Below are 57,671 nucleotides of genomic sequence, written 5' to 3' on the forward strand. Positions count from 1 at the left end.
CGATAGCGAGAAGGATACACCTGTAACCATGCCGAACACAGAAGTTAAGCTTCTTAGCGCCGATTGTAGTGAGGGGTTGCCCCTTGTGAGAGTAGGACGTCGCCACGCAAAGGTAAAAAGATGAACTAGAAATAGTTCATCTTTTTTTGTTTAAAACTTTTACTAAATTGAACTAATAGAGTCTTCTATGAATATCGAAGTTAGTTTTCACCTACTTCGTTTTTTTATAGTTGGTTATTATAAAATAACGATATAATTGATTTTGATACAATACACGTTTATTTATAAATCAAAAATATAGAGAACAGTATACAAATGTCCGTTCCTATTCTTAAAATGATTCTTACACTTACTTAAATTAGGTATAATTAGTATATGTTTTGTGAGAAATTTAGACTTATAATCAGCAGTGAATGTATAATTAACGTATAGGAGACATGGATGAAATGAAACTAATTGGTATAGATTTAGACGGTACTCTTTTGAATTCTGACCAGAGCATTAGTCAAAAAAATGCAAGAACAATGCAACATTTACCTAAAGACTGTTTTCCATTCATTTGTTCTGGAAGAGAAGTAGAAGACATTAATAATATTCTCAAAAAATCTGGTTTAATGGTTCCAGCAGTAGGATTAAATGGTTCTGTTGGATTTGATGGAGAAAAAAAGATATTTGAGTCTTTTTTCGATAAAAAGGATGTAAAAAAAATTGATTCTCTCATATCGAAATTTCCAACTAAAATATATACGAATCTCGGAAGTTATGAATCGCAGAACTATAAAAATAAAATGAAAAAAATCTTTCACGAGGTAGGTAGTGAATTTTCTGTCAAGGAGTTGAACTATGAGCTTGAGTATGAAAAATCTATTTGTTCTATTCCTTATAATAATATTGAGGAAATTATAGAAAAGGATGATATCAGTATTTACAAATTTTTTATTTTTATTCCCAATCGTCAATTGAAAGCGAATATATTTAACCGTTTGAAAAAGATGCTAAATGTGACTGTTACTGAATCAGCACCTGTAAACATTGAAATCGTGCCTCAAAATGTATCGAAAGGCACGGTGTTTGATCGTTTGGAATCAATCTACAATTTAAAAAAACCTTTGAGAATCGCGATCGGGGATAGTTTAAATGACTTATCTATGTTTGAGAGTGCAGATATTAGTTTTGCAATGGGAAATAGTCATCAAGAGATCATGAAAAAAGCTGATTATATTACCGTTTCAAACGATAAAGACGGAGTATCTCAAGCTTTTGAAAGAATTCTTACCATATAAACTAATTTAGGGAGTATAGAATATAAATATTTAGGATTGTGACAAAAATCATGTCACAATCTTTTTTCGAATAAACTCATTTTTTGAAGCCAGCCATTTATCGTAATTTCTTTGCATAATACGAACAAATTTTCGGTTATTGATGAAAAAAAACATTGAAAATGGTATGATAAAAGAAAAAGAGGAGGGAATTTTTAATGGTGAAATTTATCCATGCGGCAGATTTACATATGGATCGGTCATTTGAAGGACTGACAACTCTAGATAAAACTGTACAGGAAAAATTATTGAAGACGAATCTGACCGTTTTATCAAATATCATTGAACAGGCAATAATAAATAACGTTGATTTTGTTTTACTTGCAGGAGATAATTTTCATCAAAATCGTCCTTCATTAAAAATACAGAAACATTTTTTAGAACAGATGAAACGGTTAGAAAAAAAACATATACCTGTATTTATAATATTCGGAAATCATGATTTCTATCAAAAAGAGCGGTATTGGTTCTCCTTTCCTAAAAATGTCCATTTATTTACATCCGAAACGGTAGAGACAAAAAAAATAACGATAAAAAGTGGCGAAACTGTCTCTCTCAGTGGATTCAGTTATCGACAACCATGGATTCAAAAAGACAAAGTGATGGAATTTCCTTCTAGAGAACTCACAGATTACCATATTGGTTTGTATCACGGGGAACCTGGTACCTCGCAAAAAGGGAACTATGCCCCTTTCCAACCTTCAAAAATGCAAGAAAAAGGATACGATTATTGGGCTTTGGGGCATATCCATGTGCCAACAGTTTTAAATGAAAAGCAAACCATCGTTTATCCAGGTGCGCCTCAAGGACACACTAAAAAAGAACAAACTTCTACGTCCATTCTACTTGTTGAATTAAGTAAAGGAAGTTGTCAAATACATCCGATTAAAGTAGCAGAGGTCTATTGGAAGACAAAGGAAATATCATTGAGGCAAGCGAAAACGACAAAAGAGGTCATTGTTCATATTCGTCAGCAACTTTCAAAAGTAGAAGATGGGTTTAGTTTAATTGAGATAAAATTAAAAGATTATGACCATCTCAATACAGATGTTCTAGAGAGAATACAATCAGGAGAGTTATTAGATTATCTGTTAGAGGAATTTTCAGATAGGATAAGGGATTTATTTATTTGGCGTATTTCTCTCATGGAGGATACTTTTTATGCGAAGATTCCACTTGCTGCTTCTGCTAAATTGATGGAACAGCTATTTCAATACTATCAGACACCTCAAGATTTCCAACAAATTTTAAATGAAGTATATAGTCACCAAGAAGCGGCTAAAATATTGAGCGAACTGCCGGAATATCAAGAAGAAACACTTGAAAAAGCCAAGCAGCTACTTAATCAAGATTTTTTATTTGAGGAGGATCAGGAATGAAGATTTTAAGGATCGAGATTGCTGCTTTTGGAAAATGGCGTCAAAAAAGTTTTGATTTTTATTCAGGCAATCAGCTGATCTATGGGGGAAACGAAGCAGGAAAATCAACGATTTATCAATTTATCCAAGCCATCTTATTTGGATTCCCTTCAAAAGGCCGTAAAAAAAAGGATTATACACCAAAAGACGGCTCAGCCTATGGCGGCAAAATATGGCTTATACATCCTGTATACGGTGAGTTTGCTGTCGAGCGCTATAAACAGCAAAATCGTGGAAAATCGAAGGTATGGCTGGGGAACCAAGTTGGAAGTGATGAATTACTAGAAAAACTGATTGCACCTTTGACGAAAGAGTTATTCCAGCAGGTATTTACTTTCCAGCAAGAACAGTTGATGGAACTAGATCACTTGAGAGAAAAAGAGCTACATGATGCACTGATTTCTTTAGGGATTACGGGCAGTTCTCAAGTATTCCAAAAAAGACAAGAATATTATCAGAAAGCACAACAGTTATTCAAGAAAAAAGGCCAAAAACTGCTGATCAATCAAAAATTAAATGAATGGAAAGAGCTTCAAGAAAAAATCCATCTAAAACAAGAACAGGAAGCTTATTTTGGCAAGTTGATCCAACAAGAACAGGAATACGAGTCGCAACAGCAACAGTTACTGGAACAACTACATGAGGCGAATAAACAATTTGCACTAGCCAGACAGCAAGAACTCAATTTTTCTTTATATGAAGAATGGCAATCCCTCAAAAAAAACATCGCCACAGGTCTTCCTGATGAACAACTTCTTCTTGATCTGGAGTCTTTTTCCAAACGGTATCAGCAAACAAATGAGCGTTTAGAAGAATTAGAAGCAACTCTGGAAAAGCATAGCGGGATGGATCAGCAGTCAGCTAGATATTATTTTTATTTAGAGCAGGAGCAAGAACTAAAAGACCTCCAACAACTCCAGTTTACAACGGAACAATTAAGCGAAGAATGGCAAAGACTTCAAATAGAGACTAGAGAAACAAATTCAGAATTGAAGATCTTGGAACAAAGATGGCAGTGGCAGAAAAATCCGTTACCGGAAGAATTTTTATATGAAGAAGAGTGGAAGAATCTTCTGGCTGAAGAAAGAAGGATTGCTGATCTAGAAAGCCAGATTTCTGTGCGTCTCCAGATAGCTAAAGAACAGCAAAAAATGATCGAAGCAGAAGTGAATGAGTTGGAAGAGACTTATCCAGCATTATTACAAAATCAGTCAGAGATAGCACCAACCCCTTCATCTAAACCCTATATGCTAATTGCTGGCGGAGCAATAATCATTGCAGGTATATTTGTACCAATGCCCTTAAAAGTGATCTTTTTATTGATTGGTGCAGGCATGGTGGGCTATTTCTTTTACAAACAGCAACCAAAGGTTAAACCTAAAAATGATTTCTCAGAAATAAAAGGAATGTGGCAAGAAAAACTAGGTCAGCTTGATTTAGCTTTAGCCCAATTAGCAGAAGCAGAAGAAAAACAAAAGAGAATCGAAGAAGAAAAACAGATTCTTCAGCAAGAAGTATATCGTTTTGCTGATCATCGGCACTTAGGAAAGATGGATACACTCAAACTCATGAAAGAATATGGGCAAGAAGTCATAGATTATCAGAAATTGTATGGCGTATTTGTGCGGAAACATAAAAGAGAGCAGGAAATCCAAGAAAAACTACAACAGATCGATCAGAAATTTGAGTTTGTTAAAGAATGGCTACCCATACAAGATAAGACGATCTCAGAAAAAATGGCTATGCTTTCCCGTTTTATCCAAGAAATGGAACAGATGAAATTTGCCAGAAGCTATCAGCAAAATACTTTATTGAAGCAAGAAATCAATCAATTGAAAAAGAAACAAAAAGTATGGATACAAGAATACAGCGAACAATTGAGCCAAGCTGGATTATCTTATCCTTCGGAAGTACCTGTCTTTTTACAAAAAGCCAAACAAGCCGAACAGCAGATGAAAAGGTACAATGAACTGTCAGAAATGCTTCGTCCACTGTTTCCTGAAGAACTGACGAAAGAGAAATTATCTGTAAGACTGCGGCAATTGAAAGAAAAACAAGGCCAACTACAGCAAGAAGAAAAAGAGGCAAGTGAAAATCGGCAACGACTCCAACTTCAAGTAGAAGAGCTGCAAAGAGACGGCACATTGGACGAACTCTATCAACAAGCTAGCCGACAAAAAGCAAAATTGCAGGAATTGCTGGAGGAATGGGGCGCATTTGAAATCGCAGGGACATTCTTAGGCGATCTTTCAACAGAGATGAGTGAGAGACAATTACCTCAGTTGTTAAAAGCAGCGGGTGATTATTTAGGTATTTTAACAAAAGGAAATTATCAGAAGATATTACTGAAAAACGATACACTGACTTTAACAGACGGATATACAGACTTTCCAATCTATGAGTTGTCTACAGGTACGAAAGATCAGCTGATTATGGCGATGAGGTTTGCTTACCTCTCGTTAGAAGCCAATCGTTCGATATGCCCGATCATCATAGATGATGGCTGGCTTCATTATGATCATCAGCGAAAGTATCAATTAGCTGAACTTTTAGCTAAATTTGGAGAAAAGTATCAAATAATTTGTTTTTCTTCTGATAAAGAAATGGTAAGCTATTACCATGAGATGAACCAAACCGTAAAACAATTAGAAGGAGCAAATAATGAAAAAAATTCGTGATTTAGTAATCGATGAGCAGTTTGAGCAATTTGTCCTGATCAAAAGTGCAGATGTAAGAATCGCTAAAAACGGAAAAAAATTTATTGCTTTTACTTTCCAAGATACTTCAGGTACCATCGATGGCAAGTACTGGGATGCTTCGGAAGAGGAAATCAATAAATTTACAGCCGGCACAGTCGTTTTTCTAAACGGTAAAAGAGAGGTTTATCAAGGGAACCCGCAAGTAAAGATTCTTCACATGCGTTTAACAAGGATGGATGAGCCAGGGGAACCTAGTTTATACATGGAAAGAGCCCCTTTGAAGAAAGAAGAAATGGAAGAAGAAATCAATCAATTATTATTTGAAATCACAAATGCACATTGGAATCGGATCGTTCGCTATCTACTCAATAAATACCAAAAACAATTTTTTGAGTTTCCGGCAGCCAAAAGAAACCATCATGCATTTGCCAGTGGATTAGCTTATCATACTTTGACAATGCTTCACTTAGGAAAATCAATTGCCGACGAATATCCTGAGTTGAATCGACCATTATTATATGCGGGTATCATTTTGCATGATTTAGGAAAGGTGATCGAACTTTCCGGTCCTATGTCGACAGAATATACGCTTGCAGGGAATTTAATCGGTCATTTGGTATTGATTGACGAAGAAATAACTAAAGCCTGTCTTGCGCTGAAAATCAGCGAAGCTGACGAAGACGTTCTCGTATTACGACATATGGTTTTAGCACATCACGGCCTATTAGAATATGGTTCACCTGTACGTCCAAGAATAATGGAAGCAGAAATATTACATCAAATCGACAATATTGATGCTTCCATGCAGATGATGTTGACTTCGATTCGTCAAACAGAACCAGGAAAATACACAGATCGGATTTTCGGTATGGACAACCGAAGTTTCTATGTACCAAAAGATTTATAGCAAAAATTTATTTTTTTCATTCAAAACAAAAAAGCGAGACATAAGTCTTCGCTTTTTTTGTTTTCTTTTATTTTGATGAATCAGTTGTTTCTTCAGTTGAAGATTCTTTTGTTGAATCAGTTGATTTTGTGTCAGAGCTCTTTGTTGAAGATGTGGCTTCACTTGAGTCTTTCGTACTTGATGAAGTTGTTGTGAATGCACTCAACACATTTTCAAAGGCATCATCTTTGATTTTTACATTTGCATCTTTTAATTCTTCACCGATTACTTTAGTCGTGAATGTATTATCACTTAATTTTGTTTCAGTAGCGATTTCTTTTAATTGATCTTTGTATTTATCCATGTCGTTGCCTTTATTTTGGTTTTTCACCATTTTGACAACATAGTATTCTGTTGCATAAGAAGTAGTATTTGTTGCAGTAATAACGTCAGAGACTTCGCCGTCTTTCAATTTGAAAGCTGCTTCTTTTACTTCTGCAGGAATGGTTGTTGTCGTCGAGTCGAATTTGACTTTACCGCCATCTTCTTTTGTCTCTGAATCAGTCGATTTGTCTTTGGCTAATTTAGAGAAATCATCCCCATCGTCCGCTGATTTTTTTACATCTTTGGCTTCATCTTCACTTGATAATTTGATGATTTGTGCTTCTACTTCTGGATGGAAAGATTCCCAAGCAGTTTTCAAATCATCATCTGTAATATCTACATGAGCCTTCAAACCAGCTTCAAAAGCTAGATTATTACGGATATATTCTTTATAAGAATCTTTCGTATACCCAGCAGTTTCTAATTGTGATTCAAAAGTATCACCTAAAGATTTCGCTTGTTTGTCGTATTCTGCATCCACTTGTTTATCTGTTACTTTATCGCCGTATTTGTTATTGAATACTTTATAGATGATCATCCGTTGTACTAATGATTGGTTCGATGATTCGAGCTTTGCTTCATCGTAGAAATCAGATACAGTGATCGTTCCGCCTTTCATCGTTGCGATATCTTTATTGGTATCGCCTGAACAAGCCGCTAGAGTTAAAACAGCCAACGCACTAGTAGCTGCCAAAATAATTGATTTTTTTTTCATTAATGTTTGCACTCCTGTAATTAGTTATTATTTTTTATATATTAACTATACCATATCCCATGCCCTTTAAAAGCGTTCTCGTGATAGTTTCAAACAAAATTCAAAATTTCATCACATTCCTAGGAAATGTGCAATTATTCCTCTATTAGACAGTCGTATCTGTTGAGAAAATGATCATTATTGTATTTGATCAGGATACTCAGGCAGATCAGCTGTTAGTTTTTCTACTTGTTCATTGATTTGGGCGATACGTGGTTCGGCCTGGAATTTAAAATCTTCGATATCTTTTTTGATGGCTTCTTGGAAAGCGGGAATCACAGATTCAGCTGTTTCTTTTGTCTCAATCAATGCGCTTTTAAAATGATCCAAGCTGTTATTTAAATCGTTTGTCAGAGTGGTTGCTTCTTCCAGTTCTTCAATCAGTTTTTTTCTTGTTTCGTTCCCACTCCTAGGTGCAAATAACAGACCTCCGACAGTTCCAGCAGCAGCTCCGAATAACAGTCCTTTGAAAAAGTTTTTAATCATCGCTGTGCACCTGCTTTACGATTGTTTCTTGAATAGCTTTTAGTTCTTCTGGTCCATAACTGTCTTGATGGTTGCCAAAGTGGATAGAAAAATCGTCCTCTTTGCTATAGCGAGGAACTAAATGGATATGTGAATGAAAAACAGATTGATAAGCTAATTCACGGTTGTTATTCAAGATATTAAGACCTTTCATTTCTGGAAAAGCTTTTTCTAATGCTTGAGCAATCTTAGGCACACGTGAAAAAACTTCTCCTGCAAGTTCAGGATCATATTCAAAAATATCTGCTACATGACGTTTAGGGACAACTAACGTGTGTCCTTTCGTTGCTTGAGAAATGTCTAAAAAAGCATAGACTTTGTCGTCTTCATAAATTTTATAGCTTGGGATTTCTTGATTGATGATTTTGCAAAAAATACAGTTTTCCATAAAAAACATCCTTTCCATAAAGAATAAATACTTCAGCTTAACTTTACCATAAGTTAAAGCCATTGTAAGGAAAAAAACAAAATACCGTCATTTTCTTCGTGGTATAATAAATAAAAATAAATGGCGGAGGAAAAAGAATGAGTTTAATTATCGATCATGTCACAGGAGGGTATGGCCATCTCCCTGTGTTAAAAGACATCAGTTTCAACGTACAGCCTGGAGAGATAGTAGGATTGATCGGGCTGAACGGAGCAGGGAAAAGTACAACCATCAAGCACATTATCGGTCTGTTGGAACCTTCAAAGGGAACGATAGAAATCAATCATCTATCTTTAAAGAAAAATACAGAAGAATATCGTAAACAAATTGGGTATATTCCAGAGACGCCTTCTTTATATGAAGAATTGACTTTGAGGGAACATATCGAAGTCACTGCGATGGCCTATGATATACCTATGGATACAGCAATGAAAAGAGCTGAAAAGCTGTTGGAGACTTTCCGTTTGTCTAATCGCCTTGACTGGTTTCCGGCTAATTTTTCAAAAGGGATGAAGCAGAAAGTGATGATCTTATGCGCCTTTTTGATCGAGCCTTCTTTATATATCATTGATGAACCATTCTTAGGATTGGACCCACTAGCTATCAATGCGCTGCTTGAATTGATGGTAGAGATGAAAAAAGAAGGAGCCGGTATTTTGATGTCTACGCATATTTTAGCTACTGCAGAAAAATACTGTGACCGTTTTGTGATCTTACATAACGGAGAGATACGAGCAGATGGGACCCTTGAGATGTTGAGAAAAGAATTTCATCTGCCGGATTCTTCTTTGGACGAAATCTATATCGCTTTAACAAAGGAGCAGGCACATGAGTAGTTTTTTTCAAAAACGTTTAGCAAGGCATCAAAAGAAAATGATGAAATATATGCGCTATGTGTTGAACGATCATTTTGTTTTAGTTTGTCTTTTCTTAATTGGTGGCGTGGGATTGTACTATTCTAGCTGGTTGAAAACCTTGCATCCGCCTTTTGCACTTGGGGGAATGATAATCTCTATATTTTGGATGCTCTGTTTATTTGTAGGCAAGATGGCTACTTTTGCGGAGGCAGCAGATATTGTTTTTTTACTTCCGAAAGAAAAAGAAATGCAGACCTATTTGGAACGAGCTTTTCGCTATTCTTGCATTTTTCCGATGATCCTTTTGATATTGGCATGCGGATTTGCTATGCCATTAGTGGTGGTTAGTACTCAGCAAGTCTTTTCGATGTTTTTCGTCTATCTGATCATATTATGGAGTTTGAAATTCAGTCATCTGCAAATTAAGCGAGCAGAATTGTTTCGGCTAGATCAACAGGTCATTCGTTATTGGAAAACAGGTTGGTTACTTTCTTCTATGCTCATTTTGCTTCTTTCATTTTATTGGCTGGTCTGGGCAGGGGTAGCAGGTGCATTGGTACAGGCAAGTCTATATTACTGGTTTTTGTGGAAGCAACAGGAAAAAGGATTGGATTGGGAGAATATGGTGCACGCAGAAGAACAAAGGTTGCATCAAATCTATCAATTTATTAATTTATTCACCGATGTTCCTGAAATTACGGCAAAGGTAAAAAGAAGACGCTACTTGGATCCTCTATTGACTCATATTAAGAGAGAATCAAAAAACACTTATCTTTACTTGTTTGCAAGAAGATTGGCAAGAGGTTCTGATTTTAGTGGTCTTTATTTCCGGTTAGTAATTATAGGTGGGCTATTGATTTTCGGAGTGATCGACTTTTATTTTAGTCTGATAATCGGTTCTTTATTTTTATATTTGATCGGGTTCCAATTGTTGCCTTTAGCGAGCCAGTTCCGCTATATGGTGCTCGTTCAGCTTTATCCGATCCATGAGAATCAGAAGAAGCAGGCGATCCAGTATCTGCTCACATGGGTATTAGTTATCGCATCGGTTATCTTTGGGTTGATTGCTGCAGTCGTATTGGATGGTCAGCAGCGATGGGTTCCGCTAGCGGCTTATTTGATTGTTACGGGTCTCTTTGTTAAACTATATGTACCAACTCGTTTGAAGAAGATGTCAGACTGAAAACAAAGCTGTGTAGGATAAAAATGAACTGAAAAATAGAGCGTTGACAGTAAGAATGCTGTTCGTTCTATTTTTTTTGAGAAAAGTCGGTTTTTTGAATGGCAAATAAATGAAAAAGAACGTATATGTGCTTGACGTGTAGTGATCAGGCGACTAGAATAATAAGTACTGCAAAACAAAGAGTAAGAGGACGGGAGAATGCATGATGGAGTTTCAGTTAGACCAAGAGTGGCGGTTACGTCCCATCAAAGGCGATACAGGAAAAACATACATAGGCATGCGTGATGAAGACAAAGTCTTTATTAAACGAAACACGACTCCGATGTTGGCTGCTCTTTCAAGGGAAGGAATTACACCAAAACTTGTTTGGACAAAACGAACGGGGAATGGCGATACCTTGACAGCACAAGAATGGCTAGAAGGCCGCTTGCTAACTCCTAATGAGATTGGTCAAAGAAATGACGTAATTGATGTTTTGTACCATTTACATCATTCAAATTCTCTTAAAACCATGCTGACCCGTATCGGCGGACGTGTTATGACGCCGGAGAAGATGTTGCAAAAATATGAAAAAGAATTACCAGAAGAACTCCAGAAAAATCAATTTCTGCAAATCGTCCATCGATTTCTTCGTGAGCAGATCCCGCCGATAGATAAGGAAAATCTATCAGTAGTGCATGGAGATGTAAATCATCGAAATTGGTTAGTATGTAAAAATTATTTATATCTCGTGGATTGGGATTCAATCATGTTTGCAGACCCTGCGGTAGATATTGCAACGATTTTAGGAAATTATGTGCCTCTATCCAGTTGGAATCAATGGCTGATCAGTTATGGCATACGTCCGACTGACGAAATGCTTGAAAAGTTTCACTGGTATGCGGCCATGAATTTGCTCCAAGAAATCACTAGATACTGCAAACGTGAAGATCATCGACGAATGAACGAAGAAATTTTACAATTAAAACGAATTTTCAGTGGCTGAGGTTTGGCCCAAACTCTGCGGAGATTTGGCCAGACCTTTTTAATTAGAGAAAGGAATGGAGATAAATAATGCGTGTCCGAAATCGTCCGGGAGCAGCGGAAATGCTAGCGGCTCACCCGAATTTTGTAATTAGTGATCCAACATTGTGGAAGGGAAAATGGAATGAATTGTTTGGAAACGATCATCCAATCCACATTGAGATTGGAATGGGGAAAGGCCAGTTCATTACTGGAATGGCAAAAGCCCATCCTGAAATCAATTATATTGGAGTAGAAATGCAAGTAAGTGTTGTTTCTATAGCATTAGACAAGTTGATCGAACAACCGCTTCCTAACCTGAAGCTTCTGCATGTGGATGGATCAGCATTGACAGAATATTTCGCTGACAGCGAAGTAGATCAGATCTATCTGAATTTTTCTGATCCATGGCCGAAAAAACGACATGAAAAACGGCGCTTGACATACAAAACTTTTCTTGCTGTAGATGAACAGATCCTCCGCCCAAATGGAGAAATCCACTTCAAAACAGATAATCAAGGATTGTTTGAGTATTCGCTGGCAAGTTTTTCTCAATATGGCATGATCCTCAAACAGGTATGGTTGGATTTGCATCAAAGTCAATTTGAAGGCAATATTATGACGGAGTATGAAGAAAAATTTTCTTCGAAAGGTCAACGTATTTATCGAGTAGAAGCTCGATTTCAAGATAAGACCAAAAAGAAAAGTCTGTGAATGAACTTTTTACTTTCATAAAAATATAAATCAAATCCCAGAAAACACATTACATCTGTCATGTGCATTTTCTGGGACTTTTTTGATTTAAGATATACCTATTTCCTCGGTTTTCAACAAGGTGGAATCAATTGGAATCGAGAGAATGAAAATAATCCTTTGTCGGTGATCTTCAATTCGGGTATGACAGATAAGGTTAAGAAAGAAAGTGTCAAAAAAGGATCAAAGGTTTTAGCTGCCCCTAGTTGATGTGTTTCAGCTATTAATTCATTCAGCTGTTCATTGACGAGCGAAAAAGGTTCCTGTGTCATGATGCCGCCTATCGGTAGAGGAAGACAAGCTATTTCCTTCTGTTTGTTGACAACAGTCATCCCGCCACCTTTTTGAATCAAAAGATTAGCAGCATACAGCATATCCTCATCATTTGTTCCCACGACAACTAGATTATGAGAGTCATGAGCAATCGTTGTCGCTATCGCCCCTTGTTTCAGCTGAAATCCTTTTACGATGCCTAACCCAATATTTCCGGTTTGATGGTGACGCTCGATCACCGCAATCTTTAATTGGTCTTTTTCGATTGAAGGAATGAATCGTTCGCCTTGTCGGTCCACTTTTTCTACCAAATCGTTCGTGACGAGACTATTCGGGATAATTTCGATCACATGGGCTTGTGAAGAAGGGAGAAGCAGCTCTAACGAACGAGGATGCAATGGTTGAGCATTTAGGTTTGGTAGACAGCATGTATATGGATTTGAATGATCAGCAAATAAATGGTCTTCGAGTTGACCAGATTGGACGACCAATGTTCCCTTATAGAAAACTTCATGAATTGGCAGCTTGGTAAGATCGTCTGTTAAGAAGAAATCAGCTTGATACCCAGGAGCAATCGCACCTAGTGTTTTCAAATCAAAACATTCTGCTGCATTCAATGTTGCCATCTGGATTGCCTGTAACGGATCAATTCCCATTGAAATAGCTTGACGGACGATATGGTCAATCGATCCTTCTTTAACTAAATCATTGATGAGTTTATCATCGGTGACAAAGAAGCATCTTCTTGAATTATCAGGCGTGATCGCCGGTAGTAGCGAGGCCAGATCTTTTGCAACGGTCCCTTCTCGAACCATTAAATACATACCAAGATCCAAACGTTCTTTAGCCTCTTTTGCAGTTGTAGCTTCATGATCCGTCCGAATACCTGCTGCGGGATAAACATTTAATTCTTCCATGCCGATACCAGCTGCATGTCCGTCAATCTTTTTCTTATGCTGGTGCATCAACTGGATCTTTTCTAGGATATCTGCTTCATTATTTGCTACTGCTTGATAGTTCATGACTTCAGCTAAACCTAAAACTTCGGGATTTTGTAAAAAAGGTGCCAGATTTTTGGCATTTAGATTTGCACCATTTGTCTCAAATGGGGTGACAGGTACACAAGAAGGGAGCATAAAGAAAATATTCATAAGCGTTTGTCTTGCGTCTTCTATCATAAATTGAAGACCAGTACTCCCAGCGATGTTTCCTATTTCGTGGGGGTCTGTTACTACAGTAGTGACTCCATGAAGCAAGGATACTTTTGAAAATTCACTTGGTGATAAAAGTGAACTTTCAATATGCACATGGCCATCAATGAATCCTGGTACTAGATATTGCCCCTTAGCATTATGTACGCTTTTTCCTTCGTATTCACCAATCCCTACGATCATTCCTTCGTAAATCGCTACATCTTTTTCCATGATCTCTTTCGTAAAGACATTGACGATCTTAGCCTGTTTGATCACTAGATCAGCGGGCTTTTTTTTACTTGCTACTTCGATGTATTTCTTTAATGTTGATTCCAATGGAATGCCTCCCAAGATAAATTTTTATAAGTATAACATAAATTCGTTTTTTGCCAATGTTTTTTAATAAATTCATTTTATTTGAAACAAAAAGTTCAAAAAGACGTATGTTTTTTGTGGAGGGGAGAATAATGGAAATAAAACGATTATCCGATCAAATGATAAGTGAAAGTTTCGCCAAACATGCCCAAGACGTATATGTCTTGCCAGCTTCAGAAGTATTTTACATCTATTTTCGCTATGGAAAAAAACGAACATTCTGGAAGGAAGTATCTTCGGCAGATGGCCAGCAATTGATTTCAAGATTTAAGTATTTGGGACAAATGGATATCGGAGAAAAAAGAAAAGCTCAATTAGGTGCATTGACCTATTCTTTAGAAAAACAGAAGGTTCGGTTACGACTGTCTTCTGTAGGAGATTACCTTCAACGAGAAAGCTTAGTGATTCGGCTATTATACGGTATTTCTGAAACACCTCATCGTTGCTTTAATTCTCTAGATTTTGAAACTATTTTGCAGAAAACCTTTAGACGTGGATTATATCTATTCAGCGGACCAGTCGGGTCAGGCAAGACGTCATTGATGTATCGGTTAGCTTTGAAAGAAAAACGGCAAGTAATCACGATTGAAGATCCTGTAGAGATCGAAGAACCATTCTTTCTGCAATTGCAGATCAATCCCAAAATAGCACAGACTTATGACACACTTTTGAAGCTCGCATTACGGCATCGCCCTGATTTGTTGATCATTGGCGAAATAAGAGATGAATCAACTGCACATGCTGCGGTAAGAGCTGCACTAACGGGACATCGGGTATTCGCAACCGTACATGCACGCAATCTTGAAGGTACATTGATCAGAATCCATGAACTAACAAAGAAAAAAGAAGAGCTATCTGAATGTCTAGCTGGAGTCATTTATCAAGAACTTTTGGAAGATGCCGATCACCATCCTTCTGTCTTGTGGAGTTATCAATTTATGGAGGAAGAACCAGTAAAAAAATCATGGGAGGAAAGCTATGAAGAAGCTCAGAAAAAAACTTGGCAGTCAGAACTATTCTAAAGGACTGACAAGAAGCCAGCAAAACCAGTTTGCACAAACCATGGGAGAACTGCTTTTAACTGGTTTTAGTTTGCAAGAATCCCTTTATTTATTACTCACGATCCGTTCGTTCCAGCCTGCTATTTTGGCAAACATCCAACATCAGCTAAAGGAAGGACAACCGTTTAGTGAAGTACTTTCGCAAACAGGGTATGGAGCAGAACAACTGGTACAGATCGAATTAGCTGAACTTCACGGGAATCTGCCGGCAACTTTGTTGGAAATTGCCAAACAGTTTCGTCTGGTCGAAGGATTTCGCAATGATTTGAAAAAGCTGCTTGCCTATCCGATGCTATTGCTCACCTTTTTGCTAGGTATCTTATTTAGTATGCGTTTGCTCGTTTTACCTCAGCTTATTGGTTCAGGGATGGTTATGGAAGAGCATTGGGGGATTCAGCTGATACAAGTCTTTCACTGGTACGTTCTACTATTTATCCTCGTGGTTGCTTTATTGACTTTTCTAGTAAGGTATCGGCTGATGAAATTGTCTCCTATTGATCGGAGTGAATGGATCAGCAGACAATTGGTGATTGGGCCGATATATTCCTTGTATCAATCTGCTTATTTGTCGCTAGAGATTGGCAAACTTTTTCATGAAGGCTTCGAATTAAGGCAAATCATCGTTTGCTTGAAGGAGACGAAACAAGAAAGTCTGATTCAACACCTTGCTTCCAAGATGATACAAGGATTGGAGGCAGGTATACCATTAGCTGATCAGTTCCAGAATTACCGTTTTCTATCTGAAGAATTCAGCAAGATTATTTTGCAGGGAGAGGCAAAAGGAAATTTAGGGAAAGAACTGATATTTTACAGCGAATGGACAAGAAAACAGCTTTTCAAACGACTTCAGCACTGGCTGCATTTTATTCAGCCAATTATTTTTTTGGGCGTAGCGGTTTTGATTTTACTGGTATATGCTGCTGTTTTATTACCTGTTTATGGAAGTATCGAGGAGGTCTTGCCATGAAAAAGAAAAGAACACCTTATTATAGCGGTTTTACATTAATCGAAATGCTGATCGTTTTACTGATCATCAGTGTACTAGTATTGTTGTTCGTTCCTAATTTGTCACGTTATAGGAATCATGTAGACCAAGAAAGTCGTGAAGCAATCATTCAGTTGGTAGACACACAAAAAGAGCTCTACGCGCTTCAAAACAATGGAAGAATCCCTACCGTGGAGGAATTATTGAATGAAGGCTATATCAAACGAGAACATGCAGACATCTACCAGCGACCTTGAAGGTAAAACATTAGCATCAGGATATACGTTGTTTGAGTCACTCTTACTGATTTTATTGCTTACAACAATCCTTTCTTTTCCAGTTCTCGCATTTTCTGCATGGAAGAATGAATTGGCAGTCTATCAATTTTTCAGCCAGTTTGAAAAACGAATCTATACCACTCAAAAAATCGCTATTGTGAACCAAATCCAAACAGGTTTTTATTGGAACAATGACGAAAATCAGATCATTTTTCGTATGTCGCAACCCGATGAAGCGAGCTGGAAAGTATTAGATATTCCTGATGAGATTACCTTGAAACGCCATGCTTCCATCACTTTTGCGGCTGGAACTGGAAATGAAAGTTCACTAAAAGCGTATCAATTTTATTGGGAAGAAAAAGGGCAAACGATTACGTATCAATTCCAGATGGGGAGTGGACGCTATACAAAAAGAATTGAATAGAAAAGGGTTTATTTTATTAGAGTCCCTTACAGCGCTGATGATTGCTTCCGTCTGTGTGTACTTAGTGAGTTTTGGTCAGCTTTTTTTACTTCAGGCAGAAAAGAACAGCGGGGAGGAAATGCTACTTATTCGAATGGTTTACGAAGATACCAAGACACAGCGGATATATCACAAAAGACCAGAGCGAAGTGAAGAAATGATTATGTACGATATCCAAATTGTCGAAAATAATGGAGTAATCGAAAAAGTGCTTGTCAATATGGAGAAAGAAGCAATCAATATTGAAAAAACAAGAAATCCCGGCATTTACGCTGATTGAATGTCTAATCGGACTAATGATAGTAAGCAGTATATTGCTGTCATTCAATCTTTTGATCCAGCAAACCATCCAAGTAAGTGACTTTCTGCAGCGTAAAGATCAAAAAGAGTGGCTGATATTTTTAGCACAATTAGAAGAGGAACTTAACAGCAGTCACAATGTTTCCGTGAAAAATCAGCAATTGCATTACACTGTAGAGGATAAACAGTACATCATCGAAAGATATCAGACGATGATACGTAAAAGAAGAACTTCCGGCGGGCATCAACCTATGTTAACAAGCATCACTGAGCTTCAATTATTGGAAAAAGAACACACAATTTCTTTTTATGTACACTTTGAAAATGGAGAAGATGGATATGCCATATGGACAAAAAACGATCAATAGAAAATGTTGTAAGGGCTCTATTTTATTTTCTGTGTTGCTTTTATTTCTTTTATGTACGTTTTTATTAACGGCAGCATTAGAAAGCTATCGTTTGTCAATAGATCTGAATATACGAATAAAAAATTATTATATAGCAAAAATAATGAAACAGATGGCTCTATCGGAACAGTCTATACTTGTTGAGAAGTCGGAAGGGATTTTTTACTACACAACTGGATCTGTAACATATCAATGGGTACAACAGTCTCTATTCTTGGAGGTAGAAGTCTCGCCGTTTATCTTTCGATTCATAGAAGAAGTAAAAAATGATACAGATACTGGTACAGAATGAGGAATTGTTCGTGAAAACGCCCTCTTTTCTGTTATAACACTGTTTTTAATAAAAAAATGTTTGCCGTTTCACAAATAAAAAACAGTGAAAACGATTGAAATTTTGTCAATTGTTCGATAGAATTAAACAGGTGAAAAAATTGTTATAATATATCTAGAAATGAGGTGCACCATGTTACCAGAAAAAATGGAACAAGGGTTCAATCAGAACCTGGAAGCTATTCAGCTTTTACAGAATGCATTGGGAACTTCCTTTTTAGAAGCCTATGTCGAAAATGCAGAAAATCTAATAGATGATTATCAAGTACGTGTGGTGGATGGAGTGCCGGCAAAAGAGACAGCACAACGGATCACAGCTCTTTATGAAGAGTTGAAAAAACTTTCTTTCGAGCCAGAAGAATGGCGCAGATTGTCTCAACTGCTTTTATTGAAGGGCAACCAGACAGAACATCTGCAGGCGAACCATCAACTCACTCCTGATAGTATCGGTTTTTTATTTGTTTTTCTTATTGAACAACTATACACAAATAAAAAGGAACCAGTTAAGATTCTGGATATTGCGGCAGGAATGGGCAACTTGTTATTAACAGTTCTTTTAAACCTATCGAATGCGGGGTATCAAACAGAAGGATTTGGTGTGGATATTGATGATACATTGTTGGCTGTGGCAGCTTCTACAAGTGATTTGACACAAGCAAATGTTCAATACTTCCATCAAGACGGGTTGCAGGATTTATTAATCGATCCTGTCGATTTTGCAATCAGCGATTTGCCGATCGGTTATTATCCGAATGACGAAAAAGCAAAAGAATTTTTAACAAGTACCGAAGAAGGCCACAGTTATGCACATCATTTATTGCTGGAGCAATCAATGAAATACGTGAAGCCGGATGGTTTTGGTTTGTTTTTGATGCCAAGCGGTTTTTTAGAAACGGATCAAAGCGAAGAAATCAAAAAATGGTTTAAAGAAGAAGGCTATCTTCAAGGAATGATTCAATTGCCAGATGAGTTGTTCCGCAACAAACAATCACAAAAAAGTATTTTGATCTTACAGAAAAAAGGACCACAAGCAAAACAAGTAAAAGAAGTACTGCTTGTGAAACTTGCTTCACTAAAAGAACCAGAGAAGGTGACGGAATTTTTCAACGAGTTTAAAAACTGGAAATCATCTGCTCTGTAATCATTCAACGAGAAGGAGAGTCATATGTCTAAAACAATTGCAATCAATGCTGGGAGTTCAAGTTTGAAGTGGCAATTATATCAAATGCCAGAAGAAACCGTAGTTGCGAAAGGGATCGTCGAACGTATCGGTTTACAAGATTCTATTTTTACGATCAAGTACGGCGATAGTCAAAAATTCGAACAAATCATGGATATCGAAAACCACGAAGTAGCAGTAAAAATGCTGTTAGATCAGTTGATTGAACTGCAAATTTTAAGTTCTTATGATGAAATCACCGGTGTAGGGCACCGCGTTGTTCACGGAGGAGAAACTTATGGGGATTCAGTAGTGATCGATGAGGGAGTAATGGACCGCATTGCTGAATTAGCAGAATTTGCTCCTTTGCATAATCCTGCTAACCTGATGGGAATCAAAGCCTTTAAAAAGATTTTACCTGACATTTTGAGCGTAGCTGTATTCGATACATCTTTTCACTCAACAATGCCAAAGCAAAATTATTTATACAGCTTGCCAGTGTCTTATTACGAAGATTTCAAAGTAAGAAAATATGGCTTCCATGGCACAAGCCATCGTTATGTATCGGAACGTGCAGCAAAATTATTGAACAAACCGATTGAAGAGCTAAAAATCATTACTTGCCACTTAGGAAACGGAGTATCAATCACAGCTGTAAATGGTGGTAAATCCATGGATACTTCTATGGGATTCACGCCATTAGCTGGTGTGACAATGGGTACGCGTTCAGGCGATATCGATCCAGCTGTTCTTCCATACTTAATGGAAAAATTAGAGATTGATATTGATGAAATGATCAATGTTTTGAATAAAAAATCTGGTTTGCTAGGCCTAACAGGATTGTCTAGCGATATGCGTGATCTTGAAAAAAACTATGAAAAAGAACACATTCGTTTAGCTTATGATATCTTCGTGGATCGCATCCGAAAATATATCGGCGGATACGTGACAACGATGAATGGTGTCGATGCAATCGTCTTTACTGCTGGTATCGGCGAAAATGACGGACATGTACGCAATGAAATCATTAAAGGTATGTCTTGGTTTGGCTGTGAAATCGATCCAGCGTTGAATGAATTGCATGGTGAAGAAGTAGATATCTCTACAAAAGAATCAAAAGTAAGAGTATTAGTGATTCCAACAGATGAAGAACTAATGATTGCCCGTGACGTGGAGCGTTTGCGCGGCTAAAAATACACGCGTGTTCTCTTTAGAAAATGGATAATTTTATATCCGTTTTCTAAGAGGACATGCTTATTTATTTTTTACACAGAAGGATCTGAATATAAAGAAGTGAGTGAATCCAAGTATTCTTTGAATCGTGAGAGGAAAGACGCTCAATAAGCGAATTTATTTTTTGAAGAACAAAAAAAGCTGTGTCCAGACAAGTGATCTTCAAAAGTTTTACTTTTGAGATCCCCTCTGAAACACAGCTTTTCATCAATTAGTCTTTTTTAGGAGGCAATTGGTTTTCTAAATCAGTTCGAACAACAAGCACATCGCAAGCCGCGTTTCTAATAACATATTCAGAAACAGAACCAATAAATAAACGTTCTACAGCATTCAATCCTGTAGCTCCTAACATAATCAAGTCTACTTGATTATCTTCTGGGATTTCTTTCGCAATCAGTTGTTTTGGTGAGCCATATTCTACGACAGAGGTTACATTATTCAAGCCAGCTTTTTTCGCATTGCTTTCATAATCTGCCAATGTTTGCTTTGCCATTTCAGTAGCTTGTTCTGCCAACATTCCATCAAATGATGAAACGGTTTGGAAAGAACGTGTGTCAATGACATGTGCTAATAGAAGTTCTCCGTTATTTCGGATAGCTACATTGACCGCCTTTTTAAAAGCTAATTCAGCTTCATCAGAACCATCCACGGCAACCATGATTTTTTTGTATTGTTGTAACATAAGCATTCACTCCTCAAGTCAATCGTGTTGTACTCTTTTATTGTAGAACACTTTGTGGAAAAAGAGAATTATTTACTGCTTTGGTTCAGCAATTTTTTTTGCAAAGCGGATACTGAAGGTGGCAGAAACGAGAATCACGATCAATAAAAAGATCAAAGCGATGAAGCGTTGATTGAAAAAAGCGGCTAAAATACCCATAACGCCTAAAACAGCATACGCAGCTCCATAAAATTGTAGGAATCCTTGATTTTTGTCATTTTTCTTGATCAATACAAAAAAGATATCCTGTTTATTAAATAAATAATAGCTAACGAATAATAATAGTAAAGTGGCGATAATCATCAAAATCCTAATCATGAACAAATCCTCCAAAATAAGCAACAAATAGAAAAAGCAATTTGCCAAGAGCAAATTGCTTTATTCTTTAAAAGATGGTAATCTCCGTTAATGCCGTTATTTGTCCTGTAGTATTGATCCCGCGAATTCAAGCAGGTGGGTCCCATGGTCGTAGCTTCGAACTACCAAATGATAAGGCATGTTACCAGCAGTGACACAAGACGGGTCCCAAGATATCAATAAAAATGTTCGGTCAACACACAAAGAGGACAATTCGAACATCACAGATTTCCCATCTCTATAGTAGCATATGAATTTAAAAAGAGCAATGAGAGAGCTCGCAGAAATAGAACCGTTTTCTTGTTTAATTTTTTGGGGGATGTTTTTTCCACTCTTTTATGCGGTAATACTGTTGACCTAGCGCCTGTTCATATTTTCCTGTATCCTTTGGCTGGTAATATTGAGCATTTTTTAGCCTATCTGGTAAATATTGCTGATCGACCCAAGCATGATCGAAATGATGAGGATACTGATAACCCACACCGCGGTTGAGGGATTTCGCACCTTTGTAATGGCTATCTCTCAAGTGGTCGGGAACATCTCCAGCTTTGCCCTCTCGAATATCAGCAAGTGCTGCATCTAATGCCATATAGGCAGAATTGGATTTGGGCGACAAGCAAAGATCAACGACGACATCTGCTAGCGGGATACGTGCCTCAGGTAACCCTAATCGTTCAGCAGCTAATACAGCGTTTACTGTACGCGCAGCAGCAGCAGGATTGCCTAAACCTATATCTTCATAACCGATAACCATCAGGCGACGACAAATACTTGCCAGATCACCTGCTTCAACTAGACGGGCGAGATAATGAAGGGCAGCATCCACATCACTTCCGCGAATCGATTTTTGAAACGCTGAAATAACGTCATAATGAGCATCTCCATTTTTGTCATGGGTAAGAGCTTTTCTTTGGACACATTCTTCGATAATCGACAGAGTAAGATGAATCTTTCCTTCTTTATCTGGAGGAGTCGATCGTGCAGCCAGTTCCAATCCATTCAATGCACTACGCAAATCGCCATTCGTTGCACGCGAAAGGTGAAGAAGAGCCTCTTCATCTAACTGAATTGCTTGTTGACCAAGACCGCGTTCCTTATCCTTTAAGGCATGTTCCACTGCCAACTGGATGTCTTGCTCTGTTAATGGCTTGACTTCAAAAATCTGTGTGCGGCTGCGGATCGCTGGATTGATAGTAATATAAGGATTTTCAGTAGTCGCTCCGATCAAGATGATTCGGCCACTTTCTAAATGAGGAAGCAGAAAATCCTGTTTTGTTTTATCTAATCGGTGTACTTCATCCAATAAGAGGATCACAGTACCACTCATTTTAGCTTCTTCCGCTACAACCTGCAGATCTTTTTTTGAATCTGTAGCAGCGTTCAGCATGCGAAATGCATAATTAGTAGAACCGGCAATCGCACTTGCGATACTCGTTTTTCCAGTACCAGGAGGCCCATATAAAATCATGGAAGAGAGCATGCGAGCATCGACCATGCGGCGTATGATTTTTCCTTCACCGACTAGATGCTGCTGACCAACGACTTCATCGATCGTTCGAGGTCGCATGCGATAAGCCAATGGCTGTTGCATAGGATTTTCCTCCTTCTTGTTTTTACGTTCCTTAATTATAACATATTTAGTAATATAGCTAGAAAGAACAGCCTTCTGTTGTTTTGTTTTCATAGCTTATCCAACTAATATTGTGTATGATAAAGTAGGTGAGAAAAATGACGGATAAACAAAAGATAGATGAATTTTTTTGGAATAAAACGACGCCGGAAGTAGCGCGGGATTTATTGGGGATGTATTTGGAGCATGACACACCAGAAGGAAGATTAGCTGGATATATTGTAGACGCGGAAGCATACCTAGGTCCAGAAGACGAGGCCGCCCATAGCTATGGTTTAAGAAGAACACCACGTGTGCGGGCAATGTATGAAAAACCAGGTACGATCTACCTTTACACGATGCATACTCATCGGATTTTGAACATCATCACTCAGCCAGAAGGGATTCCTCAAGGAGTAATGATACGTGCAATCGAACCAGCTGCAATGATTGAACAAATGAGTAAAAATCGTGGTGGAAAAACTGGTCCAGATATCAGCAACGGTCCTGGAAAATTAGTGGAAGCATTAGCAATTCCTCAAGAACTCTACGGTCAGTCTATAGCAGATAGTTCATTACGTTTAGTTTTTGAGAAAAAGAAGATACCAAAAAAAATCGATGCTTTGCCTAGGATCGGTATCCCGAACAAAGGGGAATGGACAGAAAAGCCGTTGCGTTTTGTTGTGTCTGGCAATCCATATATCTCTTTACAAAGAAAAAACCAAATCGAGGAAGATTGGGGTTGGAGGAAAGAAAATGAAAAAGAAGGATCTATTAACATACTTAGATGAAATAATCGAAAAACAAGTGACGGACTATGATGTGGCTTTAGATTGGGATACAAAAAATCATACGATCGAAATCGTTGTTCGTTTGTTTGCGGAAAATAAAGCACAATTTGAGATTGATGATGCAGAAGGGATTGTTTCGCAAGAACCAATTATCGAATTTGAAGATAGCGTACTCCTTTTTAATCCTCAGAAATCTGTTTTTGATGAACAAAATTATCTAGCAGCAATCCCCTATGAAGGAAAAAAAGGGTTGGCAAAATCAGTAGCTGATTCTTTAGTGGAATATTTGAATGAAGTATTAGCACAAGGGCAAAGTGATTTGCTTGATTTTTTAGATGAAGATGATGACGAAGCTGTATTCGAACTCCATTGGGATAATCAGAAACTAGCAGAGTTAGTAGAAGCAAAACAGCAAAATGAAACAGAGACTTATTTACCGTACCCAAGTTATTAAGGAGTGACAGACATGAAATGGAATGAAGTAAGAGTAGAAACCGAAAGTGAAGCAGTCGAAGCGGTCGCTAATATTTTGATGGAGGCAGGAGCGAGTGGTGTTGCGATTGAAGACTCTTTAGATGTTGAACATTTTCAATCGGATCAATATGGTGAAATTTTAGATAAAAATGATTTTACATCGTTGAAAGAAGGCGCGCTAGTCATGGCTTATTTTCCAGAAACGACTTTTTTACCGGAAATCTTGCCTTTTATCAAAGATCGTATCACGCAATTGCCTGAGTTTGGTCTAGCGATTGGAAAAAACAAAGTAACTGTTAGCGAAGTAGAGGAAAGCAATTGGGCAACAGCATGGAAGAAATATTATCATCCGGTGCGTATTACGCGAATGCTGACGGTTGCGCCAAGCTGGGAAAACTATCAGACAGAAGATCCTCTAGAAAAAATCATTACATTAGATCCAGGTATGGCGTTTGGAACAGGCACCCATCCGACGACTTCTTTGACATTGACAGCACTAGAAACAGTATTGCGTGGTGGCGAAACATTGCTAGATGTTGGAACTGGTTCGGGTGTACTAAGTATTGCAGCAAAATATCTTGGTGCGAAAGATGTCTATGCCTTTGATTTAGACGAAGTAGCCGTTCGTTCAGCGAAAGAAAATATGGATATGAATGAAATAGCCAAAGATGTCCACGTATCAGCTAATGATCTTTTGAAAGGAATCGAGATTGAAAGTGATGTAATCGTTGCGAACATTTTAGCAGATATCATCTTATTGATGATCCCGGATGCTTGGCGTTTACTAAAACAAACAGGGACATTGATCGTTTCAGGAATCATTGAAGAGAAGAAGCAAATGGTTCTAGATGCTATGATAGAACAAGGATTCATCGTGGACCAAATTTTCCAACAAAAAGACTGGTATGCAATTATTTTGAAAAAACCAGAGGTGGAATAGATGCAGCGATATTTTTTGAAAGAATCGTATGAACCAAAAGACCATTTTATTTTAAAAGGGGAAACCTATCATCACATTGTACGGGTTATGAGAATGGAACCGAAAGATGAAGTTTTTTTGGCATTCAATGATCAGATAGCCGTTGTTGCAGAAATCACAAAAATCACCGAAGATGCTGTTTATCTGAAAGAAATTAAAAAAGAAGAAAACCAAAAGGAATTGCCAAGTTCGATAACCATAGCGAGCGGCTATCCTAAAGGAGAAAAGTTGGATTGGATTATTCAGAAATCCACTGAATTAGGCGCACAAGCTTTTCTTGGGTTTCCGGCATCAGCCTCTGTGGTTAAATGGGATGCAAAGAAACGCATGAAGCGACAACAAAGGCTTGAAAAGATTGCCCAAGAGGCAGCAGAACAATCCCATCGGCAAATCGTGCCCTCAGTAGAGTTACTGGAAACGAAACGTGACTTATTTGAACGGCTAGATGATTATGACATGGTCTTGGTTGCTTATGAGGAATCAGCAAAGCAAGGCGAAAAATCAAATGTAGCCAAAATTCTTAGTGAAACAAAACCGGGCAGTCGAATCTTAGCTGTCTTTGGACCAGAAGGCGGCTTATCCCACGAGGAAATCGATTATTTCGTAGAACACAAAGGGATACTATGTGGATTAGGACCAAGAATCCTTCGTACAGAAACAGCGCCTCTTTATTTATTAAGTGCTGCTAGCTATCAATGGGAGTTAATGGATCCCTCTCATAGCTAACGTTTTTCAACAATAAAAGAGTATCGACGGAAAGAATTGAAAAAATAGGGAACAATTTGTATAATAGAAACAATTATTTGTACAATGAATACGAAAAATTGTTTGAAAAAGCTTTTTAAAAGCGAACATTTCCGTAAAAAAATGTATAACTTCACGGATTTTGGGGCAACTATCAAACAGATATTTGTCCCGATTCCTGTTTTACCGAAAAAGAAAGGGGGATCGATTCCTGTGCCAAAAGAAGAAATTTTAACGGGTCCCGGTGTCATAAAGCTCGTTAGTCAATATATGGGGCCCGAACATGTAGCATTTGTTGAGAAAGCATGCGAATATGCGACTGCTGCACATGACGGACAGTTTAGAAAATCAGGAGAACCCTACATTATCCATCCTATCCAAGTCGCAGGTATATTAGCAGATTTAAAAATGGACCCCCATACAGTGGCTACTGGCTTCTTGCATGATGTTGTTGAAGATACAGAAGTCACCTTAGAAGATCTGAGAGAAGAATTTGGCGATGATGTCGCTATGTTAGTAGACGGAGTAACCAAATTAGGGAAAATAAAATACAAATCCCACGAAGAGCAGCTAGCAGAAAACCATCGAAAGATGCTGCTGGCAATGGCTCAAGATTTACGCGTTATCATGGTCAAATTAGCTGATAGACTACATAACATGCGTACGTTGAAACATCTGCGGGAAGATAAGCAAAGAAGGATTGCTCAAGAAACTTTAGAAATCTATGCACCTCTTGCACATCGTTTAGGTATCAGCCGAATCAAATGGGAATTAGAAGATACAGCACTTCGTTATCTTAATCCAAAACAGTATTACCGTATCGTTCATTTGATGCAGACGAAGCGAGAAGAACGTGAAAAATACGTGAATGGTACTGTTGAGGATATTCGAGTAGCAACAGAAGAGCTGGGGATTTTTGCAGAGATCTATGGACGGCCAAAACATATTTATTCGATCTATCGTAAAATGAAAGACCAGAAAAAGCAGTTCAACGAAATCTATGACTTGCTAGCTATTCGAGTAATCGTAGACTCAATCAAGGATTGTTATGCTGTATTAGGTGCGATCCACACAAAATGGAAACCAATGCCTGGCAGATTCAAGGACTATATTGCCATGCCAAAAGCTAATATGTACCAATCTTTGCATACTACAGTGATTGGTCCGGCAGGAAATCCAGTAGAAATCCAAATCCGTACACAGGAAATGCATGAAATTGCTGAATTTGGGGTGGCTGCGCACTGGGCGTATAAAGAAGGAAAAAATGAAAAAGTAGAACCAGATGGTATGACGAAACAATTAAGCTGGTTCCATGAGATACTTGAACTCCAAGATGAAAGCTATGATGCCTCTGAATTTATGGAAGGTGTAAAAGGAGATATCTTTAGTGATAAAGTCTATGTCTTCACGCCCAAAGGAGACGTTACTGAGCTGCCAAAAGGATCTGGACCACTGGACTTTGCATACAGTATCCATACAGATATCGGTAATAAAACCACTGGTGCAAAAGTAAATGGCAAAATGGTGCAACTTGATTACAAATTAAAAAACGGGGATATCATAGAAATCATGACTTCTCCAAATTCATTTGGTCCAAGTCGTGACTGGTTGAAATTGGTGGCAACTAGCAAAGCAAGAAATAAGATCAAGCGTTTCTTCAAAGCACAAGATCGGGAAGAAAATGTGATCAAAGGTCACGAGTCTGTGGTCAAGTGTATTACAGATTTAGGGTTTACACCTAAAGATATTTTGACAAAAAACAAACTTCAAGAAGCACTTGATCGTTTTAACTATCAATCAGAAGATGATTTATATGCAGCTGTAGGATACGGGGAAGTCAGTCCTTTGACGATGGCCAATCGTCTGACAGAAAAAGAACGGAAAGAACAAAAAATCGAGCAGCAAAAGCAAGAAGCAGAAGAAATCATGAATCAGCCGAAAAAAGAACCTGAGAAAATGAAAGTACGTCATGAAGGTGGCGTTGTCATTCAAGGGGTAGAAAACTTACTGATTCGTATCAGCCGATGCTGTAATCCGATTCCTGGTGATGATATCGTTGGCTACATCACTAAAGGCAGAGGGATATCCATCCATCGTCGAGATTGTCCGAATGTTCAGCCTGATAAACCAAATGTAGCAGAACGTTTGATTGAAGTCGAATGGGAAGATACATCGAATACACGAAAAGAGTATGATGCAGACTTGGAAATCTACGGCTATAACCGTTCAGGCTTATTGAATGATGTACTTCAAACAGTCAATGCGCTGACGAAAAATCTCAACAGCGTCGAAGCTCGGACGAATAAAGATAAAATGGCGACAATCCATTTGACGGTTGGTATCCAGAATTTGTCCCACCTAAAAAGTATCGTGGATAAAATCAAAGCAGTACCTGATGTCTACAGTGTACGCCGGACGAATGGATAGGAGGGCCAGATATGAGAGCAGTCATTCAACGGGTGAGTCAAGCGGCAGTGTCAGTTGATCAGCAAGAGATTGGAAAAATTGGCTGTGGCCTACTCGTTTTATTAGGTATCCATGAAACAGATACGCCAAAAGATGTGGAATATCTAGTAAAAAAAATCGCACAAATGCGTATTTTTGAAGATGATCAAGGAAAAATGAATATTAGTGTAGAAGACGTAGGAGGACAAATTTTAAGTGTCTCTCAATTCACACTATTTGCGGATACGAAAAAAGGAAATCGACCAAGTTTTGTGGAAGCCGCACGACCAGAAATAGCTATTCCTTTATACGAATCGTTCAATGAAGGAATCAGAAGTCGCGGCATCACAGTCGCTACCGGACAATTCGGAGCAGATATGTCGATTTCTCTCGTCAATGATGGACCTGTAACGATTATTATTGATTCTAAAAACAAATAAAGTCAGTTGGTTTTCATCAATAAGAAATATAAATCAAGTCGTTTAAGTTAGACTGAAAAACGCTAACTTAAGCGACTTTTTTCTCGTCTACAAAAAGCGCTTCTTTTGTCAGCAGTCAGAAAAAAAGTTAAGCTTAAATTATACAAGTTATTTTTAGGAGGTTGCTGAAGATGAAAGAAGTACCAGTAGTAGATGTCAAAATCACGGATCTAAAAAGATTGTATCAAAAGGGATACAACATGTTGGAGGAGTTACGTCATGAAGCAGACGCTCCCGTTGTCAAAGCAAAGATTTTCAATAAAGAAGCTATTGTGATCTACGGATCGTCAGCGGCAAAAATATTTTATGACCCAAGAAATTTCAAACGAAAAGGTGCTATGCCAAAATTAGTGTTGAAGACACTTTTTGGTCAAGGTGGAGTACAGACTTTGGATGGAGCTGCCCATCATCATCGGAAAAATATTTTTATGGATCTGATGACCCCCGAAAGAATGGAAGATTATCATCGTATCTTAGATAAGAATCTGACGCAAGCACTTGAAACACAGCATGGTCAATTTGAATTATTTGATTTAAGCAAGATGGTTTTCTTTACATCGATTTGTGAGTGGGCAGGTATCAATTTATCTTTGCTTTCTAAGGATGAAGTCGAAAAATTAGCAGAATATCAAATCTCCATGATCAACGGAACGTTTACTTCTCCGATTGATCACATAAAAGGTGTCGAAAATCGCAAGAAATCAGAGAAATGGGCGCAAAGTTTGATTGAGGAAGCTCGGAAAAATCCTGTGGCTGGAAAAGAAAATGTGGCATTGTATGCATTTGCCAATGCCACAGATCTAGACGGACAGCTTTTGCCTCTGGAAGTAGCAGCTGTTGAATTATTGAATATCATCCGTCCGACAGTTGCTTTGACTGTATGGGCGGCGTTGATGGGACACGCGCTTTTCAGCAGACCTGATTTGTACCAACAATTGAAAAACGACTTTTCTACGTTGCAAGATCCGTTCATTCAAGAAATGAGACGCTATTATCCGTTCTTTCCGATGTTACCTGCGATTTCTCTGAAAGAAGTAGAAGTCGATGGTTATCGTATACCAGAAGATAGTTGGGTCATTCTAGATTTATATGGAACAGATCATGATGAACGAACGATTGAAGCACCAGATTCCTTTATGATCAAACGATATTTAGGAAAAGCAAAAGATATTTCATATAAAGAAGAATATGAGATGATTGCACAAGGTGGAGGAGATTTTCGACAAATGCATCGCTGCGCAGGAGAATGGATCACTCTCCACAGCCTACGTGTGTTTTCCGATCAGTTAGTAAACAAGTTTGAATTCTCTGTACCTGAACAAGACTGGACGATCCCATTCAATCAGTTTCCGACTTATCCAAACAGCCGAGCGCTACTTTATAAGAATTAGATTAGTATAAACTTATCGAAAAAAGGAAGATCAGCAATGTTTGATCTTCCTTTTTTCATACTACTATAAGTGGATAAGGTCAATTGCTCAAAATCCGTGAAATGCTTCATCAATGGTTTGATAATCCTCACTGGATAAATGCAAATCTAAAGATTGGACATTGTCAGAGACTTGCTCTGGACGTTTAGCTCCGGGTATGACTACAGACACTCTCGGATTCTTCATATACCAGGCTAGAACAAGTTGCGCAGGGGTAGCTTGGTATCTTTTAGCAATGGGGCGAAGTATGTCGACAGCGGCTAAAATTTCTTTGAAACGTTCTCCTTGAAAATCCGGATTGCTTTTTCGAGGATCTCCTTCGCTGAATTGTTTTTCCTGACCACGTTCATATTTTCCTGTCAGTAAACCGGAAGCAAGAGGAAAATAGGGGACAAAGCTGATTTTGTTTTTTTCAAGATAAGGAAATAATTCTTTTTCAGCCTGCCGATGGATCAAACTGTATTTATCTTCTACTACATCGACATATCCATCTGTATTCGCTTCTTTCAATTGTTCTAACGTGAAGTTCGATACACCAACTGCTCGGATTTTTCCTGCTTCTTTCAATTCATGCAATGCAGCAACTGCTTCATTTTTTGGGGTGCTTTTATCCGGAAAGTGGATATAAAAAATGTCGATGTAATCAGTTTGCAGACGTTTCAGTGCGTCTTCCACCGATTGTTTGAGAAACTCGGGTGAATTGTCAAATGTTCGTCCTTTATTTGGTACATGAGCAGCTTTTGTAGCAATGACGATACGTGAACGATCATATTCTTTTTCCTTCAATACCTCACCGATCAGTTCTTCAGAACGGCCGTTTCCATAAGCATAGGCGGTATCGATCAAATTGATTCCGCTATTCAAAGCTGTACGAACCACTTGTTTTCCTGTTTCGTCTTCCAAACCGTCAAAAAGATTGTGTCCCCCAACGGCATTTGCTCCTAGTCCAAGCTGTTCTGCGTAGACTTGTGAATGTCCGATTCTTATTTCTGCCATAGCTGATTCCTCCTTTTTTTCTAGTCTAAAACAAAAGAACAAAAAGCTGAACTAAAACGTTTTTGTGAGGGAAAATAGTCAGATAACTCTTGACTTTGAGATTGGTTTTTAGTAGGTTATAAGTAATATCGAAATGTCAATGAAAGAGCGAGTAAGTTTTTGAAACTTTACAAGAGAGGATCATCGAGGCTGAAAATGATCCAAAGTTTCATTAGCCCAAAGACACTCTGGAGATGGACGAGTGAAAAGCCGTCCCGCGTACGAGCGTTATTCGTAAGAGGAAAGAGAAATCTTTCAAAATTAGGTGGTACCGTGTATGAATTTCATTCACCCTTGTTCATGATGAACAAGGGTGATTTTTTTATTTACATAGCTAAGAAAGGGAGAGAAAACTATGAGTTTCCAAAGACCAAAAGGAACAAATGATATTTTGCCAGGCGAATCAGAAAAATGGCAGTTTGTCGAAGAAACAGCACGTTTATTGTTCAGAGATTATCAGTATAATGAAATGCGTACACCGATTTTTGAACATTATGAAGTGATATCCCGCAGTGTAGGTGATACGACGGATATCGTTTCAAAAGAGATGTATGATTTTTATGACAAAGGGGAACGTCATGTGACGCTTCGACCAGAAGGTACAGCGCCAATCGTTCGTTCTTTTGTTGAGCATAAATTATTCGGTCCAGAGTATGCAAAACCGTTCAAAACTTTTTATATGGGACCAATGTTTCGCTACGAACGTCCGCAAAAAGGACGGTTACGTCAATTCCATCAGATCGGAGTAGAAGCATTTGGATCAGAGAATCCTGCAACAGATGTGGAGAGCATGGTGATGGCACTCGATTTCTTCAAACAGTTGGGAATCACGCAAATCCGTCTAGTCATCAATTCATTGGGTGATAAAGACACACGTCAAGCCTATCGTCAAGCATTAATCGATTATCTTTTACCTTTTGAAGCAGAGTTGAGTGAAGACTCTAAACGCCGTCTTCACGAAAATCCATTGCGTGTGTTGGATAGTAAGGACAAACGAGATCAAAAATTTGTAGCAGATGCGCCATCTATCTTAGATTATTTAAGCGAACCTGCTCAAAAACATTTTGATACCGTTGTTTCCATGCTGGATGCATTGGCTGTTCCTTATGAAATCGACAGTAACATGGTTCGCGGATTAGATTACTATACGCATACGATTTTTGAAATCATGAGTGACGCACCGAAAATGGGGGCACAAGCAACGATTTGCGCAGGCGGACGTTATGACAATCTAGTGGAAGAACTGGGTGGTCCTTCAACACCTGGCTTTGGATTTGCAATAGGTATCGAGCGATTACTCTTGACTATGGAGGCAGAGGAAGTAGTTATCCCTGCATTTAATGAGTTAGATGCTTATGTGGTCGCACTCGGAGACGAAACAAATATCGAAGCATTGAAAGTGGTCCAAGCGATTCGAAACTTCGGTTTTTCAGCTGACCGCGACTTCATGAACCGTAAAGCAAAAGCACAATTTAAGACAGCAGATAAAGCGAATGCCAAATTAGTATTGGTGATCGGTGAAGATGAGCTTGCTAGCCAAACGATCAATGTCAAAGCAATGGCAAGCCGAAAAGAAAAAAGTTTTCCATTAGAAGAAATATATGAGCATTTTGATGAAGTCTATGATGAAATGACTTTATTCGAGTAGGAGGAAAAAAGAAATGGCACAAAGAACGATTTATTGCGGATTAGTTTCCGAACAACAATTAGAACAAACAGTTACATTAAAAGGATGGGTACAAAAAAGACGAGACCTTGGGGGAGTAATCTTTATCGATCTACGTGATCGCGAAGGAATCGTTCAAATCGTCTTCAATCCTGAAATCAACAAAGAAGCATGGGAAATCGCAGATAAATGCCGCAGTGAATACGTGATCGAAGTAACTGGGGTAGTCAGAAGACGCGGTGAAAATGCAGTAAATCCTAAAATGGCCACTGGTGAATTTGAAGTGATTGCAAGTGAAATCGTGATTTTGAATCAAGCAAAAACACCGCCATTTCAAATTGAAGATGATCAAGCAATCAGTGACGAAATACGTTTGAAATATCGTTATTTGGATCTGCGACGTCCCAAAATGACTAAAAACATCAAATTGAGAAATGCGACAACAAAAGCGATTCGTCATTATTTAGACGATAATGACTTTCTAGATATTGAAACACCTTACCTAGGAAAATCTACACCAGAAGGCGCAAGAGACTATTTAGTTCCTTCACGTGTCCATGCTGGACATTTCTATGCGTTGCCGCAATCTCCTCAACTGTTCAAACAATTGCTGATGAATGCTGGGTTCGACCGTTATTATCAAATCGTTCGTTGTTTCCGTGACGAAGATTTACGTGGAGATCGTCAGCCTGAATTTACGCAAGTAGATATTGAAACAACGTTCCTAACAGCAGAAGAAATCCAAACCTACACAGAGGGATTGATTGCGAAGGTAATGAAAGAAGTTCGCGGCATCGAAGTCGCATTGCCATTTCCCCGTATGACCTATGATGAAGCAATGGCTCGCTACGGCAGCGACAAACCGGATACACGTTTTGAAATGGAATTGATCGATCTAAGCGAAACAGTCAAAGAAGTAGAATTCAAAGTCTTCCAAATGGCTCTTGAAAACGGCGGAGTCGTGAAAGCATTGAATGCGAAGGGCGCTGCAGATCGCTACTCACGAAAAGATATGGATCAGTTAGGACAATATGTAGGGCAATTCGGAGCTAAGGGACTTGCATGGCTGAAAGTGGAAGAAGACGGTTTGAAAGGCCCGATTGCTAAATTCATGGGAGAAGCAACAGAAGCAATCATCAAAGCAACAGATGCAGAACCAGGTGACTTGCTGATGTTTGGCGCAGATAAAAGTGAAATCGTCGCTGCTGCATTAGGGGCTATCCGAACACGTTTAGGAAAAGAATTAGGACTAATCGATGAATCCAAATTCAATTTCTTATGGGTAACTGATTGGCCTCAATTTGAATTTTCAGAAGAAGAAGGACGATATGTCTCTGCTCACCATCCATTCACGATGCCAAAAGCAGAAGATATCCCATTACTGGCTGAAGACCCTGCAAAAGTCTATGCAGAAGCTTATGATATCGTCTTGAACGGTTATGAACTAGGTGGAGGTTCTATCCGGATCCATACTCGGGAACTTCAAGAAAAAGTGTTGAAAACTTTAGGCTTTACAAAAGAACAAATGGAAGAACAATTTGGTTTCTTGCTAACAGCTTTAGATTACGGATTCCCTCCACATGGCGGCATTGCATTAGGATTGGATCGTTTTGCAATGTTATTAGCAGGGGAAGACAATATTCGTGAAGTCATTGCCTTTCCTAAAAACGGAAAAGCAGCCGATGTGATGAGTGATGCACCAAGTATGGTTTCACCTTTACAATTGTTCGAATTGAATATTGATGTAACCAATATAGAAGAATAGCCGATAAAAAGGCAAAAAGGATTTGTCGAATCTGCTTCTTTTGGCAACCTTGATTTAATTGAAAAACACTTTATAATGAAGCCATAACATATAAAGCGGGGCTTTTCCATGAAAAAAACATTCGAAAATTGGGCTTACCATGATTACACGACCAAACTTTCGGTATCAATCGTTTATGCGTTGATCGCATCTGTCGCATTGAATTTCTTTTATCAACCAGGACATATTTATTCAAGTGGTATTACTGGCCTGGCTCAGATTTTGACGACTTTGTCAAAATCACTGATAGGGTTCGAGGTGCCGGTATCAACCACTTTGTATTTACTGAATATACCTTTGTTCGTCTTGGCGTGGTTCAAAATCGGGAAGAAGTTTACAATTTTCACTTTTATCACAGTCACTTTGACCTCCCTTTGTATCCATATTTTACCGGAAACAGTCTTATCTACCGATCCAATCATTTGTGCGTTGTTTGGTGGGGCTGTGATGGGACTAGGGATTGGGCTAGCGTTGAGAAATGGCCTATCATCGGGTGGTCTAGATATCGTGAGTATCACGATTCGTAAAAAAACAGGAAAGTCGATTGGTTCTATCTCGATCTACTTCAATGCATTGATCGTTTTTGTTGCTGGGATTCTATTTGGCTGGCAATATATGTTTTACAGTACGTTGTCTATTTTCGTCAGTGGAAAAGTAACTGATGTCGTTTATACTAAACAAAAGAAAATGCAGGTAATGATCGTAACGAAACATCCAGAAAAAGTAGTGAATGAAATCCAAAACTGTATGCGTAGAGGAATCACGATCATCAATGAAGCAGAAGGTGCTTATAAACATGATAAGCAGACAGTATTGATGACGATCGTTACACGTTACGAACTGCCTCTACTCAGAGAAGCGATGAAAGCTTCTGATCCGCAAGCTTTTGTAAGTATCGCGGAAAATGTCCAGATACTTGGGCGTTTCTACGAGGATGGCATTTAGATCGAGTTTGACAAAAATTCATGAAATACTACTGTAGACAGACATTCGTTTGTCTGCAGTTTTTTTCTACCAAAGGACGGGTCAGCAAATAGAAACTACTTTTTTATTTGAAATTTTCTTAAAGTTGAAAAAAAGCATGTTTATTTTTTAAAATTTATGGGATGATAGAAAAAAATAGTAGAGAAAGGACACGATTCTACTTGCTATTTTCACTTAATACCCGTATATTACGAATGAAAAAAGTTTATGAAAAGTTGGAATATTGAATGGAAAAACAAAAAAGGTTAAAAAACAGCCGCTACATCACTGGGTTTGATGGGCTCCGTTCATTAGCTGTGGTTGGTGTTATCTTCTATCACCTTCTGCCAACTAGTATGAAAGGCGGCTATTTGGGCGTTCCGATTTTTTTCGTCGTATCTGGTTATCTGATCACGGATCTGCTAAGGCAGGAATGGGAACAAAATGGAAAAATCAATATTTGGCAATTTTATGTCAGAAGAATGAAGAGACTCTATCCGGCACTCGTTTTTATGCTTGTTACAGCTTCGGCTTATATCACCTTGTTCCAGCGAGGATTGTTGAATAATCTTCGAGGAGTTGTCGTCAGCAGCTTACTGTATGTCAACAATTGGTGGCAAATCAATAACGGTTTATCTTATTTCGACCGATTTGCTAATGAATCACCGTTTACACATATCTGGTCTTTAGCGGTAGAAGGTCAAAACTATTTGGTTTGGCCAATCTTGTTTGTATTGTTGATGGTATTTGTTCGTAAAAGAAAATGGATCTTTTATACCGTGTTAGGTACATCTTTCCTCTCTGCGATCTTGATGATGATTTTGTATACACCAGGGGGCGATCCAACCCGTGTTTATTATGGAACGGACACCCGGCTGTTTTCTATATGGTTGGGAAGTGCGCTCGCTTTTGTTTGGCCAAGTACTCGTTTGAAGAAAAACATCCCGAAACAAGCAAAAAGTATCCTGAATATCGCTGGAGGAATCTCACTGCTGGCACTGATTCTTTGCTTCTTCTTTTTAGATGATCATTACAATTTCATCTATTATGGAGGGATGCTCCTAGTGAGTCTGTTATGCGTAGTACTAGTTGCAGTGACAGCACATCCTGGAGCAAGCTTGAATCGTTGGCTGACAAATCCAGTATTTACTTGGATTGGCAAACGAAGCTACGGGATTTATCTGTATCAGTTTCCAGTTATGATTTTTTATGAAGCAAAAGTGACTGATATTGCTGATCATGTTCTGTTCCATACTTTAGTGGAAATTACATTGATTTTAATCATCAGTGAACTTTCTTATCGATATGTGGAACGTCCGCTAGCACGTTTTGACTATGGTCGTACATTCCAAGTGATGAAAGGATGGTTCAGCAAACCGATCATCAGTAAGAGCAAACCATGGGTCGTTCCAGGCACATTACTTGTAGCAATTGCATTCGTTGGTTTCGTTACGGCACCGAAAAATGCTGTAACGGCCGATCAAAAACAATTGCAGGCAAAGATCGCTGAAAGTAAAAAATTAGCAGAAGAAACCAGAAACAATTCAGAAAATACCACTAGTTCAGTTGACCAAGCGATTCTTGATAAGTACGAGTTGTCTAAGGCCCAAGGAAACAAGGCACAAAAATTAGAGCTAACGGCATTTGGTGATTCAGTTATGCTAGATGCTGCAACTGATCTACAAGAGCTTTATCCAAAAGTAGTGGTAGATGGCGATGTGGGGCGACAATTATACGCCAGTGTACCGTATATTGAAAAATTAAAGGAACAAGATTTATTGAAAGACACTGTTCTAATTGGATTAGGAACGAATGGCTCATTCTCTGAAGCTCAGTTTGATAGCGTGATGGATGCAATCGGTGATCGAAAAGTATACTGGGTCAATGTCCGAGTACCGACGAAACGTTGGCAAAATGACGTGAATGCGATGCTTGAACAGATGACGAAAAAATACGACAATATGACGCTGATTGATTGGTATAGCTACAGTAATGACCATAGTGACTGGTTTTATGATGATCAAGTCCATCCAAATCCTGAAGGGATGACACATTACATTCACTTAGTCAGTGAAGCCTTGCTAGGAGGAAGTTCAAGTACGAACAGCAGCGAGACAAACGTATCAGAATAATAGCTACAAAAAACTTCAGGCAAAAACAGTTGTTTTTGCCTGAAGTTTTTTTATCGTGTTTTTAACAGTTATCTATTTTCAGGAAGCAAAACGGTTGAGTGTGTCTTCAAATAATGTTCTTTTTGTTTTCGGGTGAGTTTTTTGAATGCAGCTTCTGCTTTTGTTGCTTCGCTTCTTGAAGAAAATACTTCTGCATGGATCATCTTAACAGGTCTTCTTTTTTGAAGACGTGTATATTTAGCGCCAGTACCATTGTTATGTTCCCCTAGTCTCCTAGAAAGGTCTGTTGTGTACCCACCGTAAAATGTCTGATCTTTACAGAATAATACGTAAAAATAATGTTTATTTGCCATAGAGCATCTCATGAATCTCTGCTGTGTATTCCCCGTCTGCATCGTAAGTGATCAATGGCGGAGCGACTTTGAATCCATCTAATTTACCATCTTTGATTCCTTCAACTAACAAAATATTTGCCTCTTTTCCAGCTTTTGGGTAAACAAATTGGATCCGTTTAGGTGCAATCCGATGATTTTGCATAATTTGGATGATCTCTAAGAATCGTTCAGGTCGATGGACCATAGCGAAACGCCCATTTGTTTTTAGTAACTTACTTGAATTGTCGATCACTTCTTCTAATGTTGTATGGATTTCATGACGGGCGATTGCTAGGTGTTTATTAGGGTTCGTTTTATTTGTTGGCAGCCCTTTGAAATAAGGTGGATTGCAGACGACTAAGTCACAAGAATTATGCCGAACGACGGATAAGCTGTCTTTCAGATCGATGGTGTGGACTGTCATCTGTTCATCTAGATGGTTCAGCGCGATGCTGCGTCTTGCCATGTCTGCTAGGCGAGGCTGAAGTTCGATAGCATCAATAGCTGCTTGAGTTCGTTTGCTTAAAAACAGGCCAACTGCACCATTACCTGCGCAAAGGTCAACAATCTGTCCTTTTTTAGGCACACGAGAGAAATGAGCAAGTAGCACAGCATCTAAAGAAAAAGAAAATACTTGGGAACTTTGGATAATTTTGATATCTTCTGCGTATAATTGGTCGATTCGTTCGTCTTCGTGAAGCATGGATTCCCTCCAAAATGAAAAAAATAGTCGTTTGTATTATACTATTTTTATTAAAAAGAACCAAGGTGGCTTGTCAAACCTCTGTTTTTTATGCATACTATGACCATAAGAAGGGAAAGGAAGAGACTATGTTTTATCGATTTATGCGAGGGGTAGTTCGAGTACTATTAGCTTTAGTCAATGGAAATGCCCGTTATGAGAATAAAGAAGTATTACCGCAAGATGAGAATTACATACTAGTTGCCCCCCATCGTACTTGGTGGGACCCATTATATCTAGCGGTAGCTGCAGCACCGAAGGAATTCAGCTTTATGGCAAAAGAAGAACTGTTCAAAAATCCGGTTCTGCGATTTATATTAACTCGATCCAATGCTTTTCCAGTTAAAAGAGAGAATCCAGGACCAAGTGTCATTAAAACACCTGTAAAGATTTTAAAATCGACAAATTTGAGTTTAATCATGTTCCCCAGTGGGACAAGGCATGCTACAGAACTTAAAGGCGGGATGGCGTTGATTTCCAGAATGTCTAAAGCGAAAATCGTGCCAGCCGTATACCAAGGTCCGCTGACACTTGGGGATTTGTTCAAGCGTAAGAGAGTGACAGTGCGTTTCGGTGAACCAATCGACCTATCAGATATCAAGAAAACGGATAAAGAAGGAATGGCGGAGATCGAACGACGAACACAAGCGGCTTTTGATAAATTGGACAAAGAAGTGAACCCAGATTTCAAATATGAAATCAAAAAAAAATAAAGTGATAAGTTTAGGAGTGGGCGGTCTTTTTGAATCTCCTGTTCTGTTCAGACTTTTCGATGAAAAACGAGGGAGAGACGTCAAGTCTGCCCTCTTTTTGCTTTCCAACGTGCAAAATAGAAGACGGGTGTCATGTAATGGATCAAAGTGTTATAATGATTAGAAGGACATTTTTTGGGGTGATTGGATGCGTTTTTTACATACAGCCGATTGGCATATCGGAAAAAAACTACAAGGTTATGACTTGATTGAAGACCAACGTCATGTATTATCTTCTATACTGAATATCGCGAAAGAAGAAAAAGTAGAGGCAATCGTGATTGCAGGAGACTTATATGATAGGAGTGTGCCGGCTGTCGATGCCGTAGCATTATACAATGAATTGATGGTTGATTGGAATTTAAAGGAAAGAATCCCAATTTTTGCTATATCAGGAAATCACGATAGCAGTACGCGACTTTCAGCTGGTACGCCATGGTTCAGTTATTCGAACTATTTTTTGCGAACGCAGCTAGCAGAAGCTTTCGAACCAGTCGAGTTTAACAACATACAATTTTTCTTTCTTCCTTACTTTGAACCAATTGCAGCCAGATTATATTTTGAAGATGACAGTATCCGCACGATCCAGCAAGCGGTAGCAAAAGTGATAGATAAAATGGAAGAGCTGTTCGATTCAGGGAAAAAACACGTATTGATTAGCCATTTTTTTGTAATGGGAAGTGTAAAATCTGATTCGGAAACGAAAATCGAAGTAGGGGGTCTGGATTCGATCCCAGGCGAACTGCTTGCACCGTTTGATTATGTAGCACTAGGACATTTGCATAATCAAGCTGCTTTAAGGCAAGATAATGCTCGCTACAGTGGCTCGCCGTTGAAATTTTCTCTATCTGAGATCAACCAGAAAAAAGGCGTATGGATCGTTGATCTGGCAACAGACCTAGAGTTGAATTTTAGGGAGATCGAACCACTGCATGATATTGAAGAAATAACAGCAAGTTTTAAAGAATTGTTGGATCCTGCCTTCTATCAGTCCGTCAATCGGGAGAATTATATCCATATCTATCTCACGGACAGAACGATCATCCCGAATATGATGAACCAGCTTCGGCAAATATATCCACGTATTTTGGGGATTGAACGGGCAAACGGCCGAGCAGAACAAACAAAGCGCAAACGAAAAGTACTAGAAATGAAAGATCCTCAAAAATTAGCAGAAGCATTTTTTAGTGAAATGACGGAAGAACAGCTAACGGCAAACCAAGAAAAATGGCTCGGAGAAACGTTGCAAGAAATCATGGAAATGGAATGATCAAGAATGAAACCGAAAAAATTAAAACTTAAAAATTTTGGTCCTTTTATCAATGAGACCGTTGATTTTTCACGATTGACAGAAGCACCGCTTTTTTTGATCAGCGGGAAGACTGGAGCAGGAAAAACGACGATTTTTGATGGGATCACTTTCGCACTTTTTGGTGAAACTTCCGGAAGACTTCGTTCTGGAAAAGAGATGCGTTCCTTGTTTGCTACACCAGAAGAAGAAACAAGCGTGACTTTTTCTTTTGAACATCAGCAGATGAACTATGAAATCGAACGAAAACCAGAACAAGTTTTAGCGAAACGAAAAGGAAACGGAACAAAAAAACAGGCAGCTAAAGTAACGTTGACCATTTTTGATGGGAAAGGAAAAGAAATAAAACAAATCACAAAACGTACAGAAGCAGACCAGTTGATCAGAGAACTGATGAATCTCGATGCGAAACAGTTTTCCCAAATCGTTTTACTGCCCCAAGGAGAATTCCGTAATTTTTTGGTTTCATCAAGCAGTGAGAAAGAGACTGTTTTACGTCATTTGTTCGGTACTCAGCTTTTCCAACAGTTTAATGAGCGATTAAAGGAAAAAGCAAAGCAACAGCAACAAAAACTAGATCATTTAGAGCAAGAACTTCATCTTTTGCAAAAAAGATTTGTTTTAGTCAAAGAAGAGGAAGCAGCAGCAGGGTTTGAAGCCGTTCTTTCCCAATGGACAAACCATCAGGCCATACTAGAAAAACAAATCACTGAAGAAAAAGAAGTTTTAGCAGACTATCAGGAGAAACAGAAACAATTAGAAAATTCCTACTATCGTTTTGAAACCTTGAAAAAAAGCTATGAAGAAAAAGCGACATTACTAAATAAGCAAAAGAAATTAGCCGCTCAAAAAGACGAAATAGAGGAAAAGAAACGATGGATTGGGTATTATGAATTTACACAACGCTTAATTGAACCAATCCAGCACCTGAAAGAAATAAAAGCTGAAAAAATAGAACTGTCACAAAAAAGCAGTGAACAAACAAAGAAACTAGCGATGACTACGCAGTATTATGAAGAGTGGCAAAAAAATGAAACAGACCGCATACATCGGCAAACAAAAATCAAAGAAGCTGCTCAACAATTGCAAAACAAACAGATGATGGTACCGATTGTCGAAGCCTTGCGTAGTAAAAAACAAGAAGCAGAACAATTAAAACATTCATTAGATAAAGAAGAAATGAACGCCGAAAAGCTACATCAAAAACAGGCTATTTATCAGGAAAGAACTCGAATTCTTCAAGAAATCTTATTGGATCAGGAAAAACTGCAGGAAGATCGTCTTGCTTTTGGACAGTTAAAACATCTAGATGAAAAACAGCAGGAAATAGAACAACAAAAAACAAAAAGTATCGAATCACTCGAACAGATAAGAGAAGAACTCAAAAAAGCAGCCGAAGAAACAACAAAAAATAATCAGCGATTGAAACAACAGATAGAACAAGCAGAACAGCTGAAAAGCCAATGGGCAAAGCAGCAAATTGCTCGTCTTCAGCTTTTTTTGCGTCCGGGGGAACCATGTCTGGTTTGTGGGTCGACAGAACATCCCGTACAACAATCAAAACATGAACAGCCAAATAAGGAAGATATCTTAAAAGTAGAGCAACAACTGGCAGAAGCTGAGTCAGCTGTAGAAAGAACCCAGCAAATCATTGCCAAAAATGAAGCATATGAAAATAATCTTCAACAGCAATTATCTGATTTAGAACAAAAAATCATGGAAACGAATATACAACTAGATGGACAAGAAAAACACTTACAACAGGCTTTGCAACAGGCATTTCCTGCGATAACAGAACAAAAAACAACAACTGCTCTTACAGTAATCGAACAATCTTTAGATAAACGAAAAAGCAAGATAGCCAATGCAAGAGCAGAACTGGAAGAAATAAGCCAACAAGTAGAAAAGCTTGAGCAGCAATTAGCTGTCTACAAGCAGCAACAGACAGCAAAAAATAATCAGCTTCAACAACTGCAAGGCGAAATCAAAAGTTTAGAAAAACAATTACAAGATACGGATAGCAACTGTTTAGAAGAAGAGATACGACAACTTGAAAAACAGTTAGAAGAAGACTCAAACCAACTCGCTGCTGAGCAGAAAGCAGGAATGCAATTGTTGCAAGATCTGCATATGCTTCGGACACAACTTGATCTTCAACAGGAACAAATAGAAAAAATAGATGAAAAAATAGAAAAAGAACAGCAAAGAATAGCTGAAAAGCTGGAAAGCCAATCGTATTTTTCAACAACTGAGGAAGTCTGTGCATTCGCACAACAGCAAGCACAATACGAAGAGAACCAGCGCATAATCACTACTTATCATGAAGCACAATTAGTGACAGCTGACCGACTACGTCAATTAGAAAATATCCAGCTGACGGAGATAGTTCCAGATACAGAAGAGATCAGCCAGCAATTGGAAGAGATAAGAGAGATGATCGAAACAAAGCAAGAAAAGATATACAGTTTACAAGAACAAAAAATCAATAACCAGAAAATCTACGATGAATGTCTTTCGATTTATCACACAAGCCAGACGCAATTAGATGAACTTACGCAATTACAGCAGCTTTCGCAAACATTCAACGGAGAAAATCCTAAGAAGACTAGTTTAGAACGGTATGTGCTTCAAGTTTATCTACAAGAAGTGTTACAAGTAGCAAATGATCATCTCCAACGTTTAACGAAAAATCGTTATCAGTTTGAACTAGCGGATACGATCGGCAGTTATCGAGGGAAAACCGGATTAGAAATCAATATCTATGATGATCAGGCAGGCATGTCTCGAAGCGCGCATACGCTGTCTGGCGGTGAAAGTTTTATTGCAGCACTTTCTTTAGCATTAGCCCTTGCGGATGTGATTCAGACACAAGCTGGTGGGGTAGCAATCGATGCATTGTTTATTGATGAAGGTTTTGGGTCATTAGATGAAGAAGCTTTGGAAATGGCGATGGAAGCTTTAGAAACGATTGAAAGTGAAGGAAGAATGATCGGGATCATTAGTCATGTAAGAGAATTGAAAGAACGAGTATTACAGCAAATAAGAATTGATACAGAAGGTAGCGGACAAAGCAAAATACGCTATCAACTTGGATAAAAAGGGAGATTGGTAACTATGAAATGGAGTATTCCGGAAAAAGTCATTGCACGTGGGCATCAATACTTGCAAGAAGGCCGAGTGTTATCGGTTGTCCCTGACCAAGAAGAAAACGTGTGGCATGCAGAAGTCTTGGGCAGTGAATTGTATATGGTTGATTTGGATGGGACAGCAAAAGAGATAGATTACTGCCAATGTCCATATTGGGAGGAACATAAATATTGTAAGCATACAGTTGCTGTGGAACTTTACTTACGGTCGAAAAATCTATCTCGTATCATGAAAAAAGACCAGCCGATGTTAGAACCGGTAAAAACAACAAGTGAAGGAGAAATCATTGCAAAAGGTTTTTCTCGTCTAAAAACACAAAAAAATCCTCAAGCGGTGCAACCCTTGATTATTGAATACCAAGTAGAAACGATTGAGACAAATCAGTATCATCCAGAGCTTTCTATTTTGGCGCTTTACTTACGTATCGGTTCTTTGGCATCGCCGAAAAAAACATATATCGTAAAAAACATCTATGATTTTTTACAGGCTTACACAGAAAAAGAAACCTACACAGTCAATAAGCAGTATCAGTTTCGTCTAGATAAACGGGCTTTTCAAAAAGAAGATCAAAAAATACTCGCTCATCTTGCAGGAAGTGCCCAAACGCATCAATTATTAGGCACGAATGGCTTGCAAGTCAAAGGGAAACTAGACAAAAGATACCTGCTTCTCCCAGTAGAACAAGCCCGCTTCCTACTAGAACAGATGAATCAGACGACACGTTTGCATCTGCAGATAAATGAACAAAACGATCAAGGAATCCAATTTTCCGATCAAAACAAGCCTTTATCATTCAAAGTGGAAAAACAGGGAGAAGACTATTTATTGCAAGCATTGAATGATTTTGATTTTTTCTTTATGCATTATCAGTGGGGGCTTATCCAGGGAGTATTCTATTCTCTAACGAAGCATCAACAAACAGTTTATCAAACTTGGAAACAATTGATTCGCCGATTGGAGAAACCAGAAGTAGTATTCAAGAAAAAAGAACTACCGGCCTTGTTTAAAGAAATCATTCCTCTTCTTTCGGAGATCGGAGACGTAGTGATTGCCTCTGAAGTAGAAAAGGAAGTAGCAGATATTCCAGTCGAATTTATTTTCTTTTTTCGAAAAGCCAAAGGAAAAATCCAAGCTCGAGTCGATTTCGTCTATGGCGAAGTCATCTATTCGACCGATCCAAAACATGAGGTCTCGGCCAATCAGGACTTTCAGGTGCTGCGTGACAGAGCTGAAGAAAAACGAGTCCTTGATTTATTCAGGATGTATCGCTACCAGAAAAATGAAACTGGCTATGAGCGTCCATTGCCAAGCGGGGAGGAACTATATGCCTTTTTCCGTACAGAACTATCTGTCTTCCGTCAGTTTGGTGAAGTCAGACTTGGCAGAAAGTTGCGGGAGTTGTATTTAGATGCGCATAAACATCAACCGCAAATCGAAGTAACCGAGACTGGTTCATGGCTTGATATTCGGTTCGACGTATCGGGGATAGAAGAGCAAGAGATTGATCATGTACTGCAAAGCTTGTTGCGAAATGATGCTTTTTATACATTGGAAAATGGACAGGTTCTTTCTTTTGATTCAGAGGAATTCCAACAAACAAGTCAAGTATTGCAACAATTACGAGAGTCAATACGTTCAGAAGAAGGGACGATCCATGTACCTAAGAATCAAGGACTGATCATTCAAAATCAATTGGAAAAAAGCAATGCTACTTTTAGCGAATCGTTTCAAACGATGGTCCAAGATCTCATTCATCCAGAAGGGTATCAGGCGCAACTTCCCAAAGGATTGAATGCAAAGATGAGAGAGTATCAGAAGCAAGGGTTCCGGTGGTTGAAGATGTTAGGCCATTATCAGTTTGGCGGTATCTTAGCCGATGAAATGGGACTTGGGAAAACACTGCAGACGATTGCCTTTTTACTTTCGGAAAAAGAAGAACGGGAAAGCTTTTCTGCTTTGATCGTAGCGCCGGCCAGCTTAATCTACAACTGGCAGGCAGAGGTAAAAAAATTCGCTCCTTCTTTGAATATCCAAGTAATCAATGGGAATAAAAAAGAACGGGAAGAATTGCTGGCTAAAGACACAGATATTCGAGTGACCTCTTATGCCAGTTTGAGACAGGATTTAGCTGATTACCAGTCACAAAAAATTGATTATTTGATCCTTGATGAGGCGCAAATGGTCAAAAATAGTAGTACGAAAACTGCTCAAGCATTGAGAGAATTAGCTGTGCCTCAGCGATTTGCATTAAGTGGGACACCAATCGAGAATAATTTAGAAGAATTGTGGTCATTGTTTGCAACAATCATGCCAGGATTTTTCCCAACCAAAACAAAATTCAGAGAACTTGCCGCAGAAGAAATTGCGCAAATGATCCGACCGTTCATTTTACGGCGAGATAAACAAACTGTGTTGAAAGACTTACCAGAAAAAACAGAAATGAATCTATATTCTGCACTGACAGAAGAACAAAAGACCGTTTATTTAGCTTACTTGCGTCAAATGCGTGAAGAAATCTCGTCAATGGATTCTGAAGCATTCAAGAAAAACCGGATCGGGATACTAGCAGGTCTGACAAGGTTGCGTCAAATTTGTTGCGATCCTCGTCTGTTTATTGAAGATTACCAAGGCGGTTCTGGCAAACTCGAACAAGTAAAAGATCTATTAGTCGCTGCCAAAGAGAACAAACGCAGAGTTCTGCTGTTTTCTCAATTTACAGGTATGCTTACTATCTTACAAGAAGAGTTAGCCGAGCTGGGAATCTCAACATTTTATTTAAGAGGCAGTACAAAACCGCAAGATCGATTAAGTATGGTAGATGCATTTAATGCAGGCGAAAAAGATGTTTTCCTGATTTCTTTAAAGGCTGGGGGAACGGGACTGAATTTGACAGGAGCAGATACGGTCATCTTGTATGACCTTTGGTGGAACCCTGCAATTGAAGAACAAGCTGCTGGTCGTGCGCATCGAATCGGACAGAAAAATGTGGTAGAAGTGTGGCGTATGATTTCTGAAGGAACGATTGAAGAACGAATGGATTCGCTCCAACAAGAAAAACGCGAACTGTTCCAAAAAGTGATCCAAGGAAATGAAGAACAGCTGACAAAACTGACTGAAGAAGATATCCGCATGATCTTAAGTGTAGGAGAGATTGAGAAGTAAGAGATTCGAAACAATCGTTCAGTAATGGATAAGAAGATTTTTCGAAAAAAGCAGGTGTTTAGTTGATTTAAGAAATAGCAAGGAAGCTGGGTTTCTGTTTTATCCCGATTTCCTTGCTATTATTTTTTGTTTTTATTTATAGGCGTTAAGCAAAGATTGTCTTCATTGTTTCTAACAGCTGATCAAAAGAAGAAATTTCGATATCGCAAATAGGGGTCTGGTCGATTTTGCGTTCTCGATGGTTGAACCAAAGTGCTTGCCAGTCGGCACTTTTTGCACCTAAAACATCATTGTCATAATTGTCGCCAACATATAGAGTCTCTCCTGGAAGCATATAAAATTCTTTCTCAGCAAGCTGAAAAATCTCTTTTTCTGGCTTTTGGAAACCTGTTGCTTGAGAAACCAGCATGTTGTGGGAAGGAATCCAATTGTTCAATTGAAGTTGTTTTAATTTTTTTGTCTGATGGTCAGTCGGTCCATTTGTGATAATTCCTAATGGGACATTTTTTTCCTTCAAGAAGTCAAGTGTTTTTTTGACCTCCTCATGCAAACAGATATTATCAAGTTCTTCCTCGTAAATTTTTTGAAATAGGAGACCTTCTTCTTCTGTGATGTGAGGGTAGTCTAAATCTTTTAGTGATTGGCTGATTCGATGTGCTCGCATATATTCTAGCGTCCACTCTCCTGCCATTACTTTTGGAAAGTTTTCATCACTATGATGACGGAATCGGATATATAGTGGATGCATATCTTCATCTGAAACAAGCGGCACGACTCTTTTTACCGCATTTCGAAATGGCTGCTGCTGATCATACATTGTATCATCAACATCAAACACAACTGATTTAATCAAAATTTTACACGCCTTTCGGTTTTCATTGATTTTTTCACAAATCCTTGACTATTGTAACAGAAAAAATCATCTAAAAAAGCTGATAAATAAAGGTTTTTCTTACTATATTTCTGTTTCCTTGACAGAATAAGGTTTTTATATTTCAGTTTTTTTCACTAAAAATCATGAAACACGTCAATAGGTTTGATGAACAAATTAATCATTATTGTGTAACTCGGTTGGTTTATTTTAATGCAATCTCTGAGGAATTTTCGAAAGGTTTATTTTTTTAATACAGTCTCAGTATAACTATTCAAACATAAAATAACGTTATTTAGTTTATTTGTTTATAGTAAATTTTATCTAGTAATCATTGCTTTAAAATATTGCGCTTATATAACAGAGAAAATAAGCGTTATAATAAAGAACAATATTATCTAAAATGACAAGAAACATTACTATCAAAGAAATAAAAAACATAAAAAATCTTAAGAAATCGGTTTCATTTGTGTTTTTAGATAAAATAATAGTACAGTTTTGTTTGCTGTTTCATTGTCTTCTAAAATTTGAATTAGATTTGAAAACTCTAATTTTTAAATGATGAAAAAAGCAAGAACGCTGGTTTTACTGTATATTAACCTTAGATAACTTTCATTTTTTTAAAAAAATTATGAAAAAAAGGTAGCTATTTAAAAGTTGATTATGTATAATAGAAACAGATGGGAGATTATTATGATCTTCTGTTACAAAAAAGTGATTCTTATCACGAAAAGGAGTGGTGCACGTTGTTAACATTATATACTTCCCCAAGTTGTACTTCCTGCAGAAAGGCTCGTGCGTGGTTGCAAGAACATCAGATTCCATTTGTTGAACGTAATATTTTTTCAGAACCATTGAACAGTTCTGAATTAAAAGCGATTTTACAAATGACAGAAGACGGAACAGAAGAAATCATCTCGACACGTTCCAAAGTATTCCAAAAACTGAACATGGATTTAGATGATCTGCCGTTACAAGAACTATTGGAACTTGTGCAAAACAATCCTGGATTGCTTCGCCGTCCAATCATGATTGATGATAAACGTCTACAAGTTGGTTTTAATGAAGACGAGATTCGTCGATTCCTGCCGCGCGATGTACGACAATTAGAATTGCGTCAAGCACAATTGATGGCTGGATTATAGAAGATAAAATGAAACTTGGAAAAACTATTACGAGGATAGTTTTTCCAAGTTTTTTTGTTTTTATAAATAGCGTTCTTTATTGTGGGCACAAAAAAGGGTGTGAGAGTGATCATGGTATGAAAAACAGAAGTGATTGATTAGCTAAAAAGTCGGCTATATAGTATTCATCTCCCAAAAATGTTATAGTTAAATAAGATAGCTTGAACGATTGGAAAAATCTGCTGGTTTTATTAAATTCACTTAACAGCGGGATTTTTTTTCTTTACATTTAAGCTGATTTCGCTACAATGAATCTATATTGAACATTGCGGCAAAGTGAGGTGTAGCAAAATGGAAATGGAACATATTAATGAAAATACGATCCGTGTACTGATAGGTCATGAAGATTTAGAAGAACGGGGCGTTTCATTTTTGGATTTACTTGGCAATCACAAAGAAATCGAAAATTTCTTTTATAGTATTCTGGAAGAAGTTGATATCGAAGAGGAGTTCCGAGGAAGCGAAGCTGTCACTTTCCAAGTTTTGCCAAAAGGAGACGGATTAGAACTGTTTATCAGTAAAAACCTGCCAGATGAAGAAGTTTCTCAATCAGAAGATTCTGCTGTGGATTCAGAAGACGTGAGCGAATTTCTCCGTCAGCAAATTATTGGTAGCGATCCGGAAGAAGAATTATCTGGAAGCGCCCTAGAAGAACAGGAAAGACAAGCAATTTTTGCTTTTGAAGATTTTGAGCAAGTGATCCAGCTGGCAACAGATGTTGAACTAGAGTCTGCTTGGACTGATTTGTACTTATTCGAAGAGCGTTATTACCTAGTCGTTCATTTCTGGATGGAGAATCTCAACCAAGCGGATGTAGAGAATCAGATTGCTCGAATTTTGGAGTTTGCAGAAAAGAGCGATCGTACACCAGAAACATTGAATGAATATGGAAAGTGTCTGATGGCGCGTAATGCTATCGAGCGTACGAAATTTTATTTTGTATAAATCATCATTATAGTAAGAGCCATATCGATCATATATCGATATGGCTCTTTTTCGTGTAAATAAATTGTTAGACGTAAATAAGTTCAGAGGGAGAAAAATGCTGCTTGCGATGAATGAATATCATGAATGCTGTTCTGCTAAATATGCAGAAAAAGAGAAAACGTATTATTGTCGTAGTTGTCGGAAAAGAGTGGTTTTGAAAAGGGGAAAGAAAAAATGTGCTCATTTTGCCCATCGAAAAACCGACAACTGTTCGGTTTTTAGTGAGGGGGAATCAGAAGAACACTTGCAGTTAAAGGAATATTTCATGGATTGGCTGGGACAGTCAGCAGAACCTGCATTTTTGGAAGCCTATTTGCCAAGGTTGAGGCAGAGACCAGATATTTTATTGGCTAATCTAGCATTAGAAATCCAATGTTCTAGATTGTCTCATCAGAGATTTGTTGAAAGAACCAAAAGTTATTTGAACAACGGTTACCAAGTATGGTGGATACTTGGTCATTCTTTTCTTGGACAGCGGCAATTTTCATTGATAGAAAAAAGTTGCTGCTATTATAATAGAAAAAGGGGGGTACATTGCTGGAAAGCTGACCTTAAGAACCAAAAACTTTATTTATATCATCATATTACAGAGACTGTATCAGGTCACATTTCTTTTTTCAGTAGCTGCTGGACTTTTTCTGGTAATGATCTAAAAAAAATATTTACTAATAATGAGATCAAAATAAATCAGAGGAAGAAAACAGACAGGTTAAGCGAGGATGGGAAGAAGTGGCTGGCGCGCCAGCTGATTTACAAACAAAAAAATACAGTATCCATACAAGAACAGTGCTACTTGCGTCACAAGCACCTTTTGTATCTATCACCGTGGATCTATCAAAACAGTCGGTTTTTCTTTTATTTACGAGAACAGGTTTTTCTTTATCGAATGTTGTACGAAGAATCCTTAAAACAACAGAAAGTACCTGATTTCAGCTCATGGTTTTGCCAAGTAAAAGAATATAAAATGCAGTGGCTTTTCCCTATGATTGAGGAAGAGATGGTCTATCGGCAATTTTTTGATGAATGCACACATTTATCCTCTTGGAAAATATAGTAAGTATAAAAATAGAACAGGAATCGGTTTTCTATGTAAAACAAGTTTCAGTTGTGCTAAAATTGATAGAAGCAGACACATAGATTAGTAGAAAAATCAGACGCTGTAACATGTGGATGTTAGACGAGGATCTATTTTGATAGACCGAGACAAAAGGATATAAAAAGGAGTGGATTTCATGGAAGTAAAGCAGTTGCCAAAACGCGAAGAATTGCCTGAAAATTTAACTTGGGACTTGACCAAGATCTTTTCAAGCGACCAAGAATTTGATGAGAAATATCTAGAATTATCAGAAAAGTTAAAAAAATCTGAAAAATACAAAGGAACACTTGATCAAGGGGCTTCTCAATTTCTTGATGCGATTGAATTTGTGTTGAGTGTTTATCGCCAAACTGAAATCATTTATGTCTATGCGCACCTTAAAAACGATCAAGATACTGGGAATACAGAATATCAAGCGCTTTATGCAAGAGCAAGTAGTTTGTTTTCAAAGGTTAGTGAAGCTGTTTCCTGGTTTGAACCAGAAATATTGCAGTTATCAGATGAACGGATTTGGCAATATTTCAAAGAAGAACCGAAGTTAGAAGTCTATCGTCACTATATCCAGCAAATAGTAGATAATCGTGCCCATGTTTTATCTGCCGATCAGGAATCGCTTCTTGCAGGAGCAGGTGAAATCTTTGAGGCTTCAAGTGATATATTTGCTGTTTTGAATAATGCAGATTTAGTTTTCCCAACGATCGAAGGAGAGAATGGTGAAAAAGTCCAATTATCTCATGGCGTGTACGGTCAGTTGCTAGAAAGCACGGATCGAAGTGTTCGCGAAGCCGCATTTAAAGGGTTGTACAGTGTTTATGAACAATTTAGAAATACGTTTGCTTCTACTTTAAGTACGCATATAAAAGGACATAATTTTAAAGCAAAAGTTCGTAATTACAGCTCTGCCAGAGAAGCATCTTTGAGCAATAATCATATTCCTGAAAGTGTATACGACACTTTGGTAGCCGTGGTAAACAAGCATTTGCCTTTGCTGCATCGATATATGGAATTACGGAAACGTTTATTAGAAGTGGAAAAACTGCACATGTACGATCTTTATACACCGGTCTTAGGAGAAGCTCCAATCACCTTTACGTATGAAGAAGCAAAAGAGAAAGCTTTGGAAGCACTGAAGCCAATGGGTGAAGAGTACATGACTATTGTAGAAAAAGCATTCTCTGAACGTTGGATCGATGTTGTCGAAAATAAAGGAAAACGAAGTGGTGCCTATTCTTCGGGAAGCTATGACACAAATCCATATATTTTATTGAATTGGCATGATACATTGGATCAGCTGTTTACGCTTGTCCACGAAATGGGACATAGTGTCCACAGTTATTTCACACGGTCGAACCAGCCTTATGTATACGGTGACTACTCCATCTTTTTAGCAGAAATTGCTTCGACAACGAACGAAAATATCCTAACAGAATATTTATTGGAAACAGAAAAAGACCCTCGTGTCCGGGCTTATGTGCTCAACCATTACTTGGATGGATTTAAAGGAACAGTTTTCCGCCAGACACAATTTGCTGAATTCGAGCACTTCATGCATACGGAAGATGAAAAAGGTGTGCCATTGACTAGTGAATATCTAAGTGATAGTTATGGTAAATTGAATGCAAAATATTATGGTCCGGCAGTCGAAGAAGATCCAGAAATCAAATTTGAATGGTCACGGATCCCGCATTTTTACTATAATTACTATGTCTTCCAATACTCGACTGGTTTTTCTGCTGCTTCAGCGTTGGCGAAAAGAATACTCAGTCAGGAACCAGATGCGCTAGAGAACTATTTGGCTTATCTAAAAGCTGGTAACAGTGATTATCCTGTTGAAGTGATGAAAAAAGCAGGAGTAGATATGACACAGGCTGCGTATATCGAAGATGCAATGTCGATGTTTGAACAACGACTAAACGAATTAGAAGAATTGATTGATCGTTTATAAGATTTTTGATTTTTCCGAATAGAAACGAAAAAAATACGTCGGCTCTCTTGTAAGGGAGTCGACGCATTTTTTTAATTAGAAAGCAAGTGTAAATGGCTAGTTCGTGAATGGAACTGAGAATCATTTGTATGTAAATGTTCACCATTAAAAACTTGATACGAGTTATCTGTTGTTTTACACAGCTCTTTGATTCTCCAAAGGCTGCTGGTGCCTTCTACTTCTACTAAAACACCAAAATCACGATCGCAAGCGTAATTGTAAACGACTGCGGAAGGATGTTTCGTGATGCCCATTTCCCGAGCAATTTTTTGATCGGAAAAGAATACTTCTTTAACAAAGTCAGATTGCCGATCTTCTTTAAACATATTCAAATCGCCGCCAATCTCTTCAAATATCGATTCAGCAAGTGCACGAGAATATGGTATGTTATTGCAGCCGACTGCTTCTTGCAGTTTGATCAAAAAACGGCGGCCTTTTTTCTTTCCTTGGAATTGAGCCGCTTTGCAGTCTAATGCGGCAGAATAAGTCGTTGAGAATAAGTGGTTACGTTTCTCAAGATTGTTTTGAGAAATTCCTTTTTGTTGCATGACATCCCCAATTGTCTGCAAATTGACCAAAGGAAGAAAGCGAAATTGCATCTTTTCTTTTGATGGTGTTCCGTACTCTTCTTCAATAAATTGTAATAACTGTTGCTCCATTTCGAAACAATATTCCCCTAAAGGATTAACAAATAAATAGATTTCGATCATATGAATCTCCCCCAAAATAGATTCTATACAACTAGTGACTAGATTCTTTCACATCCTATAACTTAACAGAAAAAAGTAAAAAAATGAACTCAAGTGCCTTGTGAAAATGAAAGGTTTCTAATTTTTAGCCTCAAGCATACGTTGGATCTTGTTCTTAGCAGGACGATAAGGCAAAGAAAAACGTTTTAAAAAATTTATAAAAGCAATTTTTCCTGCAGATGCATCCCCTACCTCTAGTTCTAGTTCAAAATCATGAAGATTGTCTCCCCAGCTTTCATCGATAGCTAAAAGTCCTTCTTCAATAGGGAACTCAGCCCGTTTTGTTGTAAGCTTTCCTGTTTGGATCAATGAAGCAGGATCGATATTCAAATCAGAAAGTTTTTGAAAAACTGCGCCCGAGCGAGGCAAACGTTTTTGAAAGATGAATGCTTCTGCTTCTTCTGTTACAAAGGTATCCGTCGTTTCGAGACGTCCTTCCTCAGCAGGTGTTTTTAATGTATATTCAGCTTGATGACCAACGAAACGGATTCGTAGGCCACAATTTTGTTTCTTCAGCTGTTCATCAACGGTATCGAAGTAAATATTAGTCTGTACACGGAAATCTTTATCTGTTAATTGATAGTGAGCGATGAATATCTCGTACTCTTGCTTTGTCAGCATAGATTTATATTCGATTTCAAGCATTTGCGTCATTTGATCGACTCCTTTTTGTCTATTCTGCCTAATTTTCTTTTTTTGGTCAATGCATAAATCAAGAGTACGAAAAAACTTTGCATATATGGTAGAATAAACAATGAATGTTAATGAAGTAGAGGTATCAGCTATGGAACGAGATTGGGAAGCATTTTTAGCACCATATGAACAAACTGTATCAGAATTGAAAGTGAAACTGCGGGGAATCCGTAAACAGTTTCGTGAACAAAATCGTCATGTTCCAATTGAATTTGTCACTGGGAGAGTCAAACCAGTTGACAGCATCGTAACAAAGTCACAGTTACGTCATATTCCGATGGGACGCTTAGAAGAAGAAATGTCTGATATTGCCGGCTTAAGGATCATGTGTCAGTTTGTAGAAGATATCCATCAAGTTGTTGAGATTATCCGTAAAAGAAAAGACATGAAAGTTCTTCAAGAACGGGATTACATCACTAATAAGAAAGCAAGTGGCTACCGTTCGTATCATCTGGTGATCGAGTATCCTGTACAGTTGATCAGTGGTGAGAAGAAAATTTTGGCGGAAATCCAAATACGGACCCTTGCGATGAATTTCTGGGCAACGATCGAGCATTCACTGAATTATAAATATCAAGGCGTTTTTCCAGAAGAAATGAGCGAACGACTTCAGCGTGCGGCAGAAGCTGCGTATCAGCTGGATGAAGAGATGTCTAGTATCCGTGAAGAAATCCAAGAAGCACAGCGATTGTTCTCCCATGGAAGAGGAAAATCAGATGATGTCTACTATCGAACGCTTTTGAAGAAAGAAAGCGAAAGAGAGGAGGCAGGGGATGAAAGTAGCGATCGTTCACAATAAAGAAGCAAAGACCATAGAAGTGGCTGAGCGCTTGAACACACTATTAGAACAAGCTGGGATCCAGCGAGATGATCATGAACCAGAGTTGGTCATCTCAATTGGTGGAGATGGCACATTATTATCGGCATTTCATCACTACAGTCATTGTCTGAATGACGTGCGTTTCTTAGGCGTGCATACAGGTCATTTAGGGTTTTATACTGATTGGCGAGATTACGAGTTGGAAGAACTAGTAGACAGCTTGCGAACAAATCGGGAACAAAGTGTCAGCTATCCCTTGTTGGATGTTCGGATCAGTTATTTGGATGAAACGCCTGATCAGCATTTTTTAGCACTAAATGAATCAACGATTAAACGGGCCAATCGTACGATGGTAGCCGATGTATACATTAAAAATGAATTGTTTGAAAGTTTCAGAGGAGATGGATTGACGATTTCTACACCCACTGGTTCGACTGCCTATAATAAAAGTGTCGGCGGTGCAGTGATCCATCCTAGTATCAATGCCTTTCAATTGGCTGAGATTGCTTCGCTGAATAATCGAGTGTTTCGTACTTTGGGTTCTCCGATCGTGATTGCCCATGATGAGTGGTTGGAAATAAAATTGGAAAATACAGAAGATTATCTTGTAACGGTTGATCAATTGAATGTCGCAAAAGCCGATATCCGTTCTATTTATTATCGAATAGCAGAAGAACGGATCCATTTTGCTTCTTATCGACATATGCATTTTTGGCATCGCGTGAAAGATGCCTTTATTGGTGAGGATTAATATGCAGTTTACATGGGATTATGAGAAAGATCATTCTCAGCAGGTAAAATATTTTTTAAAAGAAAAAGGGATCTCAAAAGGTCTGTTAGCGAAAATAAAATTTCAAGGCGGTCAAATCAAAGTCAATGATCAAGTAGAAAATGTCTTGTTTTCTCTAGCCAAGGATGATAAGGTAACCATTGTGATTCCTGCTGAAGGAGAACATGAAACCGTACTTTTGGACGAAACGCCGATCGATATCGTGTATGAAGATGAACATGTTCTGGTAGTAAACAAACCAGCAGGCGTTTCGTCCATTCCTGCCCAATACCATCCAAATGGGACAATGGCAAATCGTGTAAAAGCTTATTACAAAAAACAAGGGTACGAAAACCAAGTAATTCATGTAGTTACACGACTAGACCGGGATACGTCTGGCTTGATGCTTTTTGCCAAGCATGGGTTTGCGCACGCAAAATTAGACACGCAACTTCGTGAAAAGAAGTTTGTAAAAAAATATCAGGCATTAGTCAGTGGAATGCTTTCCAATTTATCGGCACATGGACATATCGATTTGCCGATTGCCCGAGATTATTCTTCGCTACTGAAGCGAATGGTCTCTAATGAAGGACGTTCTGCACAGACGGAGTACTGGATAGAGAAGCGACTAACAGAAATCGCGTTAGTTGATATCCAGCTGCATACAGGAAGGACACATCAAATAAGAGTTCATTTTTCCGCCATTGGCTGTGCACTGCTCGGTGATGATATGTATAGCGGACGAATGGATCTGGGAATAAAAAGACAAGCCCTTCATTGTTATGATCTGCGTTTTTACCACCCATTTACAGAAGAGCTGCTAGAGTTCAAGCAGCCTTTAGCCGCAGACATGGAGGCAGTTGTGAGACGGTTTGAAGAATAAGGCGAGGTGAGATTGGTTTGGATGAAAATCAAGAATTAGAGGAAAGATTTGCCCAGTTGACTCAAGATTTAAGGGAAAATAATATTCAGGCATTCAGAAACAGTTTTTTAGAGATGCATATCTATGAGCAGGGGCAATTCTACCAATCTCTTACAGAAGAGAACAGGCAGCTGATCTATTCCTATCTGTCGCCTAAAGAATTAGCGGATATGTTCGATGTGATTGAAGAAGATAACGAACATATGAAAGAATA

Annotated in this window: 53 protein-coding genes, 1 rRNA gene and 1 other RNA gene (1 of these 55 running past the window's edge); 41 read left to right on the forward strand and 14 right to left on the reverse strand. The window is 38.3% G+C overall.

Annotated features, from left to right (window positions below):
- From rrf to KFO35_RS07780, 5 genes are all read left to right on the forward strand, one after another.
- Positions 1-108 (forward strand): 5S ribosomal RNA (gene rrf / locus KFO35_RS07760); the annotation flags it as partial.
- Positions 109-437: 329 nt separating this feature from the next.
- Positions 438-1,283, forward strand: a complete 846-nt coding sequence (locus KFO35_RS07765) for a Cof-type HAD-IIB family hydrolase (RefSeq protein WP_156272273.1) — start codon at positions 438-440, stop codon at positions 1,281-1,283.
- Positions 1,284-1,480: 197 nt separating this feature from the next.
- Positions 1,481-2,701 carry a metallophosphoesterase family protein gene (locus KFO35_RS07770; protein ID WP_156272271.1) on the forward strand — a complete coding sequence of 407 codons (1,221 nt, stop codon included), beginning with the start codon at positions 1,481-1,483 and terminating at the stop codon, positions 2,699-2,701.
- The gene (locus tag KFO35_RS07775; protein ID WP_130624805.1) at positions 2,698-5,418 is read left to right on the forward strand and encodes an ATP-binding protein; all 2,721 of its coding nucleotides are present in this window, start codon (positions 2,698-2,700) and stop codon (positions 5,416-5,418) included. Before KFO35_RS07770 ends, KFO35_RS07775 begins: the two co-directional genes overlap by 4 nt.
- The gene (locus KFO35_RS07780) at positions 5,402-6,346 is read left to right on the forward strand and encodes a 3'-5' exoribonuclease YhaM family protein (RefSeq protein ID WP_002291331.1); all 945 of its coding nucleotides are present in this window, start codon (positions 5,402-5,404) and stop codon (positions 6,344-6,346) included. The genes KFO35_RS07775 and KFO35_RS07780 overlap by 17 nt, the downstream gene beginning before the upstream one ends.
- Before the next feature lie 67 nt (positions 6,347-6,413).
- Here KFO35_RS07780 and KFO35_RS07785 read toward each other — a convergent pair whose 3' ends face one another.
- The 3 genes from KFO35_RS07785 to KFO35_RS07795 form a co-directional block, all read right to left on the reverse strand.
- On the reverse strand, positions 6,414-7,424 hold the full coding sequence (locus KFO35_RS07785; protein WP_002291335.1) for a peptidylprolyl isomerase: 1,011 nt from the start codon (positions 7,422-7,424) through the stop codon (positions 6,414-6,416).
- 177 nt (positions 7,425-7,601) lie between these two features.
- Positions 7,602-7,949, reverse strand: coding sequence for a YtxH domain-containing protein (locus KFO35_RS07790; RefSeq protein ID WP_002291336.1), 348 nt, complete (start codon positions 7,947-7,949; stop codon positions 7,602-7,604).
- A complete protein-coding gene (locus tag KFO35_RS07795) occupies positions 7,942-8,376 on the reverse strand; it encodes an HIT family protein (protein ID WP_002291337.1) in 435 nt (144 codons plus the stop codon). The genes KFO35_RS07790 and KFO35_RS07795 overlap by 8 nt, the downstream gene beginning before the upstream one ends.
- Positions 8,377-8,513: 137 nt before the next feature.
- On the opposite strand from KFO35_RS07795, the gene KFO35_RS07800 reads away from it, so the two are divergent.
- The 4 genes from KFO35_RS07800 (at position 8,514) to trmB (ending at position 12,171) form a co-directional block, all read left to right on the forward strand.
- Complete coding sequence (locus tag KFO35_RS07800) at positions 8,514-9,251, forward strand: ABC transporter ATP-binding protein (protein WP_002315627.1); 738 nt, start codon at positions 8,514-8,516, stop codon at positions 9,249-9,251.
- A complete protein-coding gene (locus tag KFO35_RS07805; RefSeq protein ID WP_002315628.1) occupies positions 9,244-10,455 on the forward strand; it encodes an ABC transporter permease in 1,212 nt (403 codons plus the stop codon). Before KFO35_RS07800 ends, KFO35_RS07805 begins: the two co-directional genes overlap by 8 nt.
- Positions 10,456-10,657: 202 nt before the next feature.
- Positions 10,658-11,440, forward strand: a complete 783-nt coding sequence (locus tag KFO35_RS07810) for a phosphotransferase family protein (protein WP_002291341.1) — start codon at positions 10,658-10,660, stop codon at positions 11,438-11,440.
- A gap of 68 nt (positions 11,441-11,508) precedes the next feature.
- Positions 11,509-12,171, forward strand: coding sequence for a tRNA (guanosine(46)-N7)-methyltransferase TrmB (gene trmB / locus KFO35_RS07815; protein WP_002315629.1), 663 nt, complete (start codon positions 11,509-11,511; stop codon positions 12,169-12,171).
- A 113-nt stretch (positions 12,172-12,284) separates the two neighbouring features.
- Here trmB and ade read toward each other — a convergent pair whose 3' ends face one another.
- Entirely contained in the window at positions 12,285-14,012 is a 1,728-nt protein-coding gene (gene ade / locus KFO35_RS07820; protein ID WP_025477302.1) for an adenine deaminase, read from the reverse strand.
- Between the two features lie 131 nt (positions 14,013-14,143).
- Here ade and comGA point away from each other — a divergent pair, with 131 nt between their 5' ends.
- The 9 genes from comGA (at position 14,144) to KFO35_RS07865 (ending at position 20,225) form a co-directional block, all read left to right on the forward strand.
- Positions 14,144-15,073 (forward strand): competence type IV pilus ATPase ComGA, encoded by a 930-nt coding sequence (comGA, locus tag KFO35_RS07825; RefSeq protein ID WP_024634693.1) that lies wholly within the window; start codon positions 14,144-14,146, stop codon positions 15,071-15,073.
- Positions 15,030-16,079, forward strand: coding sequence for a competence type IV pilus assembly protein ComGB (gene comGB / locus KFO35_RS07830; protein WP_002315632.1), 1,050 nt, complete (start codon positions 15,030-15,032; stop codon positions 16,077-16,079). The genes comGA and comGB overlap by 44 nt, the downstream gene beginning before the upstream one ends.
- On the forward strand, positions 16,076-16,354 hold the full coding sequence (gene comGC, locus KFO35_RS07835) for a competence type IV pilus major pilin ComGC (RefSeq protein WP_002309938.1): 279 nt from the start codon (positions 16,076-16,078) through the stop codon (positions 16,352-16,354). The genes comGB and comGC overlap by 4 nt, the downstream gene beginning before the upstream one ends.
- A complete protein-coding gene (comGD, locus tag KFO35_RS07840) occupies positions 16,329-16,799 on the forward strand; it encodes a competence type IV pilus minor pilin ComGD (protein WP_002291349.1) in 471 nt (156 codons plus the stop codon). The genes comGC and comGD overlap by 26 nt, the downstream gene beginning before the upstream one ends.
- Entirely contained in the window at positions 16,771-17,118 is a 348-nt protein-coding gene (locus tag KFO35_RS07845) for a hypothetical protein (protein ID WP_002315634.1), read from the forward strand. The genes comGD and KFO35_RS07845 overlap by 29 nt, the downstream gene beginning before the upstream one ends.
- Positions 17,081-17,506, forward strand: a complete 426-nt coding sequence (gene comGF, locus KFO35_RS07850; protein WP_002328904.1) for a competence type IV pilus minor pilin ComGF — start codon at positions 17,081-17,083, stop codon at positions 17,504-17,506. The genes KFO35_RS07845 and comGF overlap by 38 nt, the downstream gene beginning before the upstream one ends.
- Positions 17,478-17,837, forward strand: coding sequence for a competence type IV pilus minor pilin ComGG (gene comGG, locus KFO35_RS07855; protein ID WP_025477304.1), 360 nt, complete (start codon positions 17,478-17,480; stop codon positions 17,835-17,837). The genes comGF and comGG overlap by 29 nt, the downstream gene beginning before the upstream one ends.
- Positions 17,838-18,008: 171 nt before the next feature.
- Positions 18,009-19,016, forward strand: coding sequence for a class I SAM-dependent methyltransferase (locus KFO35_RS07860; protein ID WP_025477305.1), 1,008 nt, complete (start codon positions 18,009-18,011; stop codon positions 19,014-19,016).
- Between the two features lie 24 nt (positions 19,017-19,040).
- On the forward strand, positions 19,041-20,225 hold the full coding sequence (locus KFO35_RS07865) for an acetate/propionate family kinase (RefSeq protein WP_002291355.1): 1,185 nt from the start codon (positions 19,041-19,043) through the stop codon (positions 20,223-20,225).
- A gap of 253 nt (positions 20,226-20,478) precedes the next feature.
- On the opposite strand, the gene KFO35_RS07870 is transcribed toward KFO35_RS07865, so the two are convergent.
- The 4 genes from KFO35_RS07870 to KFO35_RS07885 form a co-directional block, all read right to left on the reverse strand.
- Entirely contained in the window at positions 20,479-20,949 is a 471-nt protein-coding gene (locus KFO35_RS07870; protein ID WP_002291356.1) for a universal stress protein, read from the reverse strand.
- A 72-nt stretch (positions 20,950-21,021) separates the two neighbouring features.
- Positions 21,022-21,306: a hypothetical protein gene (locus tag KFO35_RS07875; protein ID WP_002291361.1), complete on the reverse strand. Its 285-nt coding sequence runs from the start codon at positions 21,304-21,306 to the stop codon at positions 21,022-21,024.
- Positions 21,307-21,383: 77 nt separating this feature from the next.
- Positions 21,384-21,578, reverse strand: a non-coding RNA gene (gene ssrS / locus KFO35_RS07880) — 6S RNA.
- A gap of 71 nt (positions 21,579-21,649) precedes the next feature.
- Positions 21,650-22,936, reverse strand: a complete 1,287-nt coding sequence (locus tag KFO35_RS07885; protein WP_002315640.1) for a replication-associated recombination protein A — start codon at positions 22,934-22,936, stop codon at positions 21,650-21,652.
- A 137-nt stretch (positions 22,937-23,073) separates the two neighbouring features.
- Here KFO35_RS07885 and KFO35_RS07890 point away from each other — a divergent pair, with 137 nt between their 5' ends.
- The 7 genes from KFO35_RS07890 (at position 23,074) to KFO35_RS07920 (ending at position 30,257) form a co-directional block, all read left to right on the forward strand.
- Positions 23,074-23,745 (forward strand): DNA-3-methyladenine glycosylase, encoded by a 672-nt coding sequence (locus KFO35_RS07890; protein WP_024634688.1) that lies wholly within the window; start codon positions 23,074-23,076, stop codon positions 23,743-23,745.
- A complete protein-coding gene (locus KFO35_RS07895) occupies positions 23,711-24,199 on the forward strand; it encodes a DUF3013 family protein (protein WP_002315642.1) in 489 nt (162 codons plus the stop codon). The genes KFO35_RS07890 and KFO35_RS07895 overlap by 35 nt, the downstream gene beginning before the upstream one ends.
- Before the next feature lie 12 nt (positions 24,200-24,211).
- The gene (gene prmA / locus KFO35_RS07900) at positions 24,212-25,159 is read left to right on the forward strand and encodes a 50S ribosomal protein L11 methyltransferase (protein ID WP_070704457.1); all 948 of its coding nucleotides are present in this window, start codon (positions 24,212-24,214) and stop codon (positions 25,157-25,159) included.
- Positions 25,160-25,924 carry a 16S rRNA (uracil(1498)-N(3))-methyltransferase gene (locus KFO35_RS07905; RefSeq protein WP_002315644.1) on the forward strand — a complete coding sequence of 255 codons (765 nt, stop codon included), beginning with the start codon at positions 25,160-25,162 and terminating at the stop codon, positions 25,922-25,924.
- A gap of 231 nt (positions 25,925-26,155) precedes the next feature.
- Positions 26,156-28,369 (forward strand): RelA/SpoT family protein, encoded by a 2,214-nt coding sequence (locus KFO35_RS07910; protein ID WP_002315645.1) that lies wholly within the window; start codon positions 26,156-26,158, stop codon positions 28,367-28,369.
- Positions 28,370-28,380: 11 nt separating this feature from the next.
- Positions 28,381-28,827: a D-aminoacyl-tRNA deacylase gene (dtd, locus tag KFO35_RS07915; protein WP_002291377.1), complete on the forward strand. Its 447-nt coding sequence runs from the start codon at positions 28,381-28,383 to the stop codon at positions 28,825-28,827.
- Positions 28,828-28,997: 170 nt separating this feature from the next.
- Positions 28,998-30,257 (forward strand): cytochrome P450, encoded by a 1,260-nt coding sequence (locus KFO35_RS07920; RefSeq protein WP_156272269.1) that lies wholly within the window; start codon positions 28,998-29,000, stop codon positions 30,255-30,257.
- Between the two features lie 87 nt (positions 30,258-30,344).
- Here KFO35_RS07920 and KFO35_RS07925 read toward each other — a convergent pair whose 3' ends face one another.
- Entirely contained in the window at positions 30,345-31,292 is a 948-nt protein-coding gene (locus tag KFO35_RS07925; protein WP_002315646.1) for an aldo/keto reductase, read from the reverse strand.
- Between the two features lie 394 nt (positions 31,293-31,686).
- Here KFO35_RS07925 and hisS point away from each other — a divergent pair, with 394 nt between their 5' ends.
- From hisS to KFO35_RS07945, 4 genes are all read left to right on the forward strand, one after another.
- Positions 31,687-32,979, forward strand: coding sequence for a histidine--tRNA ligase (gene hisS, locus KFO35_RS07930; protein ID WP_156272267.1), 1,293 nt, complete (start codon positions 31,687-31,689; stop codon positions 32,977-32,979).
- A gap of 13 nt (positions 32,980-32,992) precedes the next feature.
- Entirely contained in the window at positions 32,993-34,762 is a 1,770-nt protein-coding gene (gene aspS, locus KFO35_RS07935; RefSeq protein ID WP_002315647.1) for an aspartate--tRNA ligase, read from the forward strand.
- A 108-nt stretch (positions 34,763-34,870) separates the two neighbouring features.
- On the forward strand, positions 34,871-35,746 hold the full coding sequence (locus tag KFO35_RS07940; protein ID WP_002291388.1) for a YitT family protein: 876 nt from the start codon (positions 34,871-34,873) through the stop codon (positions 35,744-35,746).
- A 266-nt stretch (positions 35,747-36,012) separates the two neighbouring features.
- Positions 36,013-37,896: an acyltransferase family protein gene (locus KFO35_RS07945; protein ID WP_002314148.1), complete on the forward strand. Its 1,884-nt coding sequence runs from the start codon at positions 36,013-36,015 to the stop codon at positions 37,894-37,896.
- 68 nt (positions 37,897-37,964) lie between these two features.
- Here the strand turns inward: KFO35_RS07945 and KFO35_RS07950 are convergent, their stop codons facing one another.
- Complete coding sequence (locus KFO35_RS07950) at positions 37,965-38,249, reverse strand: GIY-YIG nuclease family protein (protein ID WP_002309959.1); 285 nt, start codon at positions 38,247-38,249, stop codon at positions 37,965-37,967.
- Positions 38,239-38,973 (reverse strand): tRNA1(Val) (adenine(37)-N6)-methyltransferase, encoded by a 735-nt coding sequence (locus tag KFO35_RS07955; RefSeq protein WP_002315648.1) that lies wholly within the window; start codon positions 38,971-38,973, stop codon positions 38,239-38,241. Before KFO35_RS07955 ends, KFO35_RS07950 begins: the two co-directional genes overlap by 11 nt.
- Before the next feature lie 128 nt (positions 38,974-39,101).
- Here KFO35_RS07955 and KFO35_RS07960 point away from each other — a divergent pair, with 128 nt between their 5' ends.
- The 4 genes from KFO35_RS07960 to KFO35_RS07975 all read left to right on the forward strand — a co-directional run bounded on the left by KFO35_RS07960 (position 39,102) and on the right by KFO35_RS07975 (position 47,382).
- Positions 39,102-39,725, forward strand: a complete 624-nt coding sequence (locus KFO35_RS07960) for a lysophospholipid acyltransferase family protein (RefSeq protein WP_002309961.1) — start codon at positions 39,102-39,104, stop codon at positions 39,723-39,725.
- A 187-nt stretch (positions 39,726-39,912) separates the two neighbouring features.
- Entirely contained in the window at positions 39,913-41,034 is a 1,122-nt protein-coding gene (locus tag KFO35_RS07965) for an exonuclease SbcCD subunit D (RefSeq protein WP_002315649.1), read from the forward strand.
- A gap of 6 nt (positions 41,035-41,040) precedes the next feature.
- Positions 41,041-44,169 carry an SbcC/MukB-like Walker B domain-containing protein gene (locus tag KFO35_RS07970; RefSeq protein WP_070704451.1) on the forward strand — a complete coding sequence of 1,043 codons (3,129 nt, stop codon included), beginning with the start codon at positions 41,041-41,043 and terminating at the stop codon, positions 44,167-44,169.
- Positions 44,170-44,187: 18 nt separating this feature from the next.
- On the forward strand, positions 44,188-47,382 hold the full coding sequence (locus KFO35_RS07975) for a DEAD/DEAH box helicase (protein ID WP_070704448.1): 3,195 nt from the start codon (positions 44,188-44,190) through the stop codon (positions 47,380-47,382).
- Positions 47,383-47,527: 145 nt separating this feature from the next.
- Here KFO35_RS07975 and KFO35_RS07980 read toward each other — a convergent pair whose 3' ends face one another.
- On the reverse strand, positions 47,528-48,235 hold the full coding sequence (locus KFO35_RS07980) for an HAD family hydrolase (protein ID WP_002315652.1): 708 nt from the start codon (positions 48,233-48,235) through the stop codon (positions 47,528-47,530).
- A 764-nt stretch (positions 48,236-48,999) separates the two neighbouring features.
- On the opposite strand from KFO35_RS07980, the gene spxA reads away from it, so the two are divergent.
- The 4 genes from spxA to pepF all read left to right on the forward strand — a co-directional run bounded on the left by spxA (position 49,000) and on the right by pepF (position 53,465).
- Positions 49,000-49,398: a transcriptional regulator SpxA gene (spxA, locus tag KFO35_RS07985; RefSeq protein WP_002296384.1), complete on the forward strand. Its 399-nt coding sequence runs from the start codon at positions 49,000-49,002 to the stop codon at positions 49,396-49,398.
- Between the two features lie 330 nt (positions 49,399-49,728).
- Complete coding sequence (locus tag KFO35_RS07990) at positions 49,729-50,382, forward strand: adaptor protein MecA (RefSeq protein ID WP_002315653.1); 654 nt, start codon at positions 49,729-49,731, stop codon at positions 50,380-50,382.
- Between the two features lie 97 nt (positions 50,383-50,479).
- Positions 50,480-51,478 (forward strand): competence protein CoiA, encoded by a 999-nt coding sequence (locus tag KFO35_RS07995; RefSeq protein WP_025477307.1) that lies wholly within the window; start codon positions 50,480-50,482, stop codon positions 51,476-51,478.
- A 178-nt stretch (positions 51,479-51,656) separates the two neighbouring features.
- Complete coding sequence (pepF, locus tag KFO35_RS08000; protein WP_156272265.1) at positions 51,657-53,465, forward strand: oligoendopeptidase F; 1,809 nt, start codon at positions 51,657-51,659, stop codon at positions 53,463-53,465.
- 71 nt (positions 53,466-53,536) lie between these two features.
- Here the strand turns inward: pepF and KFO35_RS08005 are convergent, their stop codons facing one another.
- Positions 53,537-54,214 carry a ClpXP adapter SpxH family protein gene (locus KFO35_RS08005; protein ID WP_002315656.1) on the reverse strand — a complete coding sequence of 226 codons (678 nt, stop codon included), beginning with the start codon at positions 54,212-54,214 and terminating at the stop codon, positions 53,537-53,539.
- Positions 54,215-54,331: 117 nt separating this feature from the next.
- Positions 54,332-54,907: a CYTH domain-containing protein gene (locus tag KFO35_RS08010; RefSeq protein WP_002315657.1), complete on the reverse strand. Its 576-nt coding sequence runs from the start codon at positions 54,905-54,907 to the stop codon at positions 54,332-54,334.
- 130 nt (positions 54,908-55,037) lie between these two features.
- Here KFO35_RS08010 and yjbM point away from each other — a divergent pair, with 130 nt between their 5' ends.
- The 4 genes in view from yjbM to mgtE are tightly spaced (at most 17 nt apart) and all read left to right on the forward strand, a layout consistent with a single transcriptional unit that may run on beyond the window.
- The gene (gene yjbM / locus KFO35_RS08015) at positions 55,038-55,745 is read left to right on the forward strand and encodes a GTP diphosphokinase (RefSeq protein ID WP_002309982.1); all 708 of its coding nucleotides are present in this window, start codon (positions 55,038-55,040) and stop codon (positions 55,743-55,745) included.
- Positions 55,720-56,517, forward strand: a complete 798-nt coding sequence (locus tag KFO35_RS08020; protein ID WP_002315658.1) for an NAD kinase — start codon at positions 55,720-55,722, stop codon at positions 56,515-56,517. Before yjbM ends, KFO35_RS08020 begins: the two co-directional genes overlap by 26 nt.
- 1 nt (position 56,518) lies before the next feature.
- Complete coding sequence (locus KFO35_RS08025) at positions 56,519-57,418, forward strand: RluA family pseudouridine synthase (protein WP_002315659.1); 900 nt, start codon at positions 56,519-56,521, stop codon at positions 57,416-57,418.
- Between the two features lie 17 nt (positions 57,419-57,435).
- A protein-coding gene (mgtE, locus tag KFO35_RS08030; protein WP_002315660.1) for a magnesium transporter crosses the window boundary here: on the forward strand, positions 57,436-57,671 show its 5' portion. 1,126 nt of this gene lie beyond the right edge of the window; 236 of the gene's 1,362 nt are visible here — the first part of the coding sequence; it begins with the start codon at positions 57,436-57,438; its stop codon lies off the right edge, out of view.

The organism is Enterococcus lactis (genome assembly GCF_015751045.1).
Taxonomy (GTDB): Bacteria; Bacillota; Bacilli; order Lactobacillales; family Enterococcaceae; genus Enterococcus_B; species Enterococcus_B lactis.

What these genes read in the sequence shown, in the direction of transcription:
- KFO35_RS07765 (WP_156272273.1), top strand. Translation starts at nt 438, where the DNA reads ATGGATGAAATGAAACTAATTGGTATAGATTTAGACGGTACTCTTTTG.
- KFO35_RS07770 (WP_156272271.1), top strand. Translation starts at nt 1,481, where the DNA reads ATGGTGAAATTTATCCATGCGGCAGATTTACATATGGATCGGTCATTT.
- KFO35_RS07775 (WP_130624805.1), top strand. Translation starts at nt 2,698, where the DNA reads ATGAAGATTTTAAGGATCGAGATTGCTGCTTTTGGAAAATGGCGTCAA.
- KFO35_RS07780 (WP_002291331.1), top strand. Translation starts at nt 5,402, where the DNA reads ATGAAAAAAATTCGTGATTTAGTAATCGATGAGCAGTTTGAGCAATTT.
- KFO35_RS07785 (WP_002291335.1), bottom strand. Translation starts at nt 7,424, where the DNA reads ATGAAAAAAAAATCAATTATTTTGGCAGCTACTAGTGCGTTGGCTGTT.
- KFO35_RS07790 (WP_002291336.1), bottom strand. Translation starts at nt 7,949, where the DNA reads ATGATTAAAAACTTTTTCAAAGGACTGTTATTCGGAGCTGCTGCTGGA.
- KFO35_RS07795 (WP_002291337.1), bottom strand. Translation starts at nt 8,376, where the DNA reads ATGGAAAACTGTATTTTTTGCAAAATCATCAATCAAGAAATCCCAAGC.
- KFO35_RS07800 (WP_002315627.1), top strand. Translation starts at nt 8,514, where the DNA reads ATGAGTTTAATTATCGATCATGTCACAGGAGGGTATGGCCATCTCCCT.
- KFO35_RS07805 (WP_002315628.1), top strand. Translation starts at nt 9,244, where the DNA reads ATGAGTAGTTTTTTTCAAAAACGTTTAGCAAGGCATCAAAAGAAAATG.
- KFO35_RS07810 (WP_002291341.1), top strand. Translation starts at nt 10,658, where the DNA reads ATGATGGAGTTTCAGTTAGACCAAGAGTGGCGGTTACGTCCCATCAAA.
- trmB (WP_002315629.1), top strand. Translation starts at nt 11,509, where the DNA reads ATGCGTGTCCGAAATCGTCCGGGAGCAGCGGAAATGCTAGCGGCTCAC.
- comGA (WP_024634693.1), top strand. Translation starts at nt 14,144, where the DNA reads ATGGAAATAAAACGATTATCCGATCAAATGATAAGTGAAAGTTTCGCC.
- comGB (WP_002315632.1), top strand. Translation starts at nt 15,030, where the DNA reads ATGAAGAAGCTCAGAAAAAAACTTGGCAGTCAGAACTATTCTAAAGGA.
- comGC (WP_002309938.1), top strand. Translation starts at nt 16,076, where the DNA reads ATGAAAAAGAAAAGAACACCTTATTATAGCGGTTTTACATTAATCGAA.
- comGD (WP_002291349.1), top strand. Translation starts at nt 16,329, where the DNA reads ATGCAGACATCTACCAGCGACCTTGAAGGTAAAACATTAGCATCAGGA.
- comGG (WP_025477304.1), top strand. Translation starts at nt 17,478, where the DNA reads ATGCCATATGGACAAAAAACGATCAATAGAAAATGTTGTAAGGGCTCT.
- KFO35_RS07860 (WP_025477305.1), top strand. Translation starts at nt 18,009, where the DNA reads ATGTTACCAGAAAAAATGGAACAAGGGTTCAATCAGAACCTGGAAGCT.
- KFO35_RS07865 (WP_002291355.1), top strand. Translation starts at nt 19,041, where the DNA reads ATGTCTAAAACAATTGCAATCAATGCTGGGAGTTCAAGTTTGAAGTGG.
- KFO35_RS07870 (WP_002291356.1), bottom strand. Translation starts at nt 20,949, where the DNA reads ATGTTACAACAATACAAAAAAATCATGGTTGCCGTGGATGGTTCTGAT.
- KFO35_RS07875 (WP_002291361.1), bottom strand. Translation starts at nt 21,306, where the DNA reads ATGATTAGGATTTTGATGATTATCGCCACTTTACTATTATTATTCGTT.
- KFO35_RS07885 (WP_002315640.1), bottom strand. Translation starts at nt 22,936, where the DNA reads ATGCAACAGCCATTGGCTTATCGCATGCGACCTCGAACGATCGATGAA.
- KFO35_RS07890 (WP_024634688.1), top strand. Translation starts at nt 23,074, where the DNA reads ATGACGGATAAACAAAAGATAGATGAATTTTTTTGGAATAAAACGACG.
- KFO35_RS07895 (WP_002315642.1), top strand. Translation starts at nt 23,711, where the DNA reads ATGAAAAAGAAGGATCTATTAACATACTTAGATGAAATAATCGAAAAA.
- prmA (WP_070704457.1), top strand. Translation starts at nt 24,212, where the DNA reads ATGAAATGGAATGAAGTAAGAGTAGAAACCGAAAGTGAAGCAGTCGAA.
- KFO35_RS07905 (WP_002315644.1), top strand. Translation starts at nt 25,160, where the DNA reads ATGCAGCGATATTTTTTGAAAGAATCGTATGAACCAAAAGACCATTTT.
- dtd (WP_002291377.1), top strand. Translation starts at nt 28,381, where the DNA reads ATGAGAGCAGTCATTCAACGGGTGAGTCAAGCGGCAGTGTCAGTTGAT.
- KFO35_RS07920 (WP_156272269.1), top strand. Translation starts at nt 28,998, where the DNA reads ATGAAAGAAGTACCAGTAGTAGATGTCAAAATCACGGATCTAAAAAGA.
- KFO35_RS07925 (WP_002315646.1), bottom strand. Translation starts at nt 31,292, where the DNA reads ATGGCAGAAATAAGAATCGGACATTCACAAGTCTACGCAGAACAGCTT.
- hisS (WP_156272267.1), top strand. Translation starts at nt 31,687, where the DNA reads ATGAGTTTCCAAAGACCAAAAGGAACAAATGATATTTTGCCAGGCGAA.
- aspS (WP_002315647.1), top strand. Translation starts at nt 32,993, where the DNA reads ATGGCACAAAGAACGATTTATTGCGGATTAGTTTCCGAACAACAATTA.
- KFO35_RS07940 (WP_002291388.1), top strand. Translation starts at nt 34,871, where the DNA reads ATGAAAAAAACATTCGAAAATTGGGCTTACCATGATTACACGACCAAA.
- KFO35_RS07945 (WP_002314148.1), top strand. Translation starts at nt 36,013, where the DNA reads ATGGAAAAACAAAAAAGGTTAAAAAACAGCCGCTACATCACTGGGTTT.
- KFO35_RS07950 (WP_002309959.1), bottom strand. Translation starts at nt 38,249, where the DNA reads ATGGCAAATAAACATTATTTTTACGTATTATTCTGTAAAGATCAGACA.
- KFO35_RS07955 (WP_002315648.1), bottom strand. Translation starts at nt 38,973, where the DNA reads ATGCTTCACGAAGACGAACGAATCGACCAATTATACGCAGAAGATATC.
- KFO35_RS07960 (WP_002309961.1), top strand. Translation starts at nt 39,102, where the DNA reads ATGTTTTATCGATTTATGCGAGGGGTAGTTCGAGTACTATTAGCTTTA.
- KFO35_RS07965 (WP_002315649.1), top strand. Translation starts at nt 39,913, where the DNA reads ATGCGTTTTTTACATACAGCCGATTGGCATATCGGAAAAAAACTACAA.
- KFO35_RS07970 (WP_070704451.1), top strand. Translation starts at nt 41,041, where the DNA reads ATGAAACCGAAAAAATTAAAACTTAAAAATTTTGGTCCTTTTATCAAT.
- KFO35_RS07975 (WP_070704448.1), top strand. Translation starts at nt 44,188, where the DNA reads ATGAAATGGAGTATTCCGGAAAAAGTCATTGCACGTGGGCATCAATAC.
- KFO35_RS07990 (WP_002315653.1), top strand. Translation starts at nt 49,729, where the DNA reads ATGGAAATGGAACATATTAATGAAAATACGATCCGTGTACTGATAGGT.
- KFO35_RS07995 (WP_025477307.1), top strand. Translation starts at nt 50,480, where the DNA reads ATGCTGCTTGCGATGAATGAATATCATGAATGCTGTTCTGCTAAATAT.
- pepF (WP_156272265.1), top strand. Translation starts at nt 51,657, where the DNA reads ATGGAAGTAAAGCAGTTGCCAAAACGCGAAGAATTGCCTGAAAATTTA.
- KFO35_RS08005 (WP_002315656.1), bottom strand. Translation starts at nt 54,214, where the DNA reads ATGATCGAAATCTATTTATTTGTTAATCCTTTAGGGGAATATTGTTTC.
- KFO35_RS08010 (WP_002315657.1), bottom strand. Translation starts at nt 54,907, where the DNA reads ATGACGCAAATGCTTGAAATCGAATATAAATCTATGCTGACAAAGCAA.
- yjbM (WP_002309982.1), top strand. Translation starts at nt 55,038, where the DNA reads ATGGAACGAGATTGGGAAGCATTTTTAGCACCATATGAACAAACTGTA.
- KFO35_RS08020 (WP_002315658.1), top strand. Translation starts at nt 55,720, where the DNA reads ATGAAAGTAGCGATCGTTCACAATAAAGAAGCAAAGACCATAGAAGTG.
- KFO35_RS08025 (WP_002315659.1), top strand. Translation starts at nt 56,519, where the DNA reads ATGCAGTTTACATGGGATTATGAGAAAGATCATTCTCAGCAGGTAAAA.